The organism is Mariniphaga sediminis (assembly GCF_003573545.1).
GTDB classification, from domain to species: domain Bacteria; phylum Bacteroidota; class Bacteroidia; order Bacteroidales; family Prolixibacteraceae; genus Mariniphaga; species Mariniphaga sediminis.
On the sequence record NZ_QWET01000007.1, the window covers coordinates 1 to 57,671 of the forward strand.

General features: G+C 40.5%; 46 protein-coding genes and 2 tRNA genes (1 of these 48 running past the window's edge). 12 read left to right on the forward strand and 36 right to left on the reverse strand.

The annotated features are described in order from the left end of the window. Positions 1 to 227: 227 nt before the first annotated feature. From D1164_RS10370 to D1164_RS10400, 7 genes are all read right to left on the reverse strand, one after another. Complete coding sequence (locus tag D1164_RS10370; protein WP_119349914.1) at positions 228 to 899, reverse strand: uracil-DNA glycosylase family protein; 672 nt, start codon at positions 897 to 899, stop codon at positions 228 to 230. A 137-nt stretch (positions 900 to 1,036) separates the two neighbouring features. After that, entirely contained in the window at positions 1,037 to 1,900 is an 864-nt protein-coding gene (locus D1164_RS10375) for a hypothetical protein (protein WP_147372145.1), read from the reverse strand. A 158-nt stretch (positions 1,901 to 2,058) separates the two neighbouring features. Beyond that, the gene (locus tag D1164_RS10380; protein ID WP_119349916.1) at positions 2,059 to 2,700 is read right to left on the reverse strand and encodes a hypothetical protein; all 642 of its coding nucleotides are present in this window, start codon (positions 2,698 to 2,700) and stop codon (positions 2,059 to 2,061) included. Beyond that, on the reverse strand, positions 2,693 to 4,570 hold the full coding sequence (locus tag D1164_RS10385) for an NACHT domain-containing protein (RefSeq protein ID WP_172594423.1): 1,878 nt from the start codon (positions 4,568 to 4,570) through the stop codon (positions 2,693 to 2,695). Before D1164_RS10385 ends, D1164_RS10380 begins: the two co-directional genes overlap by 8 nt. 342 nt (positions 4,571 to 4,912) lie before the next feature. After that, positions 4,913 to 6,196: an acetylxylan esterase gene (locus tag D1164_RS10390; RefSeq protein ID WP_206610983.1), complete on the reverse strand. Its 1,284-nt coding sequence runs from the start codon at positions 6,194 to 6,196 to the stop codon at positions 4,913 to 4,915. A gap of 772 nt (positions 6,197 to 6,968) precedes the next feature. Then, positions 6,969 to 7,889 (reverse strand): DUF6807 domain-containing protein, encoded by a 921-nt coding sequence (locus D1164_RS10395; RefSeq protein WP_119349918.1) that lies wholly within the window; start codon positions 7,887 to 7,889, stop codon positions 6,969 to 6,971. A gap of 141 nt (positions 7,890 to 8,030) precedes the next feature. Continuing rightward, entirely contained in the window at positions 8,031 to 10,220 is a 2,190-nt protein-coding gene (locus D1164_RS10400) for a glutamine synthetase III family protein (protein ID WP_119349919.1), read from the reverse strand. Positions 10,221 to 10,570: 350 nt separating this feature from the next. Here D1164_RS10400 and D1164_RS10405 point away from each other — a divergent pair, with 350 nt between their 5' ends. The 3 genes from D1164_RS10405 (at position 10,571) to D1164_RS10415 (ending at position 14,078) form a co-directional block, all read left to right on the forward strand. Continuing rightward, entirely contained in the window at positions 10,571 to 12,094 is a 1,524-nt protein-coding gene (locus D1164_RS10405) for a TldD/PmbA family protein (RefSeq protein ID WP_119349920.1), read from the forward strand. A 29-nt stretch (positions 12,095 to 12,123) separates the two neighbouring features. Then, a complete protein-coding gene (locus tag D1164_RS10410) occupies positions 12,124 to 13,440 on the forward strand; it encodes a TldD/PmbA family protein (RefSeq protein ID WP_119349921.1) in 1,317 nt (438 codons plus the stop codon). Positions 13,441 to 13,580: 140 nt separating this feature from the next. Continuing rightward, positions 13,581 to 14,078 (forward strand): hypothetical protein, encoded by a 498-nt coding sequence (locus tag D1164_RS10415; protein WP_119349922.1) that lies wholly within the window; start codon positions 13,581 to 13,583, stop codon positions 14,076 to 14,078. 106 nt (positions 14,079 to 14,184) lie between these two features. Here D1164_RS10415 and D1164_RS10420 read toward each other — a convergent pair whose 3' ends face one another. Beyond that, positions 14,185 to 15,060 (reverse strand): sugar phosphate isomerase/epimerase family protein, encoded by an 876-nt coding sequence (locus D1164_RS10420; RefSeq protein WP_241558279.1) that lies wholly within the window; start codon positions 15,058 to 15,060, stop codon positions 14,185 to 14,187. A gap of 130 nt (positions 15,061 to 15,190) precedes the next feature. Here D1164_RS10420 and D1164_RS10425 point away from each other — a divergent pair, with 130 nt between their 5' ends. From D1164_RS10425 to D1164_RS10450, 6 genes are all read left to right on the forward strand, one after another. Then, the gene (locus D1164_RS10425; protein ID WP_119349923.1) at positions 15,191 to 15,682 is read left to right on the forward strand and encodes a MarR family winged helix-turn-helix transcriptional regulator; all 492 of its coding nucleotides are present in this window, start codon (positions 15,191 to 15,193) and stop codon (positions 15,680 to 15,682) included. 189 nt (positions 15,683 to 15,871) lie between these two features. Continuing rightward, complete coding sequence (gene kamA, locus D1164_RS10430) at positions 15,872 to 17,191, forward strand: lysine 2,3-aminomutase (protein WP_119349924.1); 1,320 nt, start codon at positions 15,872 to 15,874, stop codon at positions 17,189 to 17,191. Next, positions 17,154 to 18,011: a putative beta-lysine N-acetyltransferase gene (gene ablB, locus D1164_RS10435; RefSeq protein ID WP_172594424.1), complete on the forward strand. Its 858-nt coding sequence runs from the start codon at positions 17,154 to 17,156 to the stop codon at positions 18,009 to 18,011. The genes kamA and ablB overlap by 38 nt, the downstream gene beginning before the upstream one ends. A gap of 1 nt (position 18,012) precedes the next feature. Then, positions 18,013 to 18,210, forward strand: a complete 198-nt coding sequence (locus D1164_RS10440; RefSeq protein WP_119349926.1) for a hypothetical protein — start codon at positions 18,013 to 18,015, stop codon at positions 18,208 to 18,210. Positions 18,211 to 18,220: 10 nt separating this feature from the next. Beyond that, a complete protein-coding gene (locus D1164_RS10445) occupies positions 18,221 to 18,436 on the forward strand; it encodes an Lrp/AsnC family transcriptional regulator (RefSeq protein ID WP_147372147.1) in 216 nt (71 codons plus the stop codon). A 4-nt stretch (positions 18,437 to 18,440) separates the two neighbouring features. After that, positions 18,441 to 19,925 (forward strand): sodium:solute symporter family protein, encoded by a 1,485-nt coding sequence (locus tag D1164_RS10450; protein ID WP_119349928.1) that lies wholly within the window; start codon positions 18,441 to 18,443, stop codon positions 19,923 to 19,925. Between the two features lie 458 nt (positions 19,926 to 20,383). Here D1164_RS10450 and D1164_RS10455 read toward each other — a convergent pair. The 6 genes from D1164_RS10455 to D1164_RS10480 all read right to left on the reverse strand — a co-directional run bounded on the left by D1164_RS10455 (position 20,384) and on the right by D1164_RS10480 (position 25,337). Then, positions 20,384 to 20,459: transfer RNA gene (locus tag D1164_RS10455), tRNA-His, on the reverse strand. Positions 20,460 to 20,514: 55 nt separating this feature from the next. Continuing rightward, positions 20,515 to 21,264, reverse strand: coding sequence for a LytR/AlgR family response regulator transcription factor (locus D1164_RS10460; protein ID WP_119349929.1), 750 nt, complete (start codon positions 21,262 to 21,264; stop codon positions 20,515 to 20,517). Positions 21,265 to 21,270: 6 nt separating this feature from the next. After that, the gene (locus D1164_RS10465) at positions 21,271 to 22,317 is read right to left on the reverse strand and encodes a sensor histidine kinase (RefSeq protein WP_119349930.1); all 1,047 of its coding nucleotides are present in this window, start codon (positions 22,315 to 22,317) and stop codon (positions 21,271 to 21,273) included. Positions 22,318 to 22,319: 2 nt separating this feature from the next. Next, positions 22,320 to 23,027, reverse strand: a complete 708-nt coding sequence (locus D1164_RS10470) for a LiaF transmembrane domain-containing protein (protein ID WP_172594425.1) — start codon at positions 23,025 to 23,027, stop codon at positions 22,320 to 22,322. Positions 23,028 to 23,105: 78 nt separating this feature from the next. Further along, positions 23,106 to 23,480, reverse strand: a complete 375-nt coding sequence (locus D1164_RS10475) for a LiaF transmembrane domain-containing protein (RefSeq protein WP_119349932.1) — start codon at positions 23,478 to 23,480, stop codon at positions 23,106 to 23,108. Between the two features lie 156 nt (positions 23,481 to 23,636). Next, positions 23,637 to 25,337, reverse strand: a complete 1,701-nt coding sequence (locus tag D1164_RS10480) for a glutamine--tRNA ligase/YqeY domain fusion protein (protein ID WP_119349933.1) — start codon at positions 25,335 to 25,337, stop codon at positions 23,637 to 23,639. Between the two features lie 125 nt (positions 25,338 to 25,462). Here D1164_RS10480 and folB point away from each other — a divergent pair, with 125 nt between their 5' ends. The 3 genes from folB (at position 25,463) to D1164_RS10495 (ending at position 26,485) form a co-directional block, all read left to right on the forward strand. Then, complete coding sequence (gene folB, locus D1164_RS10485) at positions 25,463 to 25,813, forward strand: dihydroneopterin aldolase (RefSeq protein WP_119349934.1); 351 nt, start codon at positions 25,463 to 25,465, stop codon at positions 25,811 to 25,813. Between the two features lie 65 nt (positions 25,814 to 25,878). After that, positions 25,879 to 25,949: transfer RNA gene (locus tag D1164_RS10490), tRNA-Cys, on the forward strand. Positions 25,950 to 26,056: 107 nt separating this feature from the next. Next, positions 26,057 to 26,485 (forward strand): hypothetical protein, encoded by a 429-nt coding sequence (locus tag D1164_RS10495; protein ID WP_119349935.1) that lies wholly within the window; start codon positions 26,057 to 26,059, stop codon positions 26,483 to 26,485. Between the two features lie 120 nt (positions 26,486 to 26,605). Here D1164_RS10495 and D1164_RS10500 read toward each other — a convergent pair whose 3' ends face one another. The 22 genes from D1164_RS10500 to D1164_RS10605 form a co-directional block, all read right to left on the reverse strand. Next, positions 26,606 to 28,027: a Gfo/Idh/MocA family protein gene (locus tag D1164_RS10500; RefSeq protein WP_119349936.1), complete on the reverse strand. Its 1,422-nt coding sequence runs from the start codon at positions 28,025 to 28,027 to the stop codon at positions 26,606 to 26,608. Positions 28,028 to 28,097: 70 nt separating this feature from the next. Beyond that, a complete protein-coding gene (locus D1164_RS10505; RefSeq protein WP_119349937.1) occupies positions 28,098 to 29,243 on the reverse strand; it encodes a uroporphyrinogen decarboxylase family protein in 1,146 nt (381 codons plus the stop codon). Positions 29,244 to 29,252: 9 nt separating this feature from the next. Further along, the gene (locus tag D1164_RS10510; protein ID WP_119349938.1) at positions 29,253 to 30,179 is read right to left on the reverse strand and encodes a sugar phosphate isomerase/epimerase family protein; all 927 of its coding nucleotides are present in this window, start codon (positions 30,177 to 30,179) and stop codon (positions 29,253 to 29,255) included. Positions 30,180 to 30,186: 7 nt separating this feature from the next. Continuing rightward, positions 30,187 to 31,464 carry a Gfo/Idh/MocA family protein gene (locus D1164_RS10515; protein WP_119349939.1) on the reverse strand — a complete coding sequence of 426 codons (1,278 nt, stop codon included), beginning with the start codon at positions 31,462 to 31,464 and terminating at the stop codon, positions 30,187 to 30,189. Between the two features lie 18 nt (positions 31,465 to 31,482). Then, positions 31,483 to 32,727, reverse strand: coding sequence for a uroporphyrinogen decarboxylase family protein (locus D1164_RS10520; RefSeq protein ID WP_119349940.1), 1,245 nt, complete (start codon positions 32,725 to 32,727; stop codon positions 31,483 to 31,485). 16 nt (positions 32,728 to 32,743) lie between these two features. After that, positions 32,744 to 33,790, reverse strand: a complete 1,047-nt coding sequence (locus D1164_RS10525) for an L-rhamnose/proton symporter RhaT (protein WP_119349941.1) — start codon at positions 33,788 to 33,790, stop codon at positions 32,744 to 32,746. 26 nt (positions 33,791 to 33,816) lie between these two features. After that, the gene (locus D1164_RS10530) at positions 33,817 to 34,764 is read right to left on the reverse strand and encodes a hypothetical protein (RefSeq protein WP_119349942.1); all 948 of its coding nucleotides are present in this window, start codon (positions 34,762 to 34,764) and stop codon (positions 33,817 to 33,819) included. Between the two features lie 12 nt (positions 34,765 to 34,776). Beyond that, positions 34,777 to 35,097: an L-rhamnose mutarotase gene (gene rhaM, locus D1164_RS10535; protein ID WP_119349943.1), complete on the reverse strand. Its 321-nt coding sequence runs from the start codon at positions 35,095 to 35,097 to the stop codon at positions 34,777 to 34,779. Positions 35,098 to 35,205: 108 nt separating this feature from the next. Then, on the reverse strand, positions 35,206 to 36,135 hold the full coding sequence (locus tag D1164_RS10540) for a polysaccharide deacetylase family protein (RefSeq protein WP_119349944.1): 930 nt from the start codon (positions 36,133 to 36,135) through the stop codon (positions 35,206 to 35,208). 4 nt (positions 36,136 to 36,139) lie between these two features. Next, complete coding sequence (locus D1164_RS10545; RefSeq protein WP_119349945.1) at positions 36,140 to 37,312, reverse strand: M24 family metallopeptidase; 1,173 nt, start codon at positions 37,310 to 37,312, stop codon at positions 36,140 to 36,142. A gap of 41 nt (positions 37,313 to 37,353) precedes the next feature. Then, positions 37,354 to 40,284, reverse strand: a complete 2,931-nt coding sequence (locus D1164_RS10550; RefSeq protein WP_119349946.1) for a CIA30 family protein — start codon at positions 40,282 to 40,284, stop codon at positions 37,354 to 37,356. Positions 40,285 to 40,474: 190 nt separating this feature from the next. Continuing rightward, a complete protein-coding gene (locus D1164_RS10555; protein ID WP_119349947.1) occupies positions 40,475 to 41,650 on the reverse strand; it encodes a DNA-binding transcriptional regulator in 1,176 nt (391 codons plus the stop codon). Positions 41,651 to 41,821: 171 nt separating this feature from the next. Further along, a complete protein-coding gene (locus D1164_RS10560) occupies positions 41,822 to 44,749 on the reverse strand; it encodes a CIA30 family protein (RefSeq protein ID WP_147372149.1) in 2,928 nt (975 codons plus the stop codon). 153 nt (positions 44,750 to 44,902) lie between these two features. Beyond that, positions 44,903 to 46,444, reverse strand: coding sequence for a RagB/SusD family nutrient uptake outer membrane protein (locus D1164_RS10565; RefSeq protein WP_119349949.1), 1,542 nt, complete (start codon positions 46,442 to 46,444; stop codon positions 44,903 to 44,905). Between the two features lie 12 nt (positions 46,445 to 46,456). Then, positions 46,457 to 49,795, reverse strand: a complete 3,339-nt coding sequence (locus tag D1164_RS10570; protein ID WP_172594426.1) for a TonB-dependent receptor — start codon at positions 49,793 to 49,795, stop codon at positions 46,457 to 46,459. A gap of 202 nt (positions 49,796 to 49,997) precedes the next feature. Beyond that, positions 49,998 to 51,029: a FecR family protein gene (locus D1164_RS10575; protein WP_119349951.1), complete on the reverse strand. Its 1,032-nt coding sequence runs from the start codon at positions 51,027 to 51,029 to the stop codon at positions 49,998 to 50,000. 175 nt (positions 51,030 to 51,204) lie between these two features. Then, on the reverse strand, positions 51,205 to 51,792 hold the full coding sequence (locus tag D1164_RS10580) for an RNA polymerase sigma-70 factor (RefSeq protein ID WP_119349952.1): 588 nt from the start codon (positions 51,790 to 51,792) through the stop codon (positions 51,205 to 51,207). Positions 51,793 to 51,845: 53 nt separating this feature from the next. After that, the gene (locus tag D1164_RS10585) at positions 51,846 to 52,430 is read right to left on the reverse strand and encodes an RNA polymerase sigma factor (RefSeq protein WP_119349953.1); all 585 of its coding nucleotides are present in this window, start codon (positions 52,428 to 52,430) and stop codon (positions 51,846 to 51,848) included. A 75-nt stretch (positions 52,431 to 52,505) separates the two neighbouring features. Next, entirely contained in the window at positions 52,506 to 55,787 is a 3,282-nt protein-coding gene (locus D1164_RS10590) for an ABC transporter permease (RefSeq protein WP_119349954.1), read from the reverse strand. Positions 55,788 to 55,841: 54 nt separating this feature from the next. Next, on the reverse strand, positions 55,842 to 56,531 hold the full coding sequence (locus D1164_RS10595; protein WP_119349955.1) for an ABC transporter ATP-binding protein: 690 nt from the start codon (positions 56,529 to 56,531) through the stop codon (positions 55,842 to 55,844). Positions 56,532 to 56,576: 45 nt separating this feature from the next. Continuing rightward, complete coding sequence (locus D1164_RS10600; protein ID WP_147372151.1) at positions 56,577 to 56,957, reverse strand: hypothetical protein; 381 nt, start codon at positions 56,955 to 56,957, stop codon at positions 56,577 to 56,579. 3 nt (positions 56,958 to 56,960) lie between these two features. Continuing rightward, a protein-coding gene (locus D1164_RS10605; RefSeq protein WP_119349957.1) for a glycosyltransferase family 4 protein crosses the window boundary here: on the reverse strand, positions 56,961 to 57,671 show its 3' portion. It continues 591 nt past the right edge of the window; 711 of the gene's 1,302 nt are visible here — the last part of the coding sequence; the start codon falls outside the window, past its right edge; its stop codon occupies positions 56,961 to 56,963.

Sequence of the window (57,671 nt, forward strand, 5' to 3'; positions counted from 1 at the left end):
TGGATTATAAAAAGCCAGAGAAAGTGTTCTGCTCGGCCGCTTAGATTTCGTTTCCCGCCCAATTGGGCGGGAAACGAAATCTAACTTATCTTTGAAGTAATGTTGTCTAAACAAGGGGAGTATTTAACAATACTCGCCTTAATTCTTGAAGAAATTGTCTGTTTTTCAAAAAATTGAGTTTCTTTCATTTGGTTGATTGTATTTGGTTTTTTAGCCTGTGCAAATCGTTAAGTAACGGGTTTCTTTAATTTTTCATTCAATCCTTTTTTAAAGTCAAACACTTGTTTTCCATATGTTTCTGCAACTCTAAAGGTCTTAATGTGTAAACAAGGGGAATAATAAAAACCGACATTTCCTATTTTTGCTTTTACAAAGTTTCCTGAGAAATCTTTTTTCATTTCTCCTATTAACTTTCCATTCATTACTTCTATCTCTTTTGAAAAAAGTTTATGAGCGGTTTCCCCTAAAGTCAATACTATGTCGGGTTTATAATTCTCAATTTCATTAATTAAGTAAAACTTGCAAAACTCAAATTTTGGTTTTAAAAATTTTAGTGGACCTTCGTTACTTAAAGTCGGAGGTTTTTCAAATTGACATTTTACAGAATTTGTTGCATAAATCTCAATTTTGTCAAAATTTTCTGTTCCAATTAATTCCTTTTCCAACCATTTTCGGAGTTGTCCATTCTTCCCCTTTGTTTCTTTTAACATTAATACCGTATTAACTCTTTCTGGTTCTTCAAATATTGTTGGGTCTTGCCCTATTAATAGTAGTTTCAGTCCAGTTCCATTTTTATGAAAAGGGTCAATTCTGGAAATATTTTTAGGTTTGCCATTTAAATTATCACATTTATTACAATCTAACGGATAACCATATTTTAATCTCAACTTAGTATCCATATTCTTTTTTTCAAGCTTGCACCTAACGGTCACTTGTAAGTTGTCGTTGCGGATTTCGGAGAGCGTTCCTGTCCGATAGGACGGAACTGCGAAACGAGAATCCGGCGAACGACACACCGCGAACCCCGCAATGCAATTTACAAATTGTTAGGCACTGGATTTTCATTAAATTCATCAACTAAATAATCAATTGGAAAGAATAGTTTTATCAAATCAAATGCCTGATTATCTGATATTCCATTATCAATTCTCAACCATTTTGTCTTTGCGATTAATTCAATTCTCTTTTTGTCATAGATTAATTTTGGTATGTCAAAAGGATGAACAAAGTGGGTTGCTAAGTCAAAATGATTAATATTCTTTGATTCCTTGTCCAACAATAAATGGGCATATAAAATTTCTTCTCCCTGTCCGATTATTTGCCAAAGTTGGATTTGTATATTCGCTTCGTTCAAATTTCCCAATACATATAAATCAGCATAAACTCCTTTGTCAAAGTTTTTCTCTCTTTCGCAGATGAACCATGAACTTATAGAGTCTCCGTCTTTTATAATCCGGTCAAGTATTGTTTGGTAATTTACAGAATAGACAGGGATTCTACTTGTCACAGAATTATAGCTTTTACTGATTTTGATTTTTGAATAATTTTCTAGTCCGTTTTGATATAAATATTCAATGTGTTTCTTAATTTTTTTGTCTGGAAAAACCCAATAACCATCAATCTCATAAATTCGATGAAATGGTGTTGATTTAAGCTTAACCTCTTTTAATTTTTTGAAATCAATTAAGCCATCTTTATCAAAATGTTTTTCAAATATTTTCGTATTACTGTAATTCAAAGGAGCTACTATGAATAAATTTTTATTCTTGTGATAAGATTTTACCTCTACTGATTCTCCAAGAAATAAATCTCCTCCAAAAACTAAATATTCTTGGTTGTCTGGGTCTGTTCCTTTTGCGATACAGGGACCAATCATATTTTTACTGATTCGTAGCAACATGCTAATTCAATCTTGTGCCTAACGGTCACTTGTAAGTTGTCGTTGCGGATTTCGGAGCTCGTTCCTGTCCGATAGGACGGAACGTTGTTGCGAGAATCCAACGAACGACATACCACGAACCCCGCAATGCAATTTACAATTTGTTATGGCTTGTAATTTTATTCAATGTTTAACAGTAATTTAAATGATTCTTCCAATTTGTCTAGTAATTCGATGATATCTGAAATTAAACTAATCAATTTTTCATGAAGAATTTCAATCTCCTCCTGGTCTGGTTTATAATTTGAAACCTCAGACATAGAACTAAATGTATTTTCTCCAATTGAAAATAAATCTTTCAAAATTTCATTCGTGCGTTCAAACTTTTTTATTAACTCATTTAAATTTTCAGATATAGACTTGGTTAGATATAATCTGTTTAAGCCTACAACTTTTTGTATTTCAATGCACTCTTTTTCAATACTATTTAGTTGTTCGAAGGAAAGTGAGGTTTCTTGCAGTTTTATTTTTTCATACTCTACTTTTAATAAGTATAGTTTAGAATATAAATCCTTAATCAATAAAGCTCTTTCCTCATGGAGTGTTTTAAATGCCAATATCTTATTTTGTTTGGTTGATTCAATTTCTATTTTAAGTTTCTCATTTTTTAATTGTAAATTACTTTGAGTTCGTGCTAGTTCTTCTTTTAAATAATAATCAAAAAGCTTTTTAAAAAGAAATGCGCATAGTCCAACAATGCTAAAACTACCAATACTTACAATTCCTAATATTTTGAATATTTCTGTCAAGCTGCTATACATAGTTAATTAGTTCAAGTTGTGATTTTGAAAGAACTAAAAAATCAGGAAGGTCATAATTTGCCGATGATATGTTTGTCTTTTTTTCAAGATAGATAAACCCCGACCGAGAGGTGTCGTTTTTGACATAGTAGTTCCTTATTTTGTCATAGTTGCAATACGTTTTTAAGACTCTATTGATAACACTCAATGTAGCGTGATTATGACAAAGAAGAGAGTTTATAAATAGAAATAAAACAGTAGTTAAAGGTACTTTTGGAAAGTCTGTTTTTTCAATAAGAATTCTATAACAAAATGTATGTAGAAATGATTCTAGTTCTTCTTTTCTTACTCCAAATTTTGGGGCAAATTTCGCATTCTTAAAGCTTAGTCTTCTTAATCCCTCGGGGTCCTTAAAGAATGATTTACAAATCGGATAAACTCTTTCAATTAAGAGAGCATTTAAATACAATGAAGAAGAAGAAGATAAAGCGACGGTTAAAGCTAATTCGTTTGGAAGCTTAAGTAAAAGCTTTAGACTCGATGGTATATTTGGTAACCTTACCAAGTGCTCTGCCGCCAAATACTCTTGTGTTGATTTATGAGCAAATTCATACTGATTTTGTGACACACAAAGTATTATGCCAGTATGTGTCTCAATTTCTCGAATTACAGTTTTGATATCATTTTTGGGCAAGTCAAAACTTTCATAGATAGATGTATAGATATCTTGAAGTTGTTCTTTGGTGAAAATATTTTCCTGATATTTATATGTTAATATAAATGCAATATTTGCGAGGAAATCCAGTTTTCTATCAGGTTCAAAATTGATGTACTTGGAGTTTCTGATAACCTGCCTCTGTTCGTCCCATTCTTCAATTAGTAATGCAACGACTTTTCTATGTATAGTTCTGGGTTTTTCTGGTATTGTGCCTATTCTTTCATAAATAGCACATAAGTGGGATAAAGTTAAAGGTCTTATTGCGGTATCATAATATGGTGATTCTTTAATTTTCTTAAGAAAATCGTTTGATTTATTATTGTCTCTAAGCCATTTCTCCGCAAATTCTTTCAATTGACTTGGATTCAGGGAACATATTTCAAAAATACCAGAATTGTCAATGTTAAGATTAAAATCACTTGTCCTAGAAGTTAAAACAAATCTGGAGGACTTTAAGGAATGAGATAATTCAATAATTTCATCAATTAACTTTTCTCTATGTTCAGTAATCTCATCATAACCATCTAAAATCAAGAGAACATTGAAAGCATTGAGAAATTCAATAAATATATTAAGCAGTGTTCGATAGTTGTCCTTAAAGCTATAATTCTCAATTTTTTCTTTTTTTATGGTCTTCTGGATAATTTTTTCATTTATTTTCTCTTCTATTATTGTTTCTAATTGTGTCCTAATGCTAATATCTAATTCCAATTTTTTAAGAAAGAAACTTACAATAGAATTATCATAGTCTTTGAGTTCTCGCAACTTTACTAGAAATGGTAGATTATATTTATGACCTTTATTTTCCGAAGAATAATTGTGGAGAACCTTTTTCATTGAAGTCGTCTTTCCTGCACCAGGTTGTCCTAAAATAATTAGGTTGCTTCGACTCTTTTCAATTAATTCGATTAAAGGTTTCCTTTTATTTTTCTCAGAGGAATCGACATGAAATTTTAAAGGAGTTAGGTACAAATCTAAATCAACATAAATATTTGAAATGTTTTTTGAACCATTCAAATCGTTAAACTTAATCTGTCGAGACCAATTGTAATTAGCTTCGATAAATGAATTTAATTTATTTATGAAATCAGAACTATTTGTATTTATTAAAAAATTTCTATTTGTAAATTTCTTTCGAATTTTATCGAATTTTATAATGTTGTTATCGTTCATTGTCATCGGTTTATTATAAGCCATAACGTCTGTATAAGTTTACTTGTAAATATATCATTCTGCTAAAGCGATTATTTTGTTCCTTTTCTGTGCCAGGGGATTGGCTGAAAAAGTTTTTCTGAGAATCGGTTTGTTCGGAATATAACATAGGTTTTTGGTCGTTTGTTGATATACAAAAAATTACGGGAGCTAAATTAGGAATTGCCTTTGAAAAAAGCAAGAGAAAACAGAAAGGAGTCTGCTGGTTTTCTGGAAGTCACATAAAAAAAGCAGGTGCGGATTTGTATCTGAAATCCGCACCTGCCGAAGAGGGCATGACTGCTACATTTGCTGCCCTTTTTTTTATTTCAATAGTTTTTCAAACAGCCAGTTGCTTTTTTGCTCCTGCTGCTCGGGGAAAGTCCAGTGCTGCGTTTCCTGAAAAACGTGTAACTCTTTGGGCGCACGGATTACGTTGTAAGCAGCGTGCATGGAAGTAGGCGGGCACACATTGTCGTTGTATCCCCAGCTGTACCAGCCTGGTACCTGAACAAAGCGGGCAAAATTTACCACATCGTAATATTTTGAGGTTTCCACTTTTTCGGGTTTGTTGGTAAAGCTGTCTCGGAACATGTGTGGCCAGCCACCTGCCCGGTCGTGCAAATACCCGGTTAAGTCGGAAAGTGCCGGGTAAAGGGAGGCCAGGTAATCGATACGGTCGTCCAGCCCGGCCGTAATAATCGATAGGGCACCTCCCTGGCTACCGCCGGTAACGGCAATGTCTTCTCCGTTAAAGCAAGGGAGCGATTCGATAAAATCCACTGCCCGCACACAGCCAAGATAAACGCGTTTGTAATAATAGTTGTCTTTGTCGTCCAGGTTGGTTACCCAGTATTTATTGAGGGCACCATACCGCAAATCGTTGTAAACGCCCTGATCGAGGTTCACCGGAATACCATGAATACCAATCTGGAAAGTGATAATTCCCTTTTCGGCGCTCCAGGTGTCGCCGTTATAGGGGCGGATACCTGCACCCGGAACATGCAGGATGGCCGGATAGTTGCCTTCGGCTTTGGGTTTGCACAAGATGCCGTAAATTTTTCCTTCAATATTGTCAATGCTCACGTGGTACACATCCACTTTATCCGTACACCGCTCGGGCATCAGTGTCAATACTGGTTTTATGGGTACTTTGGCCAGTTCGGCTTTGGCTTCTTTCCAGAACTGTTCAAAATCGGATGGGAGAGTGGTGGTTGGCTCAATGTCACCGGGCGAAAAACCTGCCGTAGCGTAAGACGAATATGTTTTGCCGTCAACCTCTACCGAAGCGTGGCAACGCAAAAAACCCGCTTCTTTGAACCGTTTGGCTTTTACCGAAGCCACACCTTTTTTTAGGGTTACCGTTCCTTCTTCCCACGTATCCACTTTTTCTGGGTTGATGCGGTAACTCACTTCAATGTTATCCAGCAGTACATTGTTTTTTAATACGGTAATCTGAAATTCGGCCCGGTCACCTTTTTTATAGGTCCAGTCGGCATTATTGGGCGTAACAATTACCTGCACAAGTTTTTTGGCAGGCTGACCAATACTTTGGGAGCAAATTCCTGCGATAAGCAGGGATAGTAAAAAAAACTTAATTTTCATCATTGTAAATTTTATTTCATTTATGTTTATCCATTCGGTCCATTCATTTTGCAACGTTTTCAGGGTTCTGAATATGTAACCCCGAAATTAAAAATTTAAATGTATTTGCAGGACTGACCGGGTAAATTACTCTGAAATAATTTTTAGACTCCTAAGGCCGCAAAGATTATTTTCAGCGATTTTTTTACAGATTATAGATGATCAGCTTTTCAATACCGGAATTACGTTGAATGCTGTTTTTGCATGAAGATGAAAAACAGCCTCGAATTTTCTGCTTCGTCTTGGCTTTAAGGAAAAGATGAAGACCCCGGCAGGAGAAATAGATCTATTAATACAAATCAAGAGTTGAACCCACTTCGGGGTTCTTTTTATACCCAATTCATTACCATGGGTTTTACCCGTGGCTATTATTGTTTAATCCCTTTCGGGATAAAGAAATGTCCGAAGGACATAAATAAAAATAGCCCCGTGCGAAGCTCGGGGAAGGCAATGCGGGGTAGAGACGCACCCCGGAGTGGGTTGAATTTCTGATAATCAGATCAATGTCAACTTTTGATTCGTATTATTCTTTAATCTTCTTATCCCACTAACATTTTTAATGTGCTTTGCCTTAAGAAATCAAATAGGAGTGTTAGAAATGTCACTTTTTGTTTCGGGGAGCTGAAATTTTTGCTTAAAAATCTAAATCCACCGGATTTTTCAGATGAGCCGAAAAAGGGGATGAAACAAGCAGTTGCTTTTTCAGTTGGAGGGATATAATAAGGCGCGGTTAGTTTTAATGTGCCATTGCCTTTCTGATTTGCCGGTCTGTCATTTTTCCGGAGTGGATCAGCAGGGAATACTTCAATGTGAGCGGAACTGACGTGGAAACCGGAACCGTTCCGCTCCCGGGGAATGCAGCATTTTGCATACTGCTTTTTGCCCGGAGAATCCAGGGTTGCGGATAGCCGGGATTGGAAGGATGATCGACGATTACAACTCCGGCCTTCTGTCCCTCCTTGCCCAGGCTTCCGGAAACATCAATATAACCGGGTGATGTCACAGCCAAAGTTTGGGGTTCTACTTTTCCGTTTTTGCCGGAAAATGTTACATCTTCCGGTAATATCATCCGCACAGAAAAACCGCTATAACCTTTTTCATCTTCTGAACCGCCAATAGAAAGGTTCTTTTCCAGGGCCAGAAGGTTGATTTCAAAATCAATTCTCCTGTAGTTTTTTGCTTGAGGATAAATCGTGATCGTTGTATTTTCTTTGAGATAAGGTTCTTTTTCCCCGTTTTTGATCCATAGATCCGAAAGCCATTCCACTTCGCTTTTTAAAACTCCCGAGCCGTCGCTTTGTGCAAAAAACTCTACTTCGGCAATGTGCTGCTCAAAACTTTCAAGCGCCCAGGGGTCCCCAATCCGTTGATCTCCGATCCACACCTGGTGCCATGCCCAGAAAATTCCCCGGTGATGCAGGTGGTCATCCGGAAAGTCTTCTGTCAGAATAGTTCCGTCTAATCCCCACAGAGGATGAATGTAATGACGCCGTTCATATTCCCCTTCGTGGTTTTTGGGAGCTTTCTGGTAGAACAAAATATTTTCATCCCCCTCTGTAAAAAGCAGGCCTTGTTCATCTTTTTTGATGGTAACCTGTGCAAAGGAATTCCCCCATGCAAACCACAAAATAACCCCTGTAAGCAAGAAAAATTTCATATCGTACGCATTCTATTCCAAAAGTTCCCCTAAAATACAATATTAAATGAAGATGTTGAATTCATTGACCGGAAAATGGAATACAAAAAAAACTCCCCGGGAATAAACGGGGAGTCTTTTAATCATAATCGGTATTGTAAATTATCTGACAAAGAGCAGCTCTCTGTACTTGGGCAGAGGCCATAATTCATTATCTACAATCAATTCCAGCTTGTCGATGTGGTAACGAATATCATCGAGAAATGGTCTGACGGTGATATCGTAAGCTTCCGCTTTTTCAACAGTATCTTCTATTACATTTGCCTTTTTGCGGGCTTCGATCATCTCTTTTCTTTTTGCTTTGATGGCCGAAACATGCATGCCGATTTCCCTTATCAGGTCTAACCTTGCACTGGCAAGTTGTTCAAATTCTTCGGCAGAAAATACTTCTTTGATGTTTTTTACATTCTTAAGCAATGTAGTTTGATATTGTATTGCTGTAGGAACAATGTGATTGATTGCCAGGTCACCCAAAACCCTTGCTTCAATCTGGATTTTCATGATAAACTTTTCATACTCAACCTCAACCCTGCCGTGCAGTTCCGACTCGTCCAAAACCCCCATTTTTTCAAAAAGAGATTTGCTTTCAGGGCGCAGGTAAGCAGAAAGGGCCTCAGGTACGTTTTTAATGTTGCTCAGGCCACGTTTCTCGGCTTCTTTTACCCAGTCATCGCTGTAGTTGTCGCCGTTAAAACGAATGGGTTTCGAAGCAATAATGAGTTCTTTCAGCACCTGGAAGATGGCCTCGTCTTTTTTGGTTCCTTTTTCTATTAACGCATCTACTTCTTTTTTAAATATAACCAACTGGTTGGCCACTACCGTATTCAGTACAATAAGTGCCGATGCACAGTTGCCGGAGGAACCTACTGCACGAAATTCAAACCTGTTTCCTGTAAAAGCAAAGGGCGAAGTTCTGTTGCGGTCGGTATTGTCAAGGATAATTTCCGGTATCCTGCCAATGTTTAACTTAAGGGCTGTTTTTTCGTCGGGGGTCATCTTGCGATCAACTACCGCCTCTTCCATTAAATCGAGCATTTTTGAAACTTCGGTTCCAAGAAAGGCTGAAATGATGGACGGAGGGGCTTCGTTTGCGCCAAGACGATGTTGGTTCGCTGCGTTATAAATACCTGCACGCAATAAATCCTGATGGTCATAAACTGCTTTCAGCGTATTGATTACAAAGGTGAGGAATAGCAAGTTTGATTTTGGATTTTTCCCCGGGGAAAATAGGTTTACACCCGTGTTGGTTGAAAGAGACCAGTTATTGTGCTTGCCCGATCCGTTGATCCCTGCAAAAGGTTTTTCGTGGAAAAGTACACGGAATTTATGCCGTCGGGCAATCTTTTGCATAATATCCATTACCAGCTGATTGTGATCGTTGGCAAGGTTTGCCTCTTCAAAAATAGGAGCCACCTCAAACTGGTTGGGAGCTACCTCGTTGTGTCGTGTTTTAATGGGTATGCCCAGTTTGTAAGCTTCATTTTCCATATCCTGCATAAACCGGTTTACCCGCGTTGGGATGGAAGAAAAATAGTGGTCGTCTAATTGCTGATCTTTCGAAGAAGCATGTCCCATTAACGTGCGGCCGGTCAGCATCAGGTCTGGACGGGCCATGTAAAGAGCTTCATCGATAAGGAAATATTCCTGTTCCCATCCCAGGTTTGACTGAACCGAAGCGACATTCTTATCAAAATAATGACAGACTGCTGTGGCAGCTTCATCTACTGTACGAATGGCGCGCAGCAAAGGAGTTTTGTAGTCAAGCGCTTCGCCGGTGTAAGAAATAAACACCGTCGGAATAGTGAGCGTGGTTTCACTGATGAATGCCGGAGAGGTAGGATCCCAGGCAGTGTAGCCGCGGGCTTCAAAAGTCTGACGGATACCTCCGCTGGGGAAAGAAGAAGCATCGGGTTCCTGCTGTGCCAGTAGTTTCCCTGAAAAAGCTTCGATTACGTTGCCTTTTTCTCCATGCTCGACAAACGCATCATGTTTTTCAGCGGTGGAATCGGTAAGCGGCTGGAACCAGTGTGTGTAGTGTGTGGCTCCGTTGTCCATAGCCCACGATTTCATTCCCTGGGCTACCTGGTCGGCCATTTTCCGGTCTACACTTGTGCCTTTTTCAATCGCTTCCATTACAGCATTGAATGCTAATTTTGAAAGGTACTTTTTCATTTTTGCCTCATCGAATACCAACGTGCCGTAATAATTCGAAACCAGGTTGTCCTCCCGTTTAACATCTACGGGTTCCCTGTTGAGGACTTCTTCTAATGCTCTTAATCTGAATTGTGCCATACCATTAAATATTAAGATTTTTTTTATGAATCAAAAATAGATGATTTTTGTAGATAGTGTATAAAAAATAGGGGTAAAAAATGAAATTTGTTGATATTTTTTTAACAATACTATGTTTTTTATATGTGTTTTTATGAAAATATCATATTTTTCTGTGATTGACCCTCGAAAATAGGACCCTTGTCAAATTGTTTTGTTTTTCGGATTTAGTATTTTTTCGGTGTTAAGAGTAAAATAGAATGGGGGGTGTAATAAAAATGCATCTGTATTGTCTAATCATTATTAAAATTCGATCAATACCCGGATTTTTGATATAATCAATTAATTTCGCAATTAAAAACTGAAAAGCGATGGGAACTGACAGGCGTAGTTTTATTAAATTAGGTGGGACGGCAGTTGCCGGGGGGATGCTTTTGCCCCCGTTTTTACAGTCGTGTCAAAACGTTCAAATTTCAGGAAACGTGAAAAGTTATTTAGATCATTTTGAGGTTTCGGCCGAAATGCTGCAAAAAGTAATTGCAGCGGCTATGAGCAAAGGCGGCGATTATGCCGATCTTTTTTTCGAACATAAAAAATCCAACAGCCTGGGCCTGGAAGATGGTAAGGTGAACAGAGCCTATTCAAACATAGGGTTTGGAGTAGGTATTCGGGTATTAAAAGGCGATCAGACCGGGTTTGCCTATTCGGAAACAGTTACTCCGGATGCTCTGGTAAATGCGGCAAAACTGGCCGCCAACATTGCCAACAGCAAAAACGGTTTCTCTCCGGTGGGGCTGAATGAAAAAGTGCCTGCCGGGTATTACAATATTTCCAGAAAGTGGGAAGATATTTCTGTGGAAGATAAGGTGCCCTTTGTTCAGAAGATGAACGACAAGGTATTTGCGCTTGATGAAAAAGTAATTAAAGTGAATGCTTTTTTGAGTGATCAAACATCGTATGTGCTGTTTTATAATTCAGAAGGCAGGCTGACTTACGATTACCGCCCCATGATCAGTTTCGGTACGGTATGTATCATGCAAAAAGATGAAAGAGTCGAAAATGCTTATGTGGCCCGATCGTTCCGGAGAGGTTTTGAATGGCTTTCCGATGGGTTGGTTGACGAACTGGCGCATGAAGCAGTGGACCAGGCCAACCTGCTGTTTGAGGCTACCAAGCCCAAAGCGGGAGAAATGCCAGTAGTGATGGGCGCCGGAGGCTCGGGGATTTTATTGCATGAGGCAATCGGACACACCTTTGAAGCCGATTTTAATCGTAAAGGGACTTCCATTTTTAGTGACAAAATGGGGAAAAAAGTAGCCGAAAGTTTTGTCAATATCATTGACGACGGAACACTTGAGAATAACCGTGGCTCCATTAATATTGATGACGAAGGGAATGATGTGCAGAAAACCTACCTGGTGAAAGACGGAGTGCTGAACAGCTACATTCACGATCGTATCAGTGCAAAATATTATGGGGTAGAGCCTACCGGAAACGGAAGGCGGGAATCATTCAGGAGTATACCATTGCCCCGAATGCGCGCTACCTATATGGAAACAGGGCCGCATACCAAAGACGATATTGTATCCAACGTAGATTACGGGGTGTATGTGGATAATTTCAGTAATGGTGAAGTGAAAATCGGTGCAGGCGACTTTACCTTTTTCGTAAAATCAGGATATCTGATTGAAAAGGGCAAACTGACCCGGCCCATCAAAGACATTAACATTATCGGCAATGGCCCGCAGGCTTTGGCTGATATCACCATGGTAGCAAACGATTATCGGATTGACAACGGAACCTGGACCTGTGGAAAAGACGGACAGTCGGTTCCTGTAACCTGTGGTTTACCTACCGTGCTTGTGAAAAAGTTAACTGTGGGGGGGTCGGTCTAAAAACATGTCAACCTTAAAGATTTTTGAAAATGACAAAACAGGAAAAATATAATCTGGCGAAATGGGCCATCAGCCATGCGCTTGAAAATGGGGCACAACAGGTAAGTGTAAGTATTTCGAACAGTCGAAGCAGCAGTGTAGAAGTGCGCGAAGAAAAGATTGACAAACTGGAGCAGGCCATCCAGAGTAATCTTTCCATCCAGCTTTTTGTGGATAAAAAATACTCTTCTCATTCTACCAACCGGTTGAAAAAAGAAGAGCTGGCAGGTTTTATAGAAGAGGCGATTGCGGGTACGCGCTACCTTTCAGAAGACGAGTTCCGTACATTGCCTGATCCGGAACTGTATTACAAGGGCAACGGACAGGACCTGAAAACACTTGATACGGGTTTTGATACCTATGATCCCCAACGAAAAATCGACCTTGCTTTTCAGGCTGAAAAAGAAGTGCGGGGGAAAGATGAACGGATTATTTCCGTTTCTGCCAGTTACTACGACGGGATGAATGAACGGGTAATGGTTACCAGTAACGGGTTTGAAGGAGATATGGCCAATTCCTACTACGGGTTGCATGCCCAGGTTTCGGTGAAAGGCGGTGATGCCCGGCCCGAAGCTTCCTGGAGTGAGAATGCTATTTTTTATGAAAAGCTTAAAAAGGCCGGAATCGGACAAAAAGCGCTGGAGCGGGCCCTGAAAAAAATAGGACAGGAGAAAGTGGAGTCGGGAAAGATGGACATGATTGTTGAAAACAGGATGATTTCCCGTTTGTTTGGCCCCCTTATTTCAGCCCTAAACGGCTCGGCAATTCAGCAAAAGAATTCCTTTTTGGTAGACCGGCTTGGTGAAAAGGTTTTTTCTGAAAAGTTGACTGTAACGGATGATCCGTTTATTATTTTCGGACGTGGCAGCAGGCTGTTCGACGGCGAGGGGCTGGCAACAAAAAAGCGGCTGGTTTTTGAAAACGGCGTAGTTAGAAATTATTATATCGATACCTACTACGGTAAAAAACTGAAAATGGAACCTACCGGCGGTAGTAACACGAACCTGGTTTTCAAAACGGGCGGTAAAGATTTAGACGGACTGGTTTCAACGGTAGAAAAAGGAATTCTTGTTACCGGGTTTAACGGGGGAAATTGTAATGGTTCTACCGGCGACTTTTCTTATGGAATTGAGGGGTTCTTCATTGAGAAGGGACAGTTGAAACAACCGGTTTCTGAAATGAATATTACCGGAAATATGAAGGAATTGTGGTCAAATATTGGCGAAATTGGGAATGATGTGAATGAGAATTCGTCATGGCTGACTCCCTCTGTCCTTTTTTCGGGTGTTGATTTTAGCGGAGCATAGAACATTGTTTGCAGTTCGTAATTCCCCTGCATAGAAATATTTTGTAATGAAAATATACCCAATTTGAAAACCGTACGTTTCTGATTCAGGGAATATGGTTTGAAAAAATTGAGTAAATTAGATCCTCAAAAGAAGCAGATATGAGGAGGTTTTTGGTAATAATAGTATTCTTTTTTGTGGCCGGCAGTGTGTTTGCTCAGGGCTATAAGCAGTCGGCAGGTATACGGGCAAGCTGGGCTTCTCCCGGTTTGGAATATCGCTATTATACAGGCGAACAGCACTCTTTCAGAGGTTTGCTGGCAATCCGTAATCGCGGGCTTCAACTTCATGCTCTTTCAGAGTTTTATCAATACGATCTTTTTTCGTTTTCTTATCAGCTCGTATTTTTTTACGGGGCCGGCGTGCATGCGGGCTTTGAAAGCTGGGATGAAATAAGTGAAGTAAACGAGCAGCGGAGGGCCGAAACCCGTTCTGCGTTTCTGGCAGGGGTGGATGGAGTAGTAGGAGTGGAGTACCTCTTTTATGAAGCACCGGTTAAACTGGGCATTGAAGTGAAGCCTTATCTGGATTTCTTCGGAAAAAATGGGTTCGATGTTTATCTTCCCGATTTTGCCCTCACGGTACGATACCTTTTTTGAGCTGGTTTTTGCCGACTCTTTTTCAGTAAATACAATTATGATAGCATAAAAAAACTCGTGGTTTATTAATCTGACCACGAGTTTTTTAAGTTATATTTATTTCTATCTAATAGAAGTCTACATATTCCGCATTTTTTAGAAAGTCAAAGCTTTTTTGGCAACTTTCCTGGGGGGTAAAATTATAACGTTCCACCTCAACAATTCCATATTCAGCACCTGATTGTTTGCGGGCGGCAAACATGCTTTCAAAATCCATCATTCCGCTTGCGCCCAGTTCTTCTTTGTCTTTTATATGCCAAAGCTCAAACCTGCCGGGGTAACGTTCAAAATAATCCAACGGATCTTTTCCACCTTCTACTATCCAGTAAAGGTCTATCTGAAACATTACCTTTTCCGGATCGGTCAGTTCCAGCATCCAGTCGTAAACCGGTTTGCCGTCGTGAACCGTTGTAAATTCTTTGGCGTGGTTGTGGTATCCAAACTGAATGCCTTTTGCATTACATTTTTCGCCCACTGCATTGAAGTATTCGCAATATCGCTTCAAGCCATCGAGGCTTTCATATCCCGTACTACCCATCCAAGGCTGTACAATCCATTTTACTCCTGCTGTGGCATGCGCATCAATACATTCATCCCACCAGGCCATTGTTTTTTCCCAGTTGGCCGAATCCGGAACATCCTGTCCGGAATGTGATCCTAAAAACTGCAGGCCATTGGTTTCACACAATTCCTTAAATTCGGCAGGAGACATTCCGTAGAATTTTCCGTCACTGTACCCGGCGGCTTCCACAAATTTATAGCCCATTTCGCTCACTTTGGCAACCGTCGTTTTTACATCTTTTTTCATGTCATCCCTTAGGGAGTAAAGTTGTAATCCGATAAATTTTTCTTTGGGAGCATTACAACCTGTGAATAGCTGCACAGTAGATACGATTACTGCTGTTAGTAATAAATGTTTAATAGTCATTTTTTTAATCATCATTTTATGGATTTTTTCGGTTTATGAATTTAAGACTTCAAATTTATATAAAACTTTGAGTTTGTTGAACAGTTAAAAGGGAGTTTGCCGAAAATAATGTTATTTTGAATAAACTTTTACCTTATTCGTTATTATGGATACCACAGAGATTCTTATAAAAATCCGGAAAATTGTCCGTTCGATTAACCTTGAATCAAAAAAAATAGAAAAAGAATACGGGGTTAGCATTCCACAGGTACTATGTCTGCATTTTTTACGCGATTCTGAAAACTTCCAGGCAGGGCAGGGGAAAATCCGAAAATTTCTGAACCTGAATTCCAGTACTACAAGCGGAATTATTAACCGGCTGGAATCCAAGGGGCTGGTTGCAAGGCTTCCCAAATCGGGTGATAAACGAACAGTTACCATTGCCCTCACCTCAAAAGGCGACCTGTTGATGGATACTATTCCTTCATTGCTGCACGAAAAATTGGAAGAAAAATTGGGAAATCTGGATAACAATACTGTTCAGAAAGTTCAGGATAGCCTTGAATTACTGGTAAACCTTCTTGGCATTGATGAATTGGAAGCGTTCCCGTTGATGCAGGAGGACGATTTTCCCAAAGATAAAAAGGCGATAAATTAGAAGAATGATTCCTATGAAAACCAAATCAGATTAACTCTTTGTTAAACTATATATTTCTGTTGAATGTCTTTTGTTTTTAAGTTGTTTTAAGTCAGGTAGATAAAAGTGTTTTGTCTGTCTTCGGTGTAATGGAAAACATTGGCTGTCTGAAATATATTCATTACTTTTGTTCGCATACGAACTATTGTTATGGAAATATTTAATGATACCCAAAAAGAAATTGCCCGAAGAATCAGGCCTGAAAGTAATATCTCAAATTGGCAGGATTGGAAGTGGCAATTAAAAAACTCGGTTCAAACAACTGAAAAGTTTGAATTACTAACCGGAATCAATTTCCCTGAAAATGAAAAAAAACTGATGAAGGAAACACTTAAACGGTTCCCTTTGTCGGTTACACCATATTATCTTTCATTAATTGATACAGATAATTACAACAATGACCCGGTTTTTAAGCAGGCTTTTGCCAACATAAACGAGTTAACAGTATTGAAAACCGACATGGCAGACCCGCTTTCGGAGGATACTGACAGTCCTGTGGAAGGAATCACCCATCGTTACCCTGACAGGGTGCTTTTTCATGTGAGTAATATTTGCTCCATGTATTGCCGGCATTGTACCCGCAAAAGAAAAGTGGGCGATGTGGATTCTATTCCGGGAAAGGAACAGTTGAGAAAAGGAATTGAGTACATTAAAAATACACCGCAGATACGCGATGTATTACTTTCCGGAGGTGACCCGCTGATGCTTTCAGATAGTTATCTCGACTGGCTTCTTTCGGAAATAACCGCCATTCCGCATGTAGAGGTGGTTAGAATTGGTACGCGCATGCCGGTTGTTTTGCCATACAGGATTACGGACGAATTGGTAGAGGTGTTGAAAAAGTACCAGCCACTTTGGATTAATACCCACTTTAACCACCCGCGCGAAATCACAGCTTCTTCGAGAGCGGCATTAGCCAAACTAGCCGATGCCGGATTCCCGCTTGGAAACCAGTCGGTTTTGCTGGCTGATGTAAACGATTGCCCGCGTATTATGAGAAAATTAGTGCACAAACTGGTTCAAAACCGTGTCAGGCCCTATTATCTTTACCAGTGCGACCTTTCAGAGGGACTGGCTCACTTCAGGACACCGGTAGGGAAAGGAATTGAAATTATGGAAAGCCTTATTGGGCATACTTCCGGATTTGCCGTTCCAACCTACGTGATCGATGCACCCGGGGGGGGTGGAAAAATTCCGGTAATGCCTAACTATATTATTTCGTGGTCAACCAATAAAGTGGTATTGCGTAATTACGAAGGGATTATTACTACCTACACAGAACCTGAAAGTTATGAATCGAAATTTTGCGATCGGAATTGTGAAGAGTGCAATCTTGATTTGCAATTAGAGGAGCCCGACGAGCAGAAGGGAATTGGTATTGAAAAGCTGTTATCAGATTATGATACAGCTATATCCCTGGTTCCTGATAATAATGAACGGTATAACAGAAGGGAAAATAATGGAGGATAAAATTGAAAAAATTGGTAGATCAACAATACAACACGGAAAATCGAATAATAGAATATATCTGCTGAAACTGAATCCGGCAGACAGCCAAATGATTGTCCCCGAATTGGATAACCTGGCAAAAAAAGAGGGTTATACCAAAATCGTTACTAAAATACACACCGAAGCATTACCTCATTTTATTTCAGCCGGCTATATAATGGAGGCTTATATTCCCCGTTTTTATAATGGCAACACCGACTGCGTGCTGGCCTCCAGGTTTCTGGATAAAAAACGGGAACAATCTCCCAAAGGACAGTTGCAACCCTTTTTTAAACTGTTTGATTCTGTTAACGGTAGCAATCATTTAAACGGGTTGGAAGATTATCAAATAAGAAAACTCAATGAATTAGATGCCGTTGCGGTTACAGAAGTATTTAAGCAGGTATTTGAGACCTATCCTTTCCCGGTACATAAGCCTGAATATATTTTAAAAACGATGCAGAGTAAGAGTGCCCTTTATTATGGGGTGTGGGATGGCGACAGGCTCATTGGTGTTTCAACCGCTGAAACCGATTTTGAAAATAAAAATGCTGAAATGACCGACTTTGCCGTTTTACCGGAGTACCGGGGTAAGCAACTGGCTTCACATTTATTGGCGTTAATGGAGAGTGATGTAAAAGCAGCCGGCATTAAAACAGCTTATACCATTGCCCGTCTTTCGCAACCGGGAATGAACAAAACTTTTATGAAAGCTGCTTATAATTACAGCGGAACGTTGGTAAACAATACAAACATTGGAGGAAGTATCGAAAGTATGAATATCTTTTATAAACATTTATAATATGCATTTAGGAAAACGCTGTAGATACGCAAAGGAATGTACTGTATATCAGAGTAAAAATAAAAAAGTAGAAAAGCCCATTTTTATCATCCGGAATGTATTTTGCAACCGGGGCGCAAAAGGATGGACCAACTGTAAGCGCTTTTTGGCTTACGAAGGAGGAAAACCTGTTGACGACGACATGACGCCTTATGGATAAAAACGGGAAAATGAAAAGCAGAGAGGAAAACATGAACACCACAACGGAGAAGAGGATTATTCAATTTCTGGATGAAAACGGCCCAAGTTTTTTGGGCGAAGTAGTAAAAGAGCTAAAATTGTCTTATACCAAAGGACTTGAGCATATTAGTAAACTGCTTGAAAAAGGTATTATCAAACATTCCGATCCGCCGTTGCAGTATGAAATAGATCCTGATTCAAAATAAATTTATGCACTGGATCGACTACCTAATCTTTGGCCTATACCTTGCAGGAATGCTGAGTATCGGTTTTTATTTTATGCGAAAAAACCAATCAGCTGATGACTATTTTGTCGGGGGCAGAAAAATGAGTTCGTTTCATATTGGCTTGTCGGTTGTGGCAACCGATGTCGGAGGCGGTTTTTCAATTGGCCTGGGCGGGCTCGGTTTTATCATGGGACTTTCAGGGACCTGGCTTCTTTTTACCGGACTTATAGGGGCCTGGCTTAGTGCCGTGTTGCTCATTCCCAAAGTGTCGAAAATGGCAGCAAAGCATCATTTTCTTTCTTTTCCTCAATTTTTAAAACAACTTTTTAATGGCAGGGTAGCCATTATTGCCGGAGTTATTTCTGCCATTGGTTACCTGGGGTTTACCAGTTCCCAAATACTGGCAGGCGCTAAACTGGCCTCTGCCACATTCCCGAATATTTCCATACAAAATGCGCTCATTCTAATGGGGATTATTGCCGTTGTTTATACCTCGGTGGGTGGAATGAAAGCAGTGATCTATACCGATACGTTTCAATGGATACTGCTTATGGGAGGATTGGTTTTTGTGGGGCTCCCTGTGTGTTATATTGGAATCGGAGGCTATGAAACACTAAGAGCCACACTTCCGCAGAGTTTTTTTAGCTTGACTGCTATTTCCTGGCAGCAGATTGTAAACTGGATTATAACCATTGTTCCCATTTGGTTTATTGGAATGACACTTTATCAGCGTATATATGCTGCCGGCGATAAAAAAACGGCTCAGCGTGCCTGGTTTGTCGCCGGATTGTTTGAATACCCGGTGATGGCATTTACCGGAGTTATTCTCGGCCTGTTTGCCAAAGCCGCTTTTGAAAATGGAATTATTGGGGTAGGGGAGAATGGTGTTTTTGATCCTGAAATGGGATTGCCCCTGCTGTTAAAGAGTATCCTTCCGATTGGACTGACAGGGCTTATTCTTTCAGCTTATTTTTCAGCGATTATGTCTACTGCCGACAGTTGTCTTATGGCAGCCTCCGGTAACCTTATTACCGATATTTTCAACATGCACCATTCGGGGAAGGTGATGCTACTTTCGCAGGGGACCACACTTTTTTTAGGTATTACAGCTTTGCTGGTGGCATGGAAAGTTCCCAATGTACTTGAACTGATGCTCCATTCCTATTCGTTTATGGTCTCGGGCCTGTTTGTCCCGGTGCTGGCCGGTATTTTTCTGAAAAGAAGGAGTTCCCGTGGTGCCCTTTGGTCAATGCTTGTGGGAGGGACTGTAACCCTGTTTCTTATTCTTAGTGGAGCAAAGCTTCCTTTTGGACTGGATGCAAACATTTATGGTATTGTACTGGCAGGAATGACTTACCTGCTGTTTCATTTTTCTGAAACAAGGAGGCTCACCTTGAAAAGCAGCCTTGAATTTTCTGCTTCGTCTTGGCTTCAGGGCAAAGATGAAGACCCCCGGCAGGGAAAGTAGATGTACTAATGCAAATCAAGAGTTGAACCCACTTCGGGGTTCTTTTCATACCCACTTCATTACCATGGGTTTTACCCGTGGCTATTATTGTTTAATCCCTTTCGGGATAAAGAAATGTCCGAAGGACATAAATAAAAATAGCCCCGTGCGAAGCTCGGGGAAGACAATGCGGGGTAAAAACACAACCCCGGAGTGGGTTGAATTTTTGATAATCAGCTAATGTCAACTTTTGATTCGTATAATTCCTTCATTTTCTTATCCCACTAACATTTTTAATGTGCTCTGCCTTTAGAAATCAAATAGGAGTGTTAGAAATGTCACTTTCTTTTCTGTTTCGGGGAGCAAAAATTTTTGCCTGAAAAATGAAATCTACCTACTTCTCAAGGGGAGTCCAAAAGGATGGTGGATAAAAAATTATAAGAAACAAAAAGAGACTGTATTTAACAGTCTCTTTTTTTGGGTGGTAGATGGGGCTTGAACCCACGACCTCTGGAACCACAATCCAGCGCTCTAACCAACTGAGCTACAACCACCGTTTATTTTGCGGTTGCAAATATAATATTTTATTCTTTTTCCCCTCTTAAAATGACTAGAAATTGAGGATATCTTTCAGGTTTTTGTATCCGGTTTTACTTACCTTCAGCTTGGTTTTGTCATGAAGAATAACAATGTATGATTCTTTTTCGTATTGCTGAATTTCGTTTATCTCTTCCACCTTTACAATGTAGGAACGATGGATGCGAACAAAGTTTCTGTGATCCAGTGCTTTCTCCAGGTATTTCATGGTTTTTTGTTTCATGTATCGGCTATCCGGCGTGTAAATCATCACATAATCGTCCATCGATTCAATGTACCTCACCTGGTCTACCGGGATAATATGAATTTTGTGCCGGTCTTTAACTACAATCCGATCCAGAAACTCTTCCCGTGGGTAGTCACTTACTTTTTCAGCTACATCCGAATGGGTGCCTTCGGTTTGGATGCGCTCGGCCACTTTGTCTATGGCCTCCATTAGCCGGTCTTTGGAGTACGGTTTTAGCAGATAATCTGCGGCGTTGTATTCGAAAGCTTTCAGGGCATACTGATCGTAAGCTGTGGCAAAGATGATGTGCGGTTTATGATCCAACAGTTCCAGCAATTCAAACCCGGTAATTTTGGGCATCTGGATATCAAGGAAAACAAGGTCCGGTTTAAGTTCATTAATCATTTTTACTCCTTCGAACCCATTTTCGCATTCTGCAACAATTTCAACATTCTCAGCCTCTTTCAGAAACGATTTTAGCAGATTGCGGGCTAGTTCTTCGTCTTCGACAATAATGGTGCGTATTTTTTCCGACATAGCAGTTTATTTTTGTGGAATAGCCAAAGTTACTGTAAATTCTTTTTTGTTGTCCTCCACTTTCATCAACATAGGATTTCCATAGATGATTTGAAGACGGTCCCGGATATTCCGGAGGCCTATTCCTTCTCCCTTTTTGCTGATGGAGTTAGGATCATAATTGTTGGTAATTGTTATTTCCAGTACATTGTCATTGCATTTGCTGCGGGTTGTAATGTCAATGGGTTCGGTAGCTTCGTAAACACCATATTTTATAGCATTTTCGTACAGTGGTTGCAAAATCATATTCGGGATCATGGCATTGAGGCATTTTTCATCAATATCAAAAACAGCATTCAATTTATTCCCGAATCTCACCTTTTCAATTTGAAGGTAAAGCGTGTTATTTTTTAGTTCCTCACTGAACGTAACTTTGTCAATTTGGTCGTGTTTAAGCGAATACCTCATAAGTGCTGAGAGGTTAATGACCATTTCCTGGGCTTTGTCAGGATTGGTCATGGTGAGCGACGAAATGCTGTTCAGGCTGTTAAACAGGAAGTGGGGGTTGATCTGAGATTTTAGGGCATGCAACTCAGCCTCTTTTACCAGCGATTTCAATTTACCTTCGTTACGGACCTTCTCCTTGAACCCCTGATAATAATTTACGGCGTAGAAAAAGATTACATAAGTGAGATAAAGCATGTACCCACTGAAAATATTACCTGCCAGGTTGTTTTCAATCCATTGTCCGGCGTAGGGGTGAAGCAGTTTTATGATAACAATGCCAAAGTAGAGCCAGATAAAAACGATAATGGTAGCGGCAATAAGATGCGACAGGACAACCCGCACGGCGCTATTGTTTTCAAGGGTGCTGAATTTGATAACATACCAGATGGAAGAGCCTATTATGGCAAACATAAAAGGCAACGCTAGTGCTTCGGCCACAGCAATCCCCGGTTCAAACCCATAGGCCAGCCATTTTATTAAAACGGCTCCGGTTATAATCGCAATCCAAATCAGGATATAATAAATTACCAGCTTTGGATTAGATATAAACGGGTGTTTAAAGTCCATTTTTAATTGAATTTAACTTCGACTCCGCCAAATGCACTAAATCCTTTAATAATCAAAGTTTTTGAAGGATCATAACTGATCTCATGTGCCGACATACCCCGTTTGTCGGTAAAGGCGCCAAATACAGTAGTTATTTCATTTTTTATGTTCCAGTCTGGAGGTACTTTAAAACCGCTGCCCCCAAAAATAGAAACGCAGTCAATAACTGCTCCGTTTTCCGAAAGACTGGCCTGGCGCAGATCATATTCAGCGCCGGCAAAGATGGTGGTTATCTTTCCCCCGAGAAATTTTTTTGAATTGATAAAAACTTCCTTTCCCCCAAATACGACAAAATCATCGAAATAATCCGTTCCATGCTTCTCCAATTCAATAGTTGGTGATGGACGTTTCCGATGGCGGGTAAGGAGAAGGGCCATCCCAACTCCGATGATGACCAGTGGCCAACCTATTCGCCTTAATTGATGAGGAATTAGCCAAACATGATCGACCAGAAAGAAACTTCCGATAATGATTAGAATCGTTCCCGCCAGACGATTTCCGGCAATAAACGAAAAAACACCAATACCGATAAGCAGCATTTGCCATGAAATAAGAGCATCTGCCCACACATCTGGTATTAAATGCAGTTTTACCAAAATCCAAAGAACCCCCACCGCGATTAAAAATATCCCGAATGACGATCTCCTGTGACATATGTTTTTACTTTTCATTTCAATCTTTCTTTTCATTTGTTAATAACATACTCTTCTATTTTGAAATGAGAAACTGTCTTGTTGCTATATAATTTTTCAGTTTAATCTTGCAATCAGTACAACCCCGGATATAATCAGCAGGACAGGTAACAAAAAAGAAAGGGTTAGGTGGGGAAAAAGAAGTATTTTGGGTGCCAGAAATAGTCCGCCCAACACAATGAGCACTACTCCGAAAGAACGCTTCCCTGCAAGAAGTATTAATCCTACAACGATAAATACCACCTGCCACGAAAGATGAAAACTTCCCCAGATGTTAAAAAGGTGTCGAAAAGGAAAAAAGAAATGTGGCCAGTGTAGTCCTGGAAAATCAATGTAAACTCCCATCCTTTGGATGAGCCAGGCCAAACCGACCCCGATTAACAGAAATGCCAAAACTGTCCGTGAATTAACCCCCCGTTGTATTTTGTCCATAACACAGCTCTCTATATAAAGCAAACAAATGTAGCCTTGAGAAAAAGACAATCTGCTTAACATTCGGTTAACATGAGGTATAAATCGGTAAATGGGACGATTTATATCGATAATACCTGCTTGTCGCCTACGGAAGATTGCCTTTTTCTGTAAGGTCTATTGAGATTTTTGCATTTTAGCCCAGGAATCACGCAGAGGGACCGTGCGGTTAAATACATGTTTATTTACAGTAGAATCGTAATCTAAGTTAAAATATCCCAGTCGTTCAAATTGAAAATGATCGAGCGGTTGGGCATTTTTTACAAAAGGCTCAATAAAACATTCAGGTAAGACTTTAAGCGAATCCGGATTCAAAAAATCTTTAAAATCGACGTCTTTATGACCTGCCGGATCTTCATCGTTAAACAACCGGTCGTAAAGTCTTACTTCGGCTTTTACTGCATGGGTGGCCGAAACCCAGTGGAGTGTGGCTTTTACTTTCCGCCCGTCGGGGGAGTTGCCACCTTTGGAGGCAGGGTCGTATGTGCAGTGTAATTCAGTAATTTCCCCATTTTCGTTTTTGATGACATCATTACAGGTTACAAAATAGGCGTAACGCAATCTCACCTCCCGGCCAGGTGCCAACCGGAAAAACTTCCGGGGAGGATTTTCCATAAAATCGTCGCGTTCGATATATAGTTCGCGGGAGAAAGGAACCTTCCGGGTTCCCATACTTTCATCTTCCGGGTTGTTTATCGCTTCGAGTTCTTCTTCCTGACCTTCCGGGTAGTTGGTAATCACAACTTTCAATGGGTTTAAAACACCCATTACCCTTTGCGCGACTTTGTTGAGGTGTTCGCGCACACTGTATTCCAACAGTGAAACGTCAATCATTCCATCAACCTTAGTGACACCTATACGATCGGAGAAGTTGCGGATTGATTCGGGGGTGTACCCCCTTCGGCGCAATCCTGAAATGGTAGGCATCCGTGGGTCGTCCCATCCGTTGACGTACTTTTCTTTTACCAGTTCAAGCAGTTTGCGCTTGCTCATGATAGTATAAGTAAGGTTGAGCCGGGCAAATTCAATTTGGCGCGGACGGTAATCCGAGTCTTTCAGTTGATCAATAAACCAGTTGTACAGCGGACGGTGTACTTCGAATTCGAGCGTACAAATGGAGTGGGTAATCCCTTCCCAGTAGTCACTTTGTCCGTGGGCGAAGTCATACATGGGATACACACACCATTTGTCGCCGGTGCGATGATGGTGTGCTTTCATTATCCGGTAAAGAATAGGATCGCGCATATGCATATTGGGAGACGCCATGTCGATTTTTGCGCGTAAAACATGAGAACCTTCCTCAAATTCACCTGCTGTCATCCGGTTGAAAAGATTAAGATTTTCCTCCGGTGTACGGTTGCGGAATTGGCTTTCAAATCCGGGCCTTGTGGGGGTTCCTTTCTGCTGGCTAATGGTTTCTGCGTCCTGATCGTCCACATAGGCCTTCCCTTGCTTTATCAGTTCGATCGCAAACCCATGAAGTTTATCGAAATAATCGGAGGCATAAAACAACCGGTCTTCCCAATCGAATCCAAGCCAACGGACATCTTTTTGAATGGATTCTACATATTCTGTCTCTTCCTTGGCCGGATTGGTATCGTCGAATCGCAGGTTACACTTCCCTCCAAATTTTTCGGCTATCCCAAAATTCAGGCATATCGATTTTGCATGACCAATGTGCAGATAACCATTAGGCTCCGGGGGGAAACGAGTATGTACTCTCCCGTTGTTTTTACCTTCTTTTAAATCCTGTTCAATCTGCAAATGAATAAAATTCGATTTTTTGGCCTGTTCCTTACTTTCGGTGCTATTTGACATTACGTTATTATTTATCCTCTGGTTTTCAAAGTCCACAAAATTAAAAAAAGGTTTCTCAGAAAAATTATGACCCCGGCATTTTCTTTGGTTTTATTACTTATTTTTAATTTCGCCAAAAAAATAATATGGGAGTTATTGAAATAGAGGGGATGCATTTTTATGCTTATCATGGCCATTTTGAAGCTGAAAGGTTGGTAGGCAACGAGTTCTCGATAGATGTAGTGCTTGAAACAGATTGTGCGGCAGCATCTGTTTCCGATGATTTGAGCGATGCACTGAATTACCAAGTGGTTTACGACATCATAAAAAAGGAGATGCAGGTTAAATCGTGTCTTTTGGAACATGTGGCCCGGCGTATTCTCCATGCACTTTCTGCTGAATTTCCCTCCATTCAGAAAGCGAAAATAAAAGTTTCGAAGCTGAATCCACCGATGGGAGGGGAGATAGAAAAGGTGAGTGTGACCCTTTCCTTGTAAAATTGTTTGAATGGATTGTATGGGATTCATTTCATTTTTTATATATTCGCACTCCGAATAAAAATGGTTCCTTGGCCGAGTGGCTAGGCGGCGGTCTGCAAAACCGTATACGGCGGTTCGAATCCGCCAGGAACCTCAAAAGGATGGAGATTGCTCCATCCTTTTTTCGTATTGAGCCATCCCCGGATTCTGGATTAAACTTTTCATGAGAAATATGGTCGAAGGGAAGTTGCGACAAAGTGTATGAAAAGAAATTCCCGTTTTTACCGAATAGTTCGATGGCTGGGTAATACTGAATTATTTTTTCGTCCATCCCGGCAAATTCCCGGCAGGTGGGAATTGTGCGAATATTACTCCGAACCGGCCGGAGAACTTTTTCATGTGAAAGAAGACCAGATGAAAAGGGAAAATCAATTTTGGAAGTTGGATTTTGGAACCGGTGGTAATTTTTCCCAGCAAACGAATTTACCTGTGCCGTTTTTAAAAGGAATGGAATACTGCAAATGGAGCACATCAAAAGGTTTTGTCTTTTTGCATTATTCGGAAACCAGTCACCAGGCAGAAGCATACCGTTTTGCCGTGGAGAAAGGGATACTGAAGTTACTTAAGAAAGATAAATCGGGGCGTATAGAAATATTTGGTTTTTTTCGAAGGCCTGAGAAAAATAATTGAAGTAAGTAGTGCGAGTAACCTTTTTTAGGGGTGCCCTAAATATCCTGGATAAAATCAAAAGAAATCCGGACAATTTCATTTATCATCCAGATTTCTTTTTACGTAAGTTTTTTTTCGGAACTAGCCCATTTCCCAACCTTGTCTTACGGGTTCCTGTATAATTTGGTCTGCCTCGGGTAACCCAATCGCTTTCATATTTTCCTTATCCCAAAGGATTCTCTCTCCGCCCAACCGTAACGACAATACCCCCAAAAGGGTTATTTCGGTGAGTTTGGATGCATATTCAAAGTTCGACAACGGCATCTCCCCACCTTTTATGGCATCAAACCACTCGCGATGGTGCCCTTTGGAACGGGGTAGAGACTCTGGTGGAGGGGTAAAAGATTCACGCAAACTTTCCGGGAATATCTCCGGGGCGCCACTGGCTCCTCCATTGGTAAGGATAAGCCCCTTATTGCCAATAAACATGGCACCCCTGGACTTTAGTTTAACATCCCGCGGCAAAGCGGCCGGATGCTCCGGCAGCAGACCGCCTGAGAACCAGGTCAGTTTTATCGGGGAACGTTTATCATTCCCCCCAAAATAGTAATGCCCTATTTCACCGTAAGGGGTCATTTCACTGCTCCCCCTGTTCCCGGCAGGAAATACCTGCACACTCTCGGGCGAATCCAAACCGAATGCCCAGGTTGCTGCATCCATGTCATGGCACCCGAAATCCCCCAGCGCCCCATTCCCAAAATCCCAGAAATCACGCCAGGTAAAGGGGGTATATGCGCTATGGTAAGGACGGAAACTTGTGGGGCCAAGCCATACATCCCAGTTAAACCCCCGGGGAACTTTCATCTTTTCGGTTGGATAACCTGAAATCCCTTTCCAGTACCTTGTGGCCCCTACCCATGAATAAGCGTCGTGGACTGTCCCGATAACACCGGAACGAAGGTATTCAACCGTTTGCCGGATGGTATCCAGGGCATGCAACTGGTTGCCCATCTGGGTAGCCAGCCCCGTCTCCCGGGCAACTTCACGCACTTTCCGGGCTTCCCAGATATTATGCGTCAGTGGTTTTTGGCAGTACACATGTTTGCCTGCCCGCATCGAAAGAATAGAAATATACGCATGGGTATTGTCCGGGGAGCAGCAGATGACAGCATCAATGGCCGGATCTTTTTCAAGCATTACCCGGAAATCCTCATATTCTGTTATTTTGTAGTTGGGCGTTTTCTGGGCATAATGACTTTCTATGAGTTTTTTCCTTGGCCTCCGGCCGCTTTCCTGCTGGTTGTTTTTTTTGTTATCCCAGTATTCGGCAGGGTCTGCAATGCTAATTATCTGTACATCGTCATATTTAAAGACCTCATTCAGGTGATGCATGGATATACCGCCTGCCCCAACAAGGGCAATATTAATCTTATCGCTGGGCGGAACAAACCCTTTGCCGCCTAAGGTACACCGCGGTAGAATCATAATACCGGCACCAGCAACTGCGGCTGCTTTGATAAAGTTCCTTCGGGTGGTTGTGGCCTGATTATCTTTATTGTCCATTCGTTTTAATTATTTTGGGCCAATCTACAAAAAAAATGTATTGGTATTAAAAAGTTTTTTGAGTATTTCGCTAGTATTGTCCATACTTTTCAACCATTTGGGATAACATCAACAGACGTTCTTTTGATACCATTGGAGCAATTGAACAGGCAGTACTAAGTATAAAACCTTTTCCTTTAGTTTTTCCAATCTCAATAATTTGACGTACATCATTGCTGGCTTTTTTGTCATCTGCAAAAAGCAATGAGTTAACTGAATCAATATTCCCTTTTATGAAAAGATCGTCTCCTATTCGTTTAAATGCATCAGATAAATCAACATTTCCTATTGGAGGGGGATCTAAACATTCCAATCCAGAGGTATTGCTTTGACGCATTAACTCTAACCGATCGCCAATGGAACCACAAGTGTGAATATAGGCATGCTTCCCTTTTTGGCGAATTGCACTAATTATTTTTTGTTCGTAGGGTAAAACAAATTCTTGGTATTGTTCTGATGAAATGAAACCCATCCCGGCAAATGGCGAAGAGATTTTAATGGCATCAATGTTTTTTTTACACATTTTTATTGCAATGTCCAATATCCCATTAGTGTACCTATCAAGAATTAATTTACACTTCTCTGGTGCCATTATTAACGAAATCAGACCGTTCTGGTGCCCCAACAAATCAAGAAAATAATCAAATGGAGATGTGATTTCTCCATGTATAGAATATTCCTCTCCTACCTTTTGATAAACAATATCGAATATTTCAAACAAGTTGCTGGTGTCTAACTGGAAGTAAAGATTGTTAGACACTGGTATGTAGTCTATTACAGATGGGATGTCATTTTCAACATCTAACTCTTCAATATCAAATTCTTTTTTATCCTCCAGAAATGTAACAAACGGTAAATCGTCGAATGAATGCACTTCAGTTCTATTTTCAAACACCAACTTTTGCTTCCCTCCATCAAGCACTTCTCTTTCCTTCAGTTCTTTGTTCCAATATTCAGAATGGCCATGCAGGCTAACCAAAATACCGTCAAATTTAAATCGCCTGCATAGTTCAACCAAGCCATCGGCAAAAACATTTTTATTGTACCAGAACTCAACCGGATCAGGTTTTAACTGTTGCAACATACTACCAATACTAAACTGGCACATTAACGGAACCCTGTCGGGCTTTTGCAAATTCATTGCATTATTAACCCGTTCTTTTGAAGTAAGTTTCATAGTCAACCTTTAGTTTTGTGTCATAAACAATTCTTCCAGATAATTTTTAGTTTGTATAATATAGTCATAATTTTTCTTTGCAAGTTCATATTCAATTGTTATGGTACCTTTAAAATGAATTTTTTTGAGGTATCTTACAATTTCAGGAAAATTAACCTCTCCCTCAGGTATTGGGACCTCTTTTCCCAACTCATAAGGATTTGTTGGATATAGCCCGTCTTTTGCATGAAATTCCCTAACATATTTTTGCAGTATTTTTAATCCATCCAGGGAATTGGACTTCCCATACATCACCAGATTAGCCAGGTCACAGTTTACATATAAATTTCCGGTTCCTATATCTGTTATTGCCCTTAGTAAAGTAATAGGGGTTTCCTGTCCTGTTTCAAAATAAATATCAATTCCTTTGTGCAACGCATATTCTCCCAGCTCTTTCATTATCTTGACAAACTCAATGTAAAGGGTATCTTCGGGGTTTTCCGGAATAAACCCGAAGTGGGCGTGAACAGCAGGAATCCCTGCCTCTTTGCAGAAATCAATGCCTTCATGTAGCCGTTTAATCCGTTCTGGTCTGAATTCCCGGGGAATCAGTCCAATAGTAGATGGGCCTTCTGTGAAATTCCATGCATATTTACCTGGTCCCATACATATCAAAGTAGTTGGAAATATGTTGTATTTTTTTGCAGAGGAATGTATTCGTTGAGCTAACTCCGGAGTATATTCAGCTACATTTAATTGACAATGAGAGATCCCCAATTCTTTTATCTCCTTAAATTCTATTTCAGGATTATTGCCGCCAATAATTACTCCGAAAGTAACATTATTCGTTAGGTTCTCAATAGTTTGATTTTGATGAGTTGACTTGTACTGTGCTTTTACAAGAAGCGTGAAAGCAAATATTAATGTCAGTGTAGATAATATTCTGTTGGGTTTCATGGTTTTGCTACTTGTTAAACTGGTTTAAATTTAGTTGGGGGTCAATTTTTTTTGATGAGAAATAAATTTCATCCCACGTAACCAATTCCTGACGAATGGCAGCTTCTCTTCCGAGTACAGCACTTAATGTAGATTCGCTGCCAGACTGAAGTTGGTTGAGATAGCTGCCCGTTTCTATGCTTTCAATAAAGGATTTTCCTTTATTCTTGTCCGCATCATCAAGCGATGAGAGAGAGCTTCCTGTAGCAATCTGCTCTGGTGTAAGGAGATCTCCTGACTTCACAATACCTGAATCCCATTCATTCTCTCCTTTAATAAAAACACCACCGGTGTAATGGGCTTCGGCAATTCCTTTTGTTCCGACAAACCTTGCGCACACATCGCCAAAGCTCTGGCCAACCTGAGTAGATTGAACCGTTACATTTACATCATTCGGATATTTATAAATGACCTGATAGTTTGTCCATGTATTTCCAAATTCGAGGCAGCCTTTTTGCCCTCCCAAACCTATGGCATGAAGCGGTTTACTTTGCAGTATCCAGTTACAAACATCTATCATGTGTATTCCCTGATCCAGTAATATTCCCCCTGATAATTCATTGAAATGAAAATGGTTGCGAATGCGGGCTTCGTCAAATGACATTCCGTCGATTGGCTTTAGCGGAACTTCAGAAGAAAAATAATAAAGTTGTACACTGATTATTTCACCGATGTCACCCCGCTGTATTCTTTTAGCCATTTCCACATAAGGAGTGGCGTAACGAATCTGAAAGCCCATCACAACACTTAGCTTGTCATTAACGGTTTTACTTACTTTTAATATCCGTTTACACCCGTCAACATCTGTTGCTGCTGGTTTTTCGCAATACACATGCTTCCCGGCATCAATAGCAGCTTCCAGAATTTCAGGATGGGCATATGCAGGGGTAGAGATAAGTACGGCATCGACATCTTTATTATCTAGTACTTGCTCATATGATTTTGTTCCTGTATAGGTTGCCGATTGCGCAATTTTAAGAAATCCTTTCGTTTTGTTTTGTTCATCAAGTATCTTTTTGGATGCTTCAAGTCTATCTCTGAAAAGGTCTCCCATTGCAATAATAGAGGTATTCGTGTACTTTGACATAGACCTTAAAACAGAGGTGCCTCTGTTTCCACAGCCAATAATACCCAACCTAATTGCTGAATTTGCTTTTGACCCGAAAGCAACAGAAGGAGCCAGCAATGTAAGTGATGAAATAGTCGCTGTGTTTTTTATAAATTTTCTTCGATTTAACGATTTCATGGATTATAATTTAGGTAATTAAATATTTCTATGCCCGTATTTATCAATTAGACTATTTAGTTTATTTCGATAATAACTGAAGTTTTCAAAATTGACATCAGGAGGTATAAAATGGTCACCAAATGGAATATATCCCCCCGTCTTTAATACCTGTTCTACGGGAATGAGTATTTCATCAATACGTTTTTTCCCTTTTGCAATTTCAGACTTTGGAATACCTCCCAACATCTGAAGTTTAGGATATTGCTTTCTAACTTTAACTATATCCATTCCACTATGTGTTTCAAAAGGATACATTCCTGTTACTCCTGCTTCCATGAAAGGGTGAATTAAATCATTGCAATCACCATCAGTATCTAATAATATAATTTTTACTCCTTTTGATTTAATAAAATCTGATATCCTTTTTATATAGGGACATAGAAATTCCTTTACCATATCGACCGAGATCATACTTCCCCTACCATATGATATATCCTCCCAAATATGCCAGTGGTCTATTTCAACCTGAGATATGACCTCTTCAAAAACGGCAAGCCAAATATTTGTGAAAGTTTCCAGGATATCATGGATCAATTTCGGTTCAATACAGTACCAAATAAATAAATTTTCATAACCGATAAGATGGGCTGGTGTACCAAAAAAACCTTGAGGATAACCTCCTATCGCTAAGGGATAATCACGATGTCTATATTCTTCCACCAATGTTTTCCAATTTGCAGGAAAACGTTCTTTTATGTTTTTCAGGTTTAATCTTTCTTCTTTTAGCTTTTCCCAACTCTTTTTATCTTTTATAGGCCACTCAAGAGAGGTTGGAATCGTAGCTTCCTCCTTCAAAAATACTCTACGAACACCGTCAATGTCAATATATTCAAATTTTTTATCATCTTCGGCTAACACTTCAACATCGAACATGGGGGCAAAGTGCAGATTAACATCTACAACTTTTTGTGTATTGTCCATATTAAAATATTCGCGGACATCCTTATCCAAAGGAAAGCCTTGGGTGGGAGAATACAAACCTCCGGCCATTATTGCTATACCATTAGGTAGTTTATCTACCCCTTGGCATGTCCAGGCAGGAATATACAAAGAAGAAGTGGGCGTTGTAGTTTTTTTGCTTAACACAGGATGATTTTTCTTTGGCAATCCTTGTTTGTGCCAATTTTCAATGGTTTCTCCCCAGTAGCCAAATTCCCATTTAAGAGAATGTGCATTAGGATTGAAGTTCATTGTTTCAATAAACCGTTCTCTTGTATTCATGGTTCTATTTTTTACACTACACTATTCCTTCCAAATAGTTCCCGATACCGATTAAGAATACCGATATGATGAGCAAAATAATACCCGACCACAGATAAATACGGGTTTTCCGGTTGACCAGTGTCCATTCTTTTAACCAAAGTCCCCAAAGGTTACTGAATATAATGATGGATGACATATGAATTGACCAGCTGGCAAAGGAGAAATTCCCCATTTTGGTTTCGCCCATCCCGTAAAAGAAAAACTGTCCGTACCACATTAAACCGCTCAGCATTGTCATAAAGTAATTACGCAACAAAATCTTTGAAGGCCCTATGCCGTAGTCTTTATATGATTTGTTTCTTACCATATAAATCAGGCTGTAAACAAAGTTTGTTGTAAAGCCACCTCCCAACGCCAGGATAAGAATGGGGGTATTGGCATAAACAATTGCGGTTCCTGCCTTTATGGCCTCTGTCGAAATTGGTTTTCCTGCATTGATGGCAATAGCCATACATCCACTCATAATTCCTCCCAAAATGGCCATGCTGTAGCCTTTAACAATCGAAAACTCTTTCACAGATTCCTTTTTTTGATCGTCGGTCAACATCCGGTCTTTTATTACCCCTGCATATCCACACAATACAATCCCTGCTACACTTATGAGCAACCCCAACACAACAATCCCTCCGGATGTGGTTGTCACAAGCAACCCGACTTTCCCGTCAAGGATGGCTGGCACAATTGTTCCTACAACGGCACTTAATCCCAGCGAAATTGATTGCCCCAAAGAAAGGCCGATATAACGCAGGCCGAGACCGGCTCCCAATCCGCCAAATCCCCATAAAATACCAAATAAGTAGGTCTGAATTAAACTGGAGGAAGGACTTTGGCCGAGAACTTCCAAAATGCCGGGAGTTGTTAAACTGGCGCCAATCCAAGGCATAGCAAGCCAGGACACAAACCCCATGGTAATCCAGTAGGTCTGCCACGACCATTTTTTTACAAGGTAAGACGGTACATAAAAACTGGCTGAGGAAAAACCGCCAATGGAATGAAATAAAATTCCTAAAAGCTGTTGCATTGTTATCTGTTTAGTATACTATTAGACTATGTTCGGAAAAATTTTGTGCTCACTGAGACTTTTAATTCTGTACCGGGCAGAATAATCTCCGGGCAACCCCCAACTGCTTCAATCTCCATAAAATTATCCGTATCGCTGTATATACTGTAGCGGACTCCTTTTTTATCGGGAGCGACATCCGGCGCTGCATCGCGAATATCAATGTAGGATTGGCCCTCCGGCAGGGCGCTGGCTGTTCGCCTGACTGTCAACCCATTTTGCGGATCATGGTATTCAATCCATGGAACATCAGGCCCCAAAGCGATCTGATACTTCTGCGAGCCGTCAGTTTGAACCCGGCACATCTCTTCTTCTCTGAACACATCAGTATTACCTCCCTGCTCATAAAGATCCCAGACTTTTGTTTGCACTGTTCCGGGAAATACGACTTCACACCCCGCTCCGGAATCAAACTGACAAAGGGTCCAGGGGGCCAGCAAACATTCCGTATTTAATACGGGTTTTCGCCCCATGTAGGTAATACTTTCAACTACATTAACCGTTATTGCACCTGAAACTGGTTCAATATTTATTTCCCGTTTGAAAAGAAGTGGAATTCCCAGCCCCTGGTTGTTAATGAGTTCTGTTTCTGCAACAATGGCGGCATTATTCTTATCCGATGATTCGACCAGGTACCTGGCCGACGTGACAGAAGGACTGACACGCCAGCTGCCGGTTGCGTATTGATATCCCAATGTTGTTCCTTCCGGGGCAGGCCAAAGCGTATCTCCGCCAGGGTTAAGGTACCTCTCGCGGGTACTTTGCCCCATTATTGCCTCCTCGTTTATGCGGTTTAATACTACCCCGTCGAGGATGGTAAACAGGCGCCCTTCCATATCCAGGGCTGCGATGACCCCGTTTTTTAAATCGCCTGTAAGATGTGTCCGTTTTCCGGACTTCTCAAAGGCTTTTAATACATCTTCTGATTTTTTCATTTTTTACTTTTTTCAGTCCAGGTGAAAAACTTCAGACAACATTTCTTCCTTCGCTTTCAGGCTTTGGTCGCTTTCACATACCAGCACTTCGGTCATATATCCCCACCATTGTTGCATAACTTCCGACTCTCCAAGCTTTTCAAACAATGCTTCATCTTCCACCTCAAAATACCCGAACAGGGACTCAGAGTTTTCATGCAGAAAAATGGAATAATTGCAGACCCCATGCTTTTTTAGTTCCTGTTTAAGTTCGGGCCAAATAGGGTTGTGTCTTTTTTTATATTCTTCTGATAATCCCGGTTTAGATTCAATTAGAAATGCTTTTCTTTTCATTGTTGATTTTCGATGGTTTCATATGGAACTTGCATTTTGCTCATCATCTTTTGTGTTAATAGATTACCATGCTCGTTTCACGTATTTTGTTTGTAAAAAGCAACGCTGTTATTTATATTCTTCTGCCAATTCTTTGGCCGTAACAAACCTGCCTCCACGTTCTTTCAGCAGGCGACAGAGCTCATCAAATTGCTTTACAGCTTTGGGACCGCAATTTTTAGTGATAAATGGCAAAGGTTTTACACTGCACTCTCCAAATGATATCGCCCCTTGTGGCATGGGGTAAAATTCCCACGGATGCAAATAAAAACAGAGTACGGGGCGTTTGTCCCGGGAACGGACGAATGAAATAAAGTTTTCTACTTTCTCCATCAGGAATTCAGCAGACTCCGTTCTGAAAAGGGGCCACTGGTCCCTGTCGCGGTTATATTCATCCTGACTTTCCATGGTAAGATCGCAAAAGTTCGGAATTTCAAGGATGTTCATTTCTCCCTGTCGGGTCCAATCCTCCCCGGAAGGATGGTATGGGACAAAAGGCTCTCCGTAAAAATACAGAGGGAATGATGCATCGGCGATATAACCAAGCTTCTCTAAGATATGTACCACTTTTGTACTACCCCACAGTCGGGGGCAGCGAAAACTTAAAGGATTTGTTCCGCTTACTTCTTTTACAATATTTGTCGCCCGGGTGATCCGGCCTTCCACCTCCTCCGGTAAAATGGGCATGTTGTTAGGTAATGGAAATATTTCATCGCCAAGCGTTTCATGGAATAACCCGTGACACCCGGTTTCATGGCCTGCCTCTTTTACCTGCAAAACAATATTCGGATTGTTTTCCGCTGCATGCCCTGTCCAGAAAAAGGTTGCCTGGACACCATGTTTCTCCAGTACTTCCAAAATGAATGGCGTGCCGTGCTGCACGCCATTATAATAAGGGGTATAGGAGCCAATATCGGTTTCCATATCAAAACCAAATACCACATCAAACGAGGTCTTGTTTTCTATGGATTCCTTTTTATTTTGATTTTTTGTGTTCATAACATTATTCTTTTTCCAGAAACAGGGAATCCATTTTTTCACTAAGTGCTACCGGACCGTTTTTTGTTATTTCATAACCTGTTTCAATGCGTACCCCGTTGAACTCAGGATGACCAAAAAAGCTAACATCTATACTTACCATCATGCCTGGTCTGAGTACATCTTCACTGTTTGGGCCAAAAAACGGCGATTCTGCCTCATGTAGTCCTATGGTATGGGCAAACGGGCATACAAGATATTTTGATAAGTTATGTTTTTCAAAATAAGCTCTTGCCGGAGCATCGATTTCTTTTCCCGTTTTGCCTGGAAGCAACTGTTCTTTTGTGAGGCGGAAAGCATCTTTCAGGTAGCGGATACAATCAAGCTGGCGGCTGGTATATTTCCCGTCTACCGGAATAACATCACCTACTACTCCGGCATATCCGTTTACTTTGGGGGCTATACCGGCCATAACCAGTTCCCCTGGTGCCAAAAGTTTTGAACTGGCGGTAGGAACTACTGCACTGGATCGTTTTCCACTGCCAATAATGGTGCTGAAACCAAAACCACTTGCTCCGCGGCTTCTTACAGCATACTCTCCGGCTGCGGCTACTTCAATTTCCGAAACACCGGCGGTTATTTTGTCTTTTATCGCATCATAAGCATAATCGGCAAGTCCGAAGGCTGCCCGAATCTGCTCCCTTTCCCATGGTGATTTATCATACCTTAACCGGACATATTCTTCCGTTATATCAACCAGGGTAACGTTTTTAAATCCTTCTGCTATTTGTTTATATCCTTCGGCAGGCATCCGTCCGGCACCCACCAACCCAACTCTTTTTACACTCCCCAATTCAGCATTCAATTCTTCAAAAAGCATGGGGAAATCAATGATAGTGGCATTGGGATACTCTTCATCAGGGACCATAAAAACAGGAAAATTCCGGGTTTCGGTAATCATACTGTCGAGCTTGGCAAAAGGTTCGCTCTCTGGTCCCCCCAGCACTAGCGGGTTGCCCGACCGGGGGATAAGAACTGCCCCGCTTTCAAACTGAGGGCACCAACCGGTTAAATACCAGCCATTCCCAATGTTGAATTCATCGTAATACACCAATGCGATATCCAGGTTTTTTGATTCCAGAATTTCTTTAACCCGTGCAATCCTGGACTCACTTTCTGTTTTATTCAAATATGCCATAATAATTTAAACTTTATAAGATTATATTTTTTGATTTATACCTATTTTACGTCAAGAGGAGTGTCCTCACTAATGACGGTGACCTGCACCCTTGTGTTGACTTTGCCTGAACCTTCTCCTGAGAATGAGATTTCGTTTTTGCCGTTGGCGAGTGTTGGAACAGCACCTTCCGGTTTTACTTCCGCAAGCAACTCCCCTTTGGAACCATAAAGTTTACAATCATTCTCCGATCTGAATTCCAGGTACATGCCCGATTCCATTCTGACCGGGAAAACAATCTTTTCTCCTTTGATTGTAACAGAAGGGTTCTCAATATAACCGGAAACCATCGGCAGCGCCTTAACTGGCCCCAGGCTGCAGCTAACATTTTGCCCTTCCGGAATATTATTGTACCACAGTTGAAATTTGTCCACATTTTTAAAACTAACAGTATGCCTGTAAGAATCATAAACATAAAAATGGGAATCATCGGGCCAGATATAATCGCTGATAGCCGAAGATTCTGTTTCGACCAGCTCGAAATATTTCCAGCCGGTAAAATCAATTTTTATGAAATGATCCCCGTGGGCACCGTAAGAGATATGCAGGGGGCTTCGTACACTTAAATTCAGGATTTCTCCTTTACCGTCTCCTTTAACCCAAACCCCCAGTGCCTGGTTCTTGCTTAAATCAAGCAAAGAGGTAAATTCTTTTTCCATATTGATATACGATCCATCCCGGGGAGAATCACCTGTATTTTTGGCAGAAAACGTTCCGCCTGGCTCCCCGGTTACTGCCTTTTCTTCTGATGTATTTATCTGTCCCGAGACCCCGTCTGCAACCGATTCGGCGACAAAATCACCGGGAGTCGAAAAATCAGTTAATATAATATTTGAGGGGTCTTCATAGGGTTTCACCGACATCAAAGGTTCTATCCTTAGTTTCACCGGCTGGGATTCAAATTGATTTTCCACAGTCCATTGCGCACTGGGATGTTCAAGTCCTGTTACTTTATGCTTTTTATATGCGACCGGTTTAAAGTTCCATTCGCCATCTTTTTCCCGGAAAAGGGTATATTCTTTTCCTGGCTGGCGCAGGAGTTTTTTAACTTCTTCTCCAAAATAACCCTTGTGCCGTAATGCTTCATATTGTTTAAGGATTTCTGCCGCTTTATTAAAAAGCGGGATCTCATCCAGTGTTTTTTTATCAACACCTCCCAGTTGTGAAAAACCGGCATCATTGCCAATCATTTTGCACCCAAGGTATTCAATATCATCCGGAAAGGTGGGTTCTATCTGGGGAGGAGCCCAGGTTTGGTTACCCCACCATCCTAAGTGAAGGGGGAGGAGTATCTGTCCTTTTTCAACGCCGGCGTATTTGTCGATTAACGGGGTGTGCCCGGGCCACCGCCCATGCTCCCATTCATACGATACTATTTCTTCCGGGAGAAAAAGACCTGAGGCTTTTATGGAAGCCAGGTGAATATCAATAAACCGTTTGTACCCCCGCACCGGACGATCCCATGCCTGCCAGCGGGAGCGGTAATGCCACCAGTGATGGGACATGGAACTCATTTCCATCCCAACTGGCCGTTCCAGGCGCCTGGCTATTTCAAAAATGAATTTAGTTCCGTAATACCAGAAATTTTCTTCTCCTCCAAGTACGGCACTTCCATCAATGGCATCCAGATAAATTCCGTTAAAGCCACAGTGGTTCACAATTTCTGCATGTCTTTGGGCCATTTCGTCAAATAGGTCGGTTTCGGGCCCTGGGACAAACCTCCCGAATCTTTCGCTCAGGTGAAAAGCGGTTTCATCCATACTGTGCGATGATACTTTTGTGCCGTTCGCCCCCCGTTTAAGACCGGTAAACTTGTAAGGAGGAGATTGGGTCACTCCGCTGAATTCAATTAATTCGTCTCCAATTTTTAGGGTGACACTATTTTCTGTATGGAAACCGGTTACAGTGGAAATATTGGCGGTTGATTCCTTAACGACAATTTCATTTGCAGTTGCATCAACGGGTTCAGCGAGCGTAAATGTCCGAACATACCCTAAGTCTTTGCTGGGGATGGGGGTTACGTACCTTGATTTTTTATCTATAAAAAATGCGTAGGTATGAAATATATGAGAAATTCCAGCCTTATGTAATTTTTCGTTAATTCGTTTGAAAGAATCCCATCCCTCCGGCCATTTGTCCTTGTTCAGGTCAAAGGTGCCGAATTCAAAAAAATTGCCTCCTCCATGACTGTCAATCTGGTTAAATCCCAGCCTTTGACAGGTTTCAATCCACTCATCTACGGTTTCTTCTGTCAGGGTGCCAAAATTCATCAGGTACGAACCGTAGCCTTCCTTTTTCATCAGGGCCCACGCACCCCCTTCGTCCGAAAACGGAATATCTTTTGCTTCCGTCATCACTTCGCGAATAACAGGAAGTATTTTTTGTTGCGGCAGGCCCAGTAAGGTCACTTCTGCCCCTTCCAGTCCAAACCGCTTGTAACATTTTGCCCACAAATTGGTCTGCAGGGGAGGGAGTTGCCTTACGTGAGTGAAGAGGTTCATGGAAAGGGCACATGCCGCAAAAGGCTCATAGGGTTGTCCTTCCAGTTTTAGGGGAACATTCAAAAAAGTGAGTGACTCGATTTCCCCGGTAACGGAGGTAACCTTTAAAGTTACCTTATCCGGGGAATGGATCACCTCAAGTTCTGCTTTTACTCCTGTGTCTCCAAATTCCATTGTAAGGAGGTCCCCATTTAAGGATACTTTTGTTACTTCATACTCTGATCCTTCGACCGAAATGTAAGCACAACCGGAATTTGTTTCCGTGTCAAGATAATCTATACCGGTTTCCTTGTCTGTAAAGTGGAGGTTTTTACCACTGCTGGCTATCTCATATTTAAAATGATTGCTTTCGAGTATTATTTTTTTACCGGAGCAATTACAAAAGAGATAACTTACAAAAAAAGCCATTAAAAAAAGGACTAGGTTTTTCATATTCTCTAAGTATTTATTGTCTCAAAATTTAAATGAAAATTCGCCAAAATATCCTTGTATTAAATTAACTCAAAGTAAGAGGATAGTTCAGATATTTATGTCGCATTTTGCGCAGAATTCTACATATATTGCGCAAATATATATATTCGATAAAATGTATTTAAATCAACAACTTTTAATAATCAGCAGGTTATGATAAACCTGTTTTTTCATTCGATTTGTTTTGTTTTTTTCGAAATTCCAAAGGAGTACATCCCTTTGCTTTTTTAAAGAATCGTGAAGCATTTTTGCAGGTATTAAACCCAGCCTCAATGGCTATTTCACATACATCTTTATCTGTTGATATCAGCAAATTGGCAAAATACTCTATTCTGCGATCTAGTATAAATTGATAAACCGATGTCCCGATTTCTTCTTTAAATTTTGTTTCCAGACTTCTTCTTGATAGTGGGACTAAGTCTGTTAATGATTTGGTGTTACAATCATTCCTGAAATTATTTTCAATGTAATTAATAACTTCCCTTATATATTTGTTTGTTATAGAGTATTTTTCTGTTGAATTTCTTAATTCCAGATATAAAGGGTCTATCGAAATATTAAATGATTCATTCTTGTTATTTAGAATCACCTGATCTATTCGTCTGCCGATTTCGTATCCCCCCTTCTCAATATTCAAAACTATTGATGAGATGGTAGGTTCAGATAAATTGCATATTAGTTCATCGTTATCAACACCAAGCAGGGAAATTTCCTGTGGTATTGAGATTTTGTTCATCTTACAAATTTCTGATATTTGAATGGCAAAATTATCATCACAGGCAAATAAAGCAATGGGTTTTGGCAGGAGATGAAGCCATTTTTTTAGTTCTACATGACTCTTACTCCATTGAATTTCATTTATGCCTTCCGATTCAAAATAGTAATAATTTCCCCCTGATTTTTCTATTTCACGTTGATATCCCTCAGCTCTTTCAATTGACCACCTGAATCCTTTGTGTCCGCAAAAGGCAAAGTTTTTATATCCTCTTTGAATAAAAAACCGTGCAGCTAATCTGCCTGTGCCTGTATAGTCTCCTGTTATATAGGAAAAACAGTCGTTTTTTTCTTTGTAATTCTGCAAGAAAACAGGAATTTTCAAGTCTTTGAATATATCAAACTTACCCAGCTCCCACTGTGCTATTATGGCATTTGCTTTCCATTGTTTTGCCCAATTATAAATGCCGGTTTCTCCCAGTAATGTTTTATAATACATGGGCATACGGTAAAAAGTCCATTCTCCATTCTCTTTGGTATAGTCAATCAGACCTTTTAAAAGTCTTCTGCTAAACTCGGTAGAGTAATCAATTAAAAGCAAAACTTTTTTCATCTGGATTAGCTTTTGCCATTAGCAATATTCAAATGTACAGTTCTTCTGAAAAACAAAAAGTTTTTTGAATGATGAAACGAGCATGTAAAATTATTACACAAAAGGTTAATAGTAAAGTTGGAGCTCTATTCGAAAAAGAATTAAACATTATCATAAGAAATTCTAAAAGTGTTAATTGTTAATTTTAAGCGGAGAACCTTTACTTATCACAGTCACTTGTAACCTGCAGTTCATGACGTCAGGTTCATTACCGGATAATAAAATTTTATTACTACCATTTTTTAGGATTGGAACAGTTCCCTCCGGCTTTACTTTTTTAAGAAATTCTCCGTTGGGACCATATAACTTACAGTCATCAACCGATCGGAACTCCAGGTACATTCCCGACTCAATCCTCACCGGAAAAACTATTTTCTCGTTTCCTATCGTAACAGAAGGGTTTTCAATAAACCCAGTTGCCAATGGTAGTGCCTTAACTGGTCCGATTAATATATTGGCTTCTTCCCCTGCTGGTAGGTTGTTATACCAAAACTGAAGTTTGTTTACTTTGTCGAATTGAACAGAATGTAAATAAGATTTATAAACAAAAAGGTCTTTCACCACAGACTCCGGAGATATCTCTTTTCCTGGCCAGATATAATTACTAAATTTTGAAGATTCAATTTCAACAAGTTCAAAATATTTCCAGCCGGTGAAATCGATTTTAATAAAATGATCCCCTCTGACTCCTGCCGAAAACTGTTCCGGAGTCTCCAATCTTAAATTAAGGAGTTCTCCCTTCCCGTCCCCTTTAATCCAAACCCCTAATGCCTGATTATTGCCAAGATTTAACCAGGGTTCAAAGTTCTTTTCAAAACAAATCCAGGAACCTTCCCGGGGAGATTTGCCTGAGCTTGAAGCAGAGAATGCGATACTCGCTTCACTTTCCAACATTTTCTCCGTTGAAATATTTATTGTACCCATTATCCCATCGGCAGCACCTTTAAGAGAAAATTCCCTGATATCTGATAAATCTGTTAGCAAAATATTATTCGGATCATCATAGGATTTTGCTGACATCAACGTTTCAATTCTCAGTATAAGAGGCTGGCTATCAAATTGATTATTTATATTCCAGTTTGTTGTCGAATTATCAAGCCCTGTAACTTTATGTTTCTCGTAACTAATGGGGGTGAAATTCCAATCTCCATTTTCTTCCTGAAAAAGTGTATACTCATCCCCCGGCTGCCGCAAAAGCTTTTTGACTTCTTCCCCAAAATAGTTTTTTAATCTCAATTCTTCATATTGCTTGATAATGGCGTTCAATTGTTTGAATGCAGGGTTTCGTTCTATTTCATTTTTTTGGAAACCACCAAGTAGGGCTAACCCTGCATTATTCCCAATCATTTTACAACATAAATATTCGATATCATCAGGAAATGTCCGTTCTGTATTAGGAGGGTTCCAGGTAAAGTTTGACCACCATCCCAATTGTAAAGGAAGCATAAGACTGCCATTTTCAAGAGGAGCAAATTTATTAATTAAGGGTGTATGGCCTCTCCAATAGCCATGTTCGTACTCATCTGTTTTAATTGCAGCAGAATGAATATCAACAAAACGTTTAAAACCCCGACGTGGAGTATCCCACGCTTGCCATCGGGAACGATAATGCCACCAGTGGTGTGACATGGAGCTCATTTCCATGCCAACAACCGGATTTAAATGTTCAGCAACTTTTATTAAAAATTTTGTGCCGAAGTACCAGAAATTTTCCTCTCCTCCAAGAATATCACTTGCATCTATCGCATCAAAATAGATTCCATCAAAATTGCATTTGTTAACTATTTCCGCTGTTTCATGAGCTATTTTATCAAAAAGCTCCGTTTCTGGACCTGGCACAAATCTGCCAAACTGTTCTTTCAAATGATATACTTTTGAGTCCACTTTATGAGTGGATGTCTTTGTCCCGTTTGCTCCTCTTTTACACCCAGTAAATTTGTATGGAGGATTCTCCGTTACATTATTAAATTCAATCAACTCCTCTCCAATACGAATCGTTCGGCTGTTCGAAACATGAAATCCGGTTACTGCAGATATGCCTTTTGTTGATTCTTGTACGACTACTTCATTATCGCCCAACTCTAATGCTTCGGCTAATGTAAAAGATTTATAATAGTCTAGACTTTTGTTTGGTATTGGTGTAACATATTTAGAATCTTTATCAATAAAAAAAGCATATGTATGAAAAATAGAAGAGATACCGGCTTCGTGCAGACGGTCATTAATCCTTTTGAAATGCTCCCAGCCCTCCGGCCATTTCTTTTTGTCTAATTCAAAACTCCCAAACTTAAAGAAATCTTCTCTCCCCCCGTGATTATCAATTTGTTTAAATCCGACATCCGAGCACATTTCAATCCATTCATCTACCGTTTTTTCTGTTAAAGAGCCGTAGTTCAGTATGTAGGAGCCATACCCTTCTTTTGACTGCTGCGCCCAGGCACCTCCTGCAGTAGAAAGTGGAATATCTTTAGCTTTTGACATCACATCCCTAATTGCTGCAAGTATCTCGTCGGGTGGTAAACATACAAGTGTAACCTCAGCCTCCTCCATCCCAAACCGTTCATAACATGTGCCCCAAAGATGGGTCTGTAAAGCAGGTACCTGTTGAACATGTGTAAATAAATTCATTGATAACGCACAGGCAGAAAAAGGCTCATAGGATTGCCCTTCCAATTTTAAGGGGACATTTAAAAAAGTGAGCGACTCAATTTGCCCTGTAACTGATGCTACTTTTAAAGTCACTCTGTCTTTGAAATGAATCACCTCAAGCGCTGCTTTTACTCCTGTGTCCCCAAATTCCATCGTAAGATGATTTTCATTTAGGGATACTTTTGTTACTTCATGTATTATTCCTTCAACCGTAATGTAAGCACACTTGGAAATTGTTTCAGTATCAAGGTAATCTACTCCGGTTGCCTTGTCAGTAAAGTACAGGTTTTTGCCGTCTCCGGCTATTGAATATTTAAAATAATCTGTTTCGAGGAGAATATTCTTTGGAGAACAACTTCCCCAAATAAAACTCAAAATAAAAAATGCCGAAATATATCCGGTATATTTCATTGCTGAATTTTTTCTTTTATCATGGTTAATCAATGTTAGAGGTGTATTGACAGTCATACTAGTTATTATAGTAGATGAAATGTATTGTTTTGAAAAGAATTATTTGAAAAAGCCATTTTATCCACACGGATAAAATGGCTTTTTAATTACCAATTAGTATCCAGTATTTTGTCCTAACGCTGGGTTTATTTGTGTTTCCCTGTAAGGTATCGGATAAACTAATCTTTGTTCTGTTACATTAAATGAATTTGCTGGTAGAAAATCATACAAGTTTTTCATCCGTTGGCCATATGCAGACATAACTTCAATCGCTTTCCCCGTCCGAATAAGATCTGTCCAACGATGATTTTCGAAAGCTAATTCATGGCGCCTTTCATTGAGAACATTATCTAATGTCGCTTCATCCAGATCGGGAAGCCCAGCTCTGTCTCTTACCTCATTTAAGAATGGAAGTGCTTCATCGTTTTTATTCTGTTGTACTAGATTTTCTGCTAACAACAATAATGCATCTGCATACCGAAAGACCGGCCAGTTCTCACCTGTATTATTAGGTCTGCTGTAAGGACCGTGTAAATATTTCGAAATAAATGGGTAATACACTTTATCCGGTTCAGGAGTATAATCTCCAACATCTTTTATTGCGAGACAAATAACCGGATCAAAGTAGGGATCTCCTCCATTTAATGTCCCCTCAATAATTTTTATTGATGCTGGTAATCTTAAGTCATCTTCTTCATAAGAATCTATAAATTCCTGATTGGGAACATTCCAGCCACCAAGTGATGTATTGTTTACATTAATACCTGTTAAAATTCCGGTATTGGGTGTTTTTGGAAACATATAATAAATGAAATTACTTTGTTGCCCGTCATCTCCCTCTTTGTATTGAATATCAAAAATTGATTCCTTATGGTTTTTGTTTATAGGATCAAAAACGTCCGCATAGTTATCTAAAAGGTCATAATTCATACCAATAATATCTCTTAGTTCACTTTCGGCTAGTGAATATTCCCTGGATGGTTTAGACATATAAGTCTTGGCCAGTAGCATTTTTGCTGCTCCTTTTGTAGCCCTTCCGGATTGAGGAAACGAAGTTGCAATAGGAAGATTGGGAATAGCAGCCTCTAAGTCTTTTATTATTTGATTATAAACTTCTTCCGTTGTGGATCTTGGTTGGTATGATGTTTCTTCATTTAAAACCTCTTCAAGATATAACGGTACTCCGCCATAATGTGTGGCTAAATCAAAGTAGTAGAATGCTCTTAAAAATAAAGTTTCTCCTAAAATGCTTTTTTTTGCCTCATCACTAATATCAGCATTTTCAATACGTGATAAAATAGCATTGGTCCTTGATATTCCCGAATAATTGGTATAATACCGATTATTTACAGCAGTAGTTTGAGATTGATCGGTCCATTGGATAATATCTTCAACCCAATTCGCTGGTCCTCTATCCGGGGCATAGTAACGGAAGAACGTATTGTCTGACCTCATTTCATCCATATATAATCCAGGATAAACAAGTCCTCGAAGTGGTTCATAGGCCCCAACCAAAGCTAAATTGAAATGCGATTCTGTTTTGAAAAATGCAGCATCAGTTAAATTTGTTTCAGGAGATATTTTTAGAAATTCATCACTACATGAGTTTAATAAAAGTATTCCTAAAATTAGATAGTATAATATATTCTTTTTCATGATTCTTTTATTTTAAAAGTTTATATCTGCTCCTATCGTAAAAGTTCTCGGTACCGGATAGGGTGCAAAATCTCGCCCTTCACTAAGGCCGTTCAATCCATTTTGGCTGGCTTCCGGATTAGAACCTGGATAATTTGTTAATATAAAAGCGTTCTGTGAACTGACATATACTCTTGCACTTTTTATAATATTTTCAGATTTTAAAGGGATGGTATAGCCCAATACAATATTTTTTCCGGAGAGATAAGAACCATCAAAGATGTGTCGTGAATTATTAAAGCGGTGGAGTGGATTGGAATTGGCTCGGGGAAGCTCACCCTTTCCCGGATTCTCAACTGACCTCCATCGATCCAGGGCATCCGGTGTAACATTGAATACACCATCTATATTTTCTATTGACAACATGTCCCCTTTAAAGACATCTCCTCCTACTCTTCCTAATAAATGAATACTTAAATCGAAATTTTTATAGGAAAACTGATTGGTTATCCCAAATATAAAATCAGGATTTGGATCCCCTATAAACGTTTTATCATATGCCGCATCTATCCACCCATCCGGGACTCCGTCAGGGCCACTAATATCCTTTAGTCTAACTGAGCCAACATCAGAGCCTCCATAAACCGTAATCCAGGGTCCTTCTGCCAATTCCGCCTCATTCATGAAAACGCCTTCGTATACATATCCATAAAATTGTCCGATTGGATGCCCCACTTCTGTCCGGTTAAAATCTGAGTTTTCCTGGTAACCTCCAATTGGTGTGTCTTCGGTACCTAATTTTTTAACTAAATTACGATCCAGACCAAATGTCAATTGAGTATTCCATTTAAGCTCTCCTACCAAATTTCTTGTTTCCAGGCTAAATTCATGCCCCCAGAAGTCAAATTCTCCAATATTGGATTGAATATTTGAAAAACCGGATGCCCGTGGAATATCAACAGCATATAATAAACCATTGGTTGTTTTCCAGTAATAATCATATACAAAGAAAATACGGTCATTAAAAAGCCCGAGGTCTAACCCAATATCTCCCTGAACTGTTGTTTCCCAAGTTAATAAGGAATTGCCCAAATTGGATTTTGTTTTTCCCACTGCAACTGAATTATTGAATACGTAGTTAGCATTTCCAATTGAACTTAAATGAGAATAGTTCCCTATGTTGTAGTTTCCGACTTCACCATAACTCGCTCTAACTTTCAGGAAACTAATAGCATCAATATTTTCTTTGACAAAATTTTCCTCGGAAGCGACCCAACCGACAGAAACCGATGGAAATACACCGTACTTTTTGTTATCACCAAACCTCGAGGAACCATCACGTCTTATCGCAAAGGAAAATAAATATTTACTTTGATAATTATAGTTTAACCTTCCTAAAGCTGATAAAACAGAAAATTCTGACATGGAAACATTACCTAATCTTGAACCACTTGGAGCAGCAGTTACCCATGCAATTTCATCATCAGGGAATTGAGACCCGGAGATTGAGCTGTATTCACTTCTGACTTTTTGGGCAGTATAGCCTACTAAAAGATCAAAATTGTGTTTTTCATTGAAAGTCTTTTTATAGTTTAAAGTGTTTTCTATTTGCCAGTTCAATGAGTTCGAAGAACTATAACTACCTGCAGGTGGGTTCGGTGGCGCTACGAACATTTGCCCTTGGGCAGTAGATGGGCTCCAATACCTGTTTTTATAATTACCTAAATCAGCATCAGCTTTTAACTTGTATGTTAATCCGTCGATAATTTCATACTCAGCAAAAGCATTTACCAGAATATTCAAACGCTGAGTCGGATTTTCTCTTTCTGTATAAACCCTATACCAGTTAGGATTAGGGAACATACCTGGAGAAGAGAATCCAACGGGTAGGGTGCCATCCTCATTTTTATATTCTAATGTGGGGTCCATTATATAAGCAGATGAAACGGTGCTCCAGTATGCAGGAGAAAAACTGATATTATCGGAGTTTCTATATATCGAAGCCAGGTTTAAACCTAAGGTTAAATCATCAGAGATGTTAAAAATGTTATTGGCCCGTGCTGTGATTCTTTCAGCCATTCCGTTTATCATTACCCCCTCTTGCTTATTGTAACTTGCGTTAATAGACGATTTAACTTTTGCAGTACCTGTTGAAAGAGATAAGTTGTAGTTTTGTGTTAAGGCATTTGGATTCAATAAAATATCAAACCAGTCCGTGCCGTCATTAGGTCCATACTGTTCGGGATTTTGATATCTTTCTGGTACCTCCATTCCCTGGTCGCTATACCATTCGTTTTTGAATTGTGCAAATTGTCTGGCATTCATTACATCTGGTCTTCCTCTTTGAGGGACATTTGAGATTCCGCTATAAACATTTAGAGTAATTTGAGTCTTTCCTTCTTTAGCCTGTTTTGTGGTAACAAGAATTACTCCGTTGGCTGCCCGGGAACCATAGAGAGATGTAGCAGAAGCATCTTTTAGAACTGAAATGGATTCAATTTCATCAGGATTTATAGCTTCAAGCCCTGTGCTGGAGGCAAAGCCATCAATTACCACTAAAGGTGAATTTCCCGCATTAATGGAAGCTTGTCCGCGAATCCTAAATGTCATACCTGTCCCAGGGATACCTTCTGTCTGATAAATTCTTACACCTGGAAGTTTCCCTTGCAGTTTCTCTCCTAATTGATTCATTGGCATATCCTCCAAATCATCTATCCCTACTGAACTTACAGATCCCGTTAATTCTGCTTTTTTTTGCGTTCCGTAAGCAACAGCTACTACCTCTTCAATTCCAATCGACTCCTCCTCCATTTTTACATCGACTCTCGTCTTACTACCCAGAACCACTTCCTGTGTTCGCATTCCCACAAACGAAAATACCAGTGTAGCATTGTCAGGAATACCTGCGAGCGAATACTCTCCGTCGGCGTTGGTAACTGTTCCCTGGGTAGTACCTTTCAACACTACAGTAACGCCTGGCAGAGGTTGTCCGGATGTATCTGTTACTTTTCCTGAAACGGTTTTCTGCTGCTGATTTTCAGTCCAGAATCCAATGTTGTCCGGGTTTGACGCAACGGGTTTTAGAAGGATGAGGTGGTCGGAGCGCATAATAAAATCAATACCTTCTTTTTTAAACAAACTGGATAGAATTTGTTCCAGTGTTTGGTCTGTTACCTGCAAGTCTATTTTTCGTTCCACATTTACCTGCTCTCGCTGGTAAAAAAAACGAAAATCGCTTTGGTCTTCGATGTCGCGCAAAACTTCAACCACCCTTTTATTTTTTACATCGAAAGAGAACCGGGTAGACTGCGAGTAAACTGTCGCGGAAACGTGTATAAAACAAGTGGTTAATAGCAATAGAGTTAGTTTCATAATTCGTAACAGTTTTCGGTTTTTCCCAAAACTTGGGAAATTTACAATCTCAAATTTTTTCATACTTTTGTGAAATTAAGTGTTAGTAATTATGGTGCGACGGCCATCGCACCGTTATAAAAACGCATTCCGGCAGGTGTAACCGCATCTGCCGGTTTTATGTTGGTTAATAGTTTAGTTCACTTCATTGGCAATTCCTCCATTATCTTTTTTGAATGATTACTGTTTGTCCTTCAATTTTATACCTGATGGGCAGGGTTTCTGCAATCAGGTCAAGTACTTCAAGAATGGATTCATCGGTAATGGTAGAGTCGTAATGATAATTTAATACCACATTGTCAGCCACTTCTATATCCACACCGTACTTGCGTTCAAGGAGTACAAACAACTCTTTCAGATTCATGTTGATGAAGATGAGTTTATTATCTTTCCACGCCGTGAACATTTTAGGGATTACCGTTTGAACTGTAATGCCTTCATTTGGTCTGTAAGCTAACTGCTCTCCCGGTTGGAGTGTCTGGGGTTTATCTGTTGTTCCGTTGGCAAAGGAAGTAATTTGGACACTTCCTTTTTCAAGGGTTGTAGTCACTTCATTATCTTTGGGGTAGGCTTTTACATTAAATTGAGTGCCAAGTACTTTTACATCGTACAAAGGAGTGTGTACCACAAAGGGTTTCTTTTCATTTCGGGTTACATCAAACCATGCTTCGCCCGAAAGAAATACTGTGCGTTGTTTTTGTATTCCCGAAAGTAGGAAAGTGCCTTGTGTTTCTGTGTATTTTAATTCCGAGCCTGCATTAAGAAAAACAATCGTACTGTCAGGCAGTATCATTTGTGAAATAGACCCCTTGGGGGCGATGGCTGTGTAATATATTGGCTCCGACTTTTGAAGGTTATGTATCAGCAACCCGATAACCAGCCCCAAAATCAGGATTGCGGCTACCTTCAGGAAGTTCACTGTCCATTTCCCTGAAGAACTTCTGGGGTTGTTTGTTGCTCCTAAATGAATGCGGTGGTGTATTTTATCCAGGATCATTTCAGGATTTGAAAGGGGGGGAAGTTCTTTTATTTTACTTTCTTCCTCTTTCTCCCAGTATCTGAAAAGCACAGGACGGATTCCCAGGTTGCGGTTAGGATCAGCAAACAATTCCATCGCTTTCTCCAGTTCCTTACGATTACTTTCTCCCCTGACGTACTTTTCTACAATTTCTTTAATGTTGTTACTTTTTTGCATCCCTCTTTTTTCGCTTTGCCTGCAAGTTATCCAAAAATCCCCTTTTATTAAAAGGGGATTTTATATCAAACCGAACTAAACTAACCTATGAAAAATCAGAATTTTTATTCTGTTTAGAGGTAATACGAAAAAATGGGATTCTTCCCCCAAAAGAAAATTGATTTTTTTATTTTAATTATCCGAAAAGGGATAAAAAAAGTAAAACCGCCAGAATATCTTCTCCCAAATGGGTCTTAATATGTTTGAGTGCCAGGTTAATCTGATTTTCCACTGTTTTGGTTTTAATTCCCAATTGTTCTGCTATCTCTTTGTGAGTCAGTCCTTTTTCACGACTTAACCGATAGATTTGTTTTCGTTTCTCGGGAAGTTCTGCCACTGCTTTTGAAATTTCTGTCTCTAAAGTATTGTAATCGATTTTGTTTTCCTGGAGAATAGCATGTTCCTCAAAGTGCTTTTCAAGAGATTTTCGGAATTCGCGATCTTTTAACCGGAAACGCAACTGGTCTATTATCAGGTGATACGAGATAGAAAAGAGGAAGGCTTTAAATGATTTAGACGAATCTATTTTACTCCGGTTTTCCCAGATTTTATAAAAAGCTTCCTGGATAATCTCCCTGGAGTCTTCTTCATTTTTTAATAAAGAAAAAGAGAAACGGTAAAGTTTGTCGCTGTACCTATAAAACAAACGGTCGAATGCTTCGGCTTCGTTGTTTTTTAGTCTTTCAACAAGAGTTTTTTCGTTTATGCCAGGTATATCAGCCATCCAATCCTGAAATTTCGGCTAATTTATAAAATAATAGGCACACAATATGAAATTTATTTGTTGACAGAAAAAATTCCAAGGAAGAATAAAAAAAGTTTTGAATCGTCAAGTACTTCTTTCAGCGCTTTCAACGCACGGGAGACCTGCTTTCTGGCGGAATCGTAACGTAGCTTCATAATTTCGCAAATCTGTTCGTAATCAAAACTGCAGGTGTATTTGTAATACAGAATTTCACGTTGTTTGGGGCTGAGCGCCGCCAGGGCTTTTTTTACGGCCTGTTCGCGCTGGTTAAGTTCTTCTTTATTTATCAGTTCATGTTCAAAAGAATAGACAATCTCTGCCGTTATTTCCTTGTCGTCTGTATATTCCAGGGGAACTTTTTGGTTTATGGTTTTGGCAAGCTTACGGCGGAAGGAGGCCATCAGATAAAAACGGATGTTGTCTGTCTCTCCCAGGTTTTTGCGGGTGCGAATGAGGTCGAAGAACAGATCCTGAATGGTGTCCTTAATCAATTCATCGTCCTGCGAAAATTTTTTGCCATAACGAAATAACATTTGAATATGACGGAAATAAATATGGGAAAGGGCGTAATTTTCACCCTTGATGAAGTCGTTCCATATTTGTTTATCTGATTTCATTAGATTTAGCAAGATCCAAAAATAAATGAAAATAGGTGAAAACAAAATAAAGAACACACCCTTTTATGTTAATATTTATTCTTCCTGCAATTCGTTTACCAGTGTCTTTTTGCGTAGGGAGAACCAACTCAGGCCGGCAATCCAGAGAATACCGTTCCCCAGAATAAGGGCAATAACCAGTGCAACCGTTTCGGGCGAAGCATCGGAGTGTGTAGAAAGGAATGCAGGCAAGGTTGCTATAACAGCGGCTACACAACCAATTAACACCCCGGATAACAGGAGTACAAGATATTCGCTGAACAGCAGAATAAAAAGCTGCCGGGTTTTAAAACCAATGGCCTGCATGATCGCGAGTTCGCGCCTGCGCTCCAGGATAGTGCGGGCCAGTATTACAGCCAGTCCAACAGTGCCAAGAATCATTCCCAGCGCTCCCAGCGCAAGGAAAATACTCAGGTAAGTATTTGTAACCGAATAAAATTCTACCAGTCGCCGGGCAGTCGGTTCCATCTCCCAGCCATAATCGCGGAAAAGTGTTTGTAATTCGTCGCCAATTTGTGGACTCTTTTCAGCTTCCCCGTCTATCAGAAAAATATGGGACCCGCTGTTACCCGGAAAGTGTTGAAGAAAATGTTCGTTTGAAATAATAATGTATCCCTGAAAAACAGAAGGCGTTGTTCCTGCAATGAGTTTTAACCGCAGGGTATCACCCTGTTCATTCTGGTAAAGAAGTTCGTCTCCTACATTTTTGCCTAGGCCCCACTGTATAACAGTTTGGTCGGCAATAGCCGGAACAGAGCCGTCGTCAAACTTTGTATCCAATGCTCTCCATGGTTCCCTGTCTCCTAATTCGGCGATGCGGGTGGCAAATGAAAACCGGCCGCTTAGTGTTTCAGGATCTACACCCAGGATGGCTGGTTGTTTTATACGGTTCAGATTGAGGCAGCTGGCATCGTCACCCTCAACCTTGCGGAACTGTACTGCTGTAAAATTTTCAGATATTCCTTCTTCGGCACGTTTCCCTTCATCATTTAAATTGTAAAGAACAGGCATCGTTGTTTCGGCAAAATAAAGGAACCCTCCGGTACCGCTTGATTTATCTTCGGCGTTGGCAAACAAATCGAGTTTATTCGAACCGGTGGAAACCACAATAAATGTTCCCAGCGCAAAAAGAATAACCACAGTGAGTGACCGTCCGGTGTTGCGGGGCAGGTTCAGCCAAACCAATTTATGCCACTTAAGCTGCCTCGGCTTTTGAGGACCGATGCGGGCCAGTACTTTCCGGAAAGCCAGCAACAATCCCAGTAACAGCAATCCTCCCGACAAGAAGAACAACCCGGTATTCAGTTCGTTGGAAACCATTATCTGGAAAAGAAAAATAATGAGGGAACCCCCCAGGCTAAAGTACATCAATCCATTCAGTAAAAAGTATCCCTGTTTTTTGAGTAACCGCTTTGTTCGCTTTTGCAATGGAGCCGTTTGTTGTTTTTGATAGCGCCGTAAGGAGATAAAAATGGCCCCCAGCGAAACCACCAGGCTAATTCCCATCCCAGCAACCAGTGTGGCAGGATAAATCCGGATCAGAAGTATATTGGTCCTTACAATTTCAAACCACAGCGTATTCAAAATACGGAAAACGGCGGAAGTGTAAAAAACCGATAACGCCAGTCCGATCAGCGTACCTGCCAGCGAAATGACAAGTCCTTCCAGCAAAAAGAAACTACGTACCTGTTTCGTCTTAAATCCGAGCGAATCAAGTATCCCAACTTCGGCCGACCGGGTTTCTAAGTTTAACCGAAAAAGTAAGGCGGTTAAAACAATGGCAGCAACCAGGATAAAAAAGCTGAGTCCGAGGAACAACCCGCTGAAATCGGTCCCGTTGCGGGCAGCCTGGATCCCTTGCTCGCGAACCGGCTCCACCAGTATCCCCAAATCAGCTGGGTGAATTTCCTGAGAAAAAGCCTCCCGGAACTTTGATGCATCATACTGTTCCACAGGGAAACGTACGGCCGTGTAAATTCCAAACCGGTTTTTCCATAATTTACTCGCTTCTGTAAGCGAAATGTACGCTTTGGGCGCTCCTTTCCATTGATTCCAGTAAGCTTCGTCCTTTTCGCGAATAGCATCCATGTTTATGGGGACCCCGGCTTCCCACTCCCGGCAGTGCCCTGCATTTGAAAGTCCCGGTAAATAAGGCATGCGTGTGGGGTCAGCCCACTGACTGGACATCGGCACTATCGCCTTTAATACAAATTTGGCCTTCTTATTTATTAGTTTACGCAGCGGCCCTATTTCAAAATATTTTAGCCGAATGGTATCTCCGGGAGTTGTCTTCAAATCGTCGGCAGCCCATTGGTTTAGAATTATTTCATTATCTGCCAGTTGTTTTCCGGAAAGAGACGAAACAAACGAGTAGGGGATTGAATGGGATTGAAGGAGATTAGCAGTGGATTTATTTTCCTGGGTTTTTTCAATTTCATTTACAAAATAGGTAATCACCGGGTTCGCCCCCGGAAGCTGTTTCAGTGTTTGCGCCACTTTCGGCTCCATAAAAACACGGTGGGTTGAGATTTCCATTTCCCCCGTAGCTTCAATTCTTTTTACAGCGAGACCCGCGTCGGCAGGCATAAGCGATTGGTCAACAATTTTTTGTATTTCATTTGTTTCCAGGCTGGAAGAAACAAGGATGTTGTTTGCTTTCCCGCTGAAATCCATCATTTCATTCAGCCGTTCCATGGAAAGGAAAATATTATAGGGGGCTGACTGCGAATTTTTCAAACTGAAACGGCCGAGCTCTTCACGTGTCAGTATTTTTTTGATAGTTGCCCGTAACGAAATGCTGCTTTCATCATCAGAAACAAAAGGTGCATTCAGGGGGATCAGGCTTGCTTTTTTTACCCGTACCAGCAAATTGTCGCCTTGTCCCACCTGTAGCCTTTCAGCCAGGTTTCGGCTGATGGCTATTTCGTTGTTTTTTAAATGACTGAATAGTGTGTCGTTTGCAATTTTGCTGAAATTTTTGTCAACTCCTGCCACCTGCACCCGGTTGGCACGGCGTTCTCCGCCTCCTGAAACAGCCACTCCTTCAAGCAGTAAAACCGGAGTAGCCTTTATTTCCGGATTCAACTTTTCCATTTCACTGGCCATTTCCTGCCGGAAGTAGCGTTCCCGCACTGTTACCAAATGGGTTGTTTCGCCCAACCGGTAAAAGGCAGCCTGCTCCAAACTGTAGCGCACTGAGTCCCCAATGATGAGTGATCCGGTGAGGACAGTGGTACTTATAGCTACCCCCAGCGCTACCAGTAAATTGGCTTTCAGGTAGTGAAAAAACGATTTTATGATGTAGCTAAATTTCGTCATTCATTTTTATGTTTGACACTGTTGTCGTCCTGCAGCTGCCTGGCCTGTTAGTGTTTAACCTTTTAAGGAATCAACTAACTTCCCATTTTTTAGTTGAAATTTTTTATCCATACAATCGGCCAGTGCAGTGGCGTGTGTAACGGTTATCAGCGTAACACCTTCTTCTGCGCTTAGCGTAAGGAGCAAATCGGTGAGGGCGTTGGCATTTTCCTCATCCAGCGCCCCGGTGGGTTCATCGGCCAGCAAAAGTTCGGGCTTGTTTACAAGAGCCCTTACCACGGCCGTACGCTGGCATTCACCTCCTGAAAGTTGCGATGGCTTTTGGTTACGTTGCCCGGTAATTCCTACTTTTTCAATGAGGTATTCTGCCCATTCCTTTTGTTCCCGGGAAATACTTTTCCCTTGCGGAAGTAGTGGTAAAAGTACATTTTCAAATAATGTTAACTGAGGCAACAGGTGATGCATCTGAAAAATAAAACCCAGATGCTGATTCCGGAAACCGGCCAGTTCCTGTTTGGAATAGGAGGTAATATCTTTCCCCTTAAACAGTACCTTTCCTTCGCCGGGTGTATCCATGGCACCCATCAGGTTGAGCAGGGTCGTCTTTCCCGAACCGCTGGGGCCGACAATGGAAATTTTATCGCCTTCGCTTACCTCCAGGTTCAACCCGTTTAAAACCGGACGGTAGCTGTGGGTGTTTGGTTCACCGTAGCCTTTTACTATGTTTTGCAGTTGTAGCAGCATATTCTTCAGTCAGTTTTATTTACATACGTTGACTATGTTCAGTATTTATTCTCTTTTTTCAATGCAAGTAATTATTATTCTTCTGTAACTACATTGTTCTGCCTTTTCATAATCCAGGTATATAGGGATAGGAAACTCTCTATCTTCTGCTGGTCCAAGGATTTCTTCGAAATTTGGTATGTGATCAGTCAAAAATGTTTGTCCATTAATTTCTATTTTATAGCCCCCGCAACAACCACACCTTGTGTGGTCCACTCCAGTAATAACTCCCATATAATCGCAATTGGAATTTTTTACGACGGCTCTTTCTCTCAAATTGTTTTGCTCTACAACTGGATGGTTGTCCGTTGGTATTGCCAGATATGCAGTGCATCCAGGCACATTCAACGATATTAAAATTCCAATTAGTCGTAATCGATATTTCATTTTTTATTGCCTTTGCCCATATTGAACACAACTTTTGTATAAAGTTATAATTTCTTCCGCATGATTTTGGATATTGAATTTTTCTTTTACACCGCTATAACCAGCCTGACTGAGTTGCTCCAGCTTTTCAGAATCGGATAGCAGTTTAGCCCAGGTTTCGCTCAGCTTTTCCGGAGTGTTTGGCTGATATATTATACCGCCCCCTGCGAGTTCCGCAATTTCAGGGAAAGCCCCCAATGCCGGCTGGACGACCGGGACGCCTGATGCCATCGACTCCAGCAGGTAAATTCCAAATGCTTCGCCTATGCGTACCGGCACCGAAATCAACGCTACGTTTTTAAAGAATTCGTGTACCGCTTCGTCTTCAAATTCCGGTAGTATTTCAAAAAAATCGTTGAGGTTGTTTTTCTTTATTTTTCGTTTCTGTTCTTTTATAAATTTTGAGTCATCGCCCGTTGAGCCTCCTGTTGCCATAAGTTTGACATCCTCAAAACCGGGTTGCTTTTTCAGTTCGATAAAGGCATCTACCACAATGTCAAAACCGTTTTCATAACACATCCGGGAAATGTATCCTACATTGCGTGGTTTTTTTGAGGCAGAGATGAAGGTGTAATCATTCACTTCCACTCCGAGATGAATAGTTTGCACCTTTTCTTCCGGTAGTTTCATGCTTTTTTTCATTTTCTCTGCAAAAAAATCACTTACGGCTACCAG

What these genes read in the sequence shown, in the direction of transcription:
- kamA (WP_119349924.1), top strand. Translation starts at nt 15,872, where the DNA reads ATGGAAATATTTAATGATACCCAAAAAGAAATTGCCCGAAGAATCAGG.
- D1164_RS10530 (WP_119349942.1), bottom strand. Translation starts at nt 34,764, where the DNA reads ATGAAAAAATCAGAAGATGTATTAAAAGCCTTTGAGAAGTCCGGAAAA.
- D1164_RS10575 (WP_119349951.1), bottom strand. Translation starts at nt 51,029, where the DNA reads ATGCAAAAAAGTAACAACATTAAAGAAATTGTAGAAAAGTACGTCAGG.
- D1164_RS10420 (WP_241558279.1), bottom strand. Translation starts at nt 15,060, where the DNA reads ATGATGATTAAAAAAATGACTATTAAACATTTATTACTAACAGCAGTA.
- D1164_RS10515 (WP_119349939.1), bottom strand. Translation starts at nt 31,464, where the DNA reads ATGAAATCGTTAAATCGAAGAAAATTTATAAAAAACACAGCGACTATT.
- D1164_RS10565 (WP_119349949.1), bottom strand. Translation starts at nt 46,444, where the DNA reads ATGAAAAAGAATATATTATACTATCTAATTTTAGGAATACTTTTATTA.
- D1164_RS10375 (WP_147372145.1), bottom strand. Translation starts at nt 1,900, where the DNA reads ATGTTGCTACGAATCAGTAAAAATATGATTGGTCCCTGTATCGCAAAA.
- D1164_RS10525 (WP_119349941.1), bottom strand. Translation starts at nt 33,790, where the DNA reads ATGCAACAGCTTTTAGGAATTTTATTTCATTCCATTGGCGGTTTTTCC.
- D1164_RS10520 (WP_119349940.1), bottom strand. Translation starts at nt 32,727, where the DNA reads ATGAATACAAGAGAACGGTTTATTGAAACAATGAACTTCAATCCTAAT.
- rhaM (WP_119349943.1), bottom strand. Translation starts at nt 35,097, where the DNA reads ATGAAAAGAAAAGCATTTCTAATTGAATCTAAACCGGGATTATCAGAA.
- D1164_RS10590 (WP_119349954.1), bottom strand. Translation starts at nt 55,787, where the DNA reads ATGACGAAATTTAGCTACATCATAAAATCGTTTTTTCACTACCTGAAA.
- D1164_RS10495 (WP_119349935.1), top strand. Translation starts at nt 26,057, where the DNA reads ATGAAAAGAAATTCCCGTTTTTACCGAATAGTTCGATGGCTGGGTAAT.
- D1164_RS10400 (WP_119349919.1), bottom strand. Translation starts at nt 10,220, where the DNA reads ATGGCACAATTCAGATTAAGAGCATTAGAAGAAGTCCTCAACAGGGAA.
- D1164_RS10405 (WP_119349920.1), top strand. Translation starts at nt 10,571, where the DNA reads ATGGGAACTGACAGGCGTAGTTTTATTAAATTAGGTGGGACGGCAGTT.
- D1164_RS10385 (WP_172594423.1), bottom strand. Translation starts at nt 4,570, where the DNA reads ATGAACGATAACAACATTATAAAATTCGATAAAATTCGAAAGAAATTT.
- D1164_RS10475 (WP_119349932.1), bottom strand. Translation starts at nt 23,480, where the DNA reads ATGGACAAAATACAACGGGGGGTTAATTCACGGACAGTTTTGGCATTT.
- D1164_RS10510 (WP_119349938.1), bottom strand. Translation starts at nt 30,179, where the DNA reads ATGAAACCCAACAGAATATTATCTACACTGACATTAATATTTGCTTTC.
- D1164_RS10500 (WP_119349936.1), bottom strand. Translation starts at nt 28,027, where the DNA reads ATGGACAATAAAGATAATCAGGCCACAACCACCCGAAGGAACTTTATC.
- D1164_RS10560 (WP_147372149.1), bottom strand. Translation starts at nt 44,749, where the DNA reads ATGAAATATACCGGATATATTTCGGCATTTTTTATTTTGAGTTTTATT.
- D1164_RS10370 (WP_119349914.1), bottom strand. Translation starts at nt 899, where the DNA reads ATGGATACTAAGTTGAGATTAAAATATGGTTATCCGTTAGATTGTAAT.
- D1164_RS10580 (WP_119349952.1), bottom strand. Translation starts at nt 51,792, where the DNA reads ATGGCTGATATACCTGGCATAAACGAAAAAACTCTTGTTGAAAGACTA.
- D1164_RS10465 (WP_119349930.1), bottom strand. Translation starts at nt 22,317, where the DNA reads ATGGACTTTAAACACCCGTTTATATCTAATCCAAAGCTGGTAATTTAT.
- D1164_RS10445 (WP_147372147.1), top strand. Translation starts at nt 18,221, where the DNA reads ATGAAAAGCAGAGAGGAAAACATGAACACCACAACGGAGAAGAGGATT.
- D1164_RS10410 (WP_119349921.1), top strand. Translation starts at nt 12,124, where the DNA reads ATGACAAAACAGGAAAAATATAATCTGGCGAAATGGGCCATCAGCCAT.
- D1164_RS10380 (WP_119349916.1), bottom strand. Translation starts at nt 2,700, where the DNA reads ATGTATAGCAGCTTGACAGAAATATTCAAAATATTAGGAATTGTAAGT.
- D1164_RS10550 (WP_119349946.1), bottom strand. Translation starts at nt 40,284, where the DNA reads ATGAAAAACCTAGTCCTTTTTTTAATGGCTTTTTTTGTAAGTTATCTC.
- D1164_RS10570 (WP_172594426.1), bottom strand. Translation starts at nt 49,795, where the DNA reads ATGAAACTAACTCTATTGCTATTAACCACTTGTTTTATACACGTTTCC.
- D1164_RS10450 (WP_119349928.1), top strand. Translation starts at nt 18,441, where the DNA reads ATGCACTGGATCGACTACCTAATCTTTGGCCTATACCTTGCAGGAATG.
- D1164_RS10545 (WP_119349945.1), bottom strand. Translation starts at nt 37,312, where the DNA reads ATGGCATATTTGAATAAAACAGAAAGTGAGTCCAGGATTGCACGGGTT.
- D1164_RS10505 (WP_119349937.1), bottom strand. Translation starts at nt 29,243, where the DNA reads ATGAAACTTACTTCAAAAGAACGGGTTAATAATGCAATGAATTTGCAA.
- D1164_RS10390 (WP_206610983.1), bottom strand. Translation starts at nt 6,196, where the DNA reads ATGATGAAAATTAAGTTTTTTTTACTATCCCTGCTTATCGCAGGAATT.
- folB (WP_119349934.1), top strand. Translation starts at nt 25,463, where the DNA reads ATGGGAGTTATTGAAATAGAGGGGATGCATTTTTATGCTTATCATGGC.
- D1164_RS10470 (WP_172594425.1), bottom strand. Translation starts at nt 23,027, where the DNA reads ATGAAAAGTAAAAACATATGTCACAGGAGATCGTCATTCGGGATATTT.
- D1164_RS10460 (WP_119349929.1), bottom strand. Translation starts at nt 21,264, where the DNA reads ATGTCGGAAAAAATACGCACCATTATTGTCGAAGACGAAGAACTAGCC.
- D1164_RS10595 (WP_119349955.1), bottom strand. Translation starts at nt 56,531, where the DNA reads ATGCTGCTACAACTGCAAAACATAGTAAAAGGCTACGGTGAACCAAAC.
- D1164_RS10440 (WP_119349926.1), top strand. Translation starts at nt 18,013, where the DNA reads ATGCATTTAGGAAAACGCTGTAGATACGCAAAGGAATGTACTGTATAT.
- D1164_RS10415 (WP_119349922.1), top strand. Translation starts at nt 13,581, where the DNA reads ATGAGGAGGTTTTTGGTAATAATAGTATTCTTTTTTGTGGCCGGCAGT.
- D1164_RS10480 (WP_119349933.1), bottom strand. Translation starts at nt 25,337, where the DNA reads ATGTCAAATAGCACCGAAAGTAAGGAACAGGCCAAAAAATCGAATTTT.
- D1164_RS10585 (WP_119349953.1), bottom strand. Translation starts at nt 52,430, where the DNA reads ATGAAATCAGATAAACAAATATGGAACGACTTCATCAAGGGTGAAAAT.
- D1164_RS10600 (WP_147372151.1), bottom strand. Translation starts at nt 56,957, where the DNA reads ATGAAATATCGATTACGACTAATTGGAATTTTAATATCGTTGAATGTG.
- D1164_RS10540 (WP_119349944.1), bottom strand. Translation starts at nt 36,135, where the DNA reads ATGAACACAAAAAATCAAAATAAAAAGGAATCCATAGAAAACAAGACC.
- D1164_RS10555 (WP_119349947.1), bottom strand. Translation starts at nt 41,650, where the DNA reads ATGAAAAAAGTTTTGCTTTTAATTGATTACTCTACCGAGTTTAGCAGA.
- ablB (WP_172594424.1), top strand. Translation starts at nt 17,154, where the DNA reads ATGAACGGTATAACAGAAGGGAAAATAATGGAGGATAAAATTGAAAAA.
- D1164_RS10395 (WP_119349918.1), bottom strand. Translation starts at nt 7,889, where the DNA reads ATGAAATTTTTCTTGCTTACAGGGGTTATTTTGTGGTTTGCATGGGGG.
- D1164_RS10425 (WP_119349923.1), top strand. Translation starts at nt 15,191, where the DNA reads ATGGATACCACAGAGATTCTTATAAAAATCCGGAAAATTGTCCGTTCG.